Below are 57671 nucleotides of genomic sequence, written 5' to 3'. Positions count from 1 at the left end.
AGCACCGTCCAACCCGGAAAAATTATGAAGGTATTCGGTCTCATCTTCTAAAAATAGGAACCCTGTGAGGTTGATTAAATCCTCACTGATCTTTAGATCAAGGAACCCTGATTTGCTTAGATCGATTTGTGTGTTGTTAGCAGCAGTTACATTGACCAGGTCTCCAATTCTTTGAGCATTGACGTAAACGTTGCCTTGATCTTTGGCTAGTTTGGTAAGTTGCTTTAGCTCTGGGTTCCGTGCTTCGAAATCAAGATTCTCAGAATCACTCATTGTACGAATTGCATCTTCAACCAGGAAGGCTGAAAAACTGCCTATGAAATAATTTTTGTAGAAAATATAGGTGAAGGATTCGTTCGGTGTTTTTCCTACTAACTCGGTGATGGTAAACCCATCGTACTCTCTTGTACGTTTGCTGAAACCTTGTTTTTCAAAATACGCCTGAGCCTTACTGATAAAGCTTTGCTGAGATAGATTTTGAATTTCAACGATAAATAAAAAGTCGATACTGGTGCTTGAGGTGATATCAACCGAAATCAAAGTAGGAGTATCTTCAAAAAATGCTGAGAAATTTCCTTTTCCAGCAAGTGTATCCAGAATGTCGAGATCGTTTTGGATGTTAGCTACAGGTTGAATGTAATTTAGATTCTTCCAGACATCTGTAGTAGCTATTTCTTTGAGGGTTCTGAGTGGGGTAGAGGATTCGTAAACCAAAACGGCGTTATTTGGCACGAATGACCACAAGGTAACATTAGCGTCCTTCACCCATTTGTCATAAGTGAAGTAACCTGTTCCAATTAATAAAACGATTGAAAGAAAAATTAAGAATTTTTTCAACAGGCTGCTGATTTTATGTGCAAGATAACAATAAGATCAGCTTTTTTGAAATGAAATAAAAAACCCCGACAGAATCGTCGGGGTAAGAATTTTATGAAAGGCTCGATTTGAGATATTCTCGGTTGAGTCGAGCAATGTTTGTTAAGCTAATCTCCTTCGGACATTCAGCTGCACATGCACCAGTATTGGTACAAGCGCCGAAGCCTTCAGCATCCATTTGAGCTACCATGTTTTCTGCTCTTCGCTTAGCTTCTACTTGTCCTTGTGGAAGTAAAGCATACTGCGAAACCTTAGCTGAAACGAATAGCATAGCTGAAGCATTCTTACATGCTGCTACACAAGCTCCACATCCGATACATGTTGCTGCATCAAATGCTTTGTCTGCATCATCCTTATTAATTGGAATTGCATTGGCATCCTGAGTGTTACCTGAAGTGTTTACAGAAACATATCCACCAGCATGCTGAATTCTGTCAAATGAACTTCTATCAACAACCAAGTCTTTGATCACAGGGAAAGCCTTTGATCTGAATGGTTCAATGTAGATAGTATCTCCATCCTTGAACTTACGCATGTGTAATTGACAAGTAGTAACAGCCGAGTCTGGCCCATGAGGCTTACCATTGATTTGCAATGAACACATACCGCAGATACCTTCTCTGCAGTCATGATCAAAAGCAACTGGCTGCTCACCTTTTTCTACCAATTGATTGTTTAACACATCCAGCATCTCAAGGAATGACATATCCGGCGAAACCTCCTTGATGTCATAGTCTACGATTTTACCTTCTGCACCTGCATTTGGTTGACGCCATATTTTTAATTTAAGATCCATAATCTTATAATTTATTGTTAAACCAACTGGTTTTTACTTGTAACTTCTTTCTTTAACTTCAATGTTTTCGTACTTCAATTCTTCTTTATGAAGTATCGCATCACTTGGCTCACCTTTGTATTCCCACGCAGCTACGTACTGGAACTCAGGTCTTCTAAGTGCTTCACCTTCCTCTGTTTGATATTCTTCACGGAAGTGACCACCACAAGATTCTTCTCTGTGTAGTGCATCCTTCGCAAACAATTCTCCCAACTCAAGGAAGTCTGCTACACGAATAGCTTTTGCTAATTCTTCGTTAAATTCTTCTGCCGATCCTGGTACAGATACTTCTTTCCAGAATTCAGCTCTCAATTCTTTAATCTCAGCTGCTGCCTCTTTCAAGCCTTCAGCATTTCTAGCCATTCCTACTTTGTCCCACATGATCTTACCCAGACGTTTGTGGAAGTGGTCTACTGACTTAGAACCTTTGTTATTGATCAGCTGATCAATTTGCTCTTTTACTTTCTTCTCAGCTTCATCGAACTCCGGAGAATCTGTAGAAATCTTACCAGTTCTGATATCGTTAGATAGGTAATTACCAATAGTGTATGGCAATACAAAGTATCCATCAGCAAGTCCTTGCATTAAGGCAGATGCTCCAAGTCTGTTTGCTCCGTGATCAGAGAAGTTAGCTTCTCCTGTTACGAAACACCCAGGGATAGTGGACATCAAATCGTAATCAACCCAAACACCTCCCATAGTATAGTGCACTGCTGGATAGATCATCATTGGTGTCTCGTATGGGTTTTGATCTACGATCTTCTCATACATTTGAAAAAGGTTACCATACTTGTTTTTCACAACCTCTTGACCAAGTTGCTTCACAAGTGCAGCGTCATTTTCATCAAGACCTTTGATGTGTGCTTGCTCTTTTCCGTATCGCTGGATTGCAGAAGCAAAGTCAAGGTAAACCGCTTCACCTGTTGCGTTTACGCCATAACCAGCATCACATCTTTCTTTAGCAGCTCTTGACGCCACGTCACGAGGTACCAGGTTACCAAACGCTGGATATCTTCTTTCCAAATAGTAATCTCTATCTTCTTCAGCAAGATCAGTTGGTTTTTTCTTACCAGCTCTGATTGCCTCTACATCTTCCATTTTCTTTGGAACCCAGATTCTACCGTCATTTCTCAATGATTCAGACATCAAAGTCAGTTTTGACTGATGATCGCCTGATACTGGAATACAAGTAGGGTGAATCTGTGTGTAACAAGGATTAGCGAAGTAAGCTCCTTTTTTGTGGATCTTCCAGGAAGCAGTTACGTTACTACCCATCGCGTTTGTAGAAAGGAAGAATACGTTACCGTAACCACCAGAAGCGATTACCACAGCGTGAGCAGAATGTCTTTGGATTTCACCTGTCACCAGGTTTCTAGCGATAATACCTCGTGCTTTGCCATCCACCAATACTACATCGAGCATTTCGTGACGATTGTACATCTTGATTTTACCACGTGCTATCTGTCTGTTCATTGCAGAGTATGCACCTAGAAGTAACTGCTGACCTGTTTGACCTTTAGCGTAGAATGTTCTAGATACCAACACACCACCAAATGATCTGTTGTCTAGCAACCCACCGTAATCACGTGCAAAAGGAACACCTTGAGCCACACACTGGTCAATGATATTTGCTGATACTTCAGCAAGTCTGTATACGTTTGATTCTCTGGATCTATAGTCACCACCTTTTACCGTGTCATAAAACAATCGGTATGTAGAGTCACCATCACCTTGATAGTTTTTAGCGGCGTTGATACCACCTTGAGCGGCAATAGAGTGAGCTCTTCTTGGTGAATCCTGGAAACAAAATGCTTTTACGTTATAACCTAGTTCTGCAAGTGTAGCTGCAGCTGAACCACCGGCAAGACCAGTACCAACCACAATTACATCTATAAGTCGTTTATTGGCAGGGTTTACCAGGTTGATTTTATTCTTATGATTGGTCCACTTGTCAGCTATTGGACCATCAGGAATCTGAGCAGGAAAATTAGAACCTATCTTCATGACTTAGAATTAATGATTGATAAAGTGAAAAACAGCGATAAAAATGAATGCTACTGGCACCACGATCGCGAAACCTGTCATAAACTTTTTGATAGCTGGGGTAAACTTATTGTTGATACCCATTGACTGGAAAGATGACTGGAATCCATGAAGCAAATGAAGCCCCAATAGAACAAATGAGATCACATAAGCTCCAACTCTCAAAGGATTAGAGAATTTGTGTACTAGCTCCCCATAGTATCTGTCTTCCACTGCAGGTTTGAATTCAATATATTTGTAAGAGATCTCTGGAATCCAGAAATCAACGAAATGTAAAGCAAGGAAAGCAAGAATTACCAATCCGCTGTAGATCATGTTTTGTGAGATCCAAGAGGCATTTCCTTTGTCTTTCTTAGCGTAAGAAATTGGTCGTGAAGCTCTGTTTTTTGCTTCTAGTACGAATCCCATCAAGAAGTGGAAAACCACTCCAAAAAGAAGTACTGGTTGCAATAAAAACTGAACTAACGGGTTAGTACCCATGAAGTGAGATGCGACATTGTATGCATCAGCACTGAACACGGAGAACATATTGATGGAAACGTGCATCAATAGAAATGAGATCAAAAAGATCCCTGAAAGCGCCATTAAGTATTTACGGCCTATCGTGCTTTTAAACCAACTCATAATTATTTTGTGATTTCATTTTTGTGCGGACCCAAAGGTAGTTCCCAACCTCCGATCTGGCAATTCGAAAACTTATTTTGAATGTTTCTAAATAAGGCGTCTATATGTAAGTCCATAGGTCTGAATTTCATTTGCCTCGCCAACATTTGTTTGAAAAAGAATGTTTTGAACTTTTTAAATTTTTCTTGACTAAAATTTTGATTAGGACAGTAGCGTTTTGATTTAAAGCAGGAAATAAAATCTACTTGAAAGAATTTTTTTTTAAACCAACGGGTTAAGATTGATGTCTTATCTTTAGACCTTGTAATCGTATCCCTGTTTAGAATACATTCATTTGCGGTTACATTAAGGATAAGGCCATTTGAAATTGTTGAATAAGCAATGATGAACAATAAGTTAGGTGAGTTAGGTATTAGAGTATTCAGTCTTTTCCTATTTCTATTCTTTTTTTTACAAACGACCAGGTTGGATGCTACCCACATTCGTGCTGGAGAAATCACTGCCCGCAGAGTAGATGATGTTACGCTTACTTATGAATTCACCTTTACAGGATTTAGAGATTCAGGTTCAATTATTGAGTTTGGTGCTGGAATCTTTGAATTTGGAGATGGAAATTCGGTTGAACGAAATTTTGAAATAATTAAAACCTCTGTTGGTAATGATACAGAGATGGTACAGTTTCGACTTGTTCACACATACCAGGCAGCCAATTCCTATGTAGTGTCGTATAAAGAGGATTTCAGAAATGCCAACATTATTAACATGGATAATTCGGTTAATACGGCTTTCTATGTGGAATCTTTAATTGTTATAGACCCATTTTATGGCAGAAATAACACTCCGATACTGACCGTTCCACCAATAGATTACGCTGCGGTTGGAGCTTTATTTATTCACAATGCAGGAGCTTTTGATCCCGATGGCGATAGTCTATCGTATCGGTTTACTACTCCAAAGCAAGCCCGAAACAGTGTAGTCAATAACTATAGAGTCTTAAATGATCCTCAGTTCTATGACACATTTGCTCAGGGAAATGAAGCGCAGAATGGACCTCCTGGATTAACCATTGATCCTGTAACCGGAGATCTGACATGGGATGCTCCGGGCCAGGAACTGAATCAAGGAGATCGAGCAGAATATAATGTAGCCTTTATTATAGAAGAATGGCGCTACATACCGATTACTGGAAGATGGGAACGACTTGGGTTTGTTGTTCGAGACATGCAAATCATCGTAGAAGAGACTGATAATGAGCGTCCAGAGCTGTTGATCCCAGAAAATATTTGTGTTGAGGCGGGCACAACAGTTGAGGAATTCTTCGAAGGAACAGATCCTGATGGAGATCCTGTAAGAATAGAAATGTTTGGTGGGCCATTTGAAGTAGCTCCCACTGCAACTTATTCTCCCAATGATGGAGGATTTATAGAGCCACCTGCATACACCACATTCACCTGGAATACTGCTTGTGGACACGTAAGAGCAAGACCTTATCAGGTGCAGGTAAAGATTACCGATGACCCTGAAATAGGACCAAGGTTGGTCAATTTTGAAACATGGGAAATAACAGTCGTTGGTCCTGCTCCAACAGGCTTGACAGCAGAAACCCAAGCAGGCAGATCCATGCAATTGTCGTGGGATAATTACCAATGTTCAAATGCTGATTCGATGCAAATTTGGCGAAGAGTAGGAGAGTTTGATATTGAGGTGGATGATTGTGATGTAGGAATGCCGGCCAATACAGGCTATGAATTGATAGACCGGATTTCAATAGATGAGACAAGCTATTTTGATAATAACAATGGAAGAGGACTTGCCCCCGGCGCTAATTATTGTTATCGATTAGTGGCTGAATTTGAAGCACCAGGAGGCGGTTTGAGTTATGTGAGTGAAGAAGCATGTGATAGTGTCATAGTTTTTGCTCCGGTTATTACTAATGTGGATGTGAAGTCTACAGACATGAACAATGGTTCGATAGAGGTAAGATGGACACCTCCTTATCAAATTGATCAATCTTTATTTCCTCCAGCATATAGTTACGATTTACTTAGAACAGAAGCCGGTTCCAATAACTATGAACTGATCCAAAGTCAAACAGCCGATACAGTATTTACAGATTCTGGGTTAAATACTTTTGCAAGAAGGTACAATTACTATGTAAGAGCTTATGATGCCAACGATGTTTATATTGATTCATCAGCTGTGGCAGGTCCAGTGCGATTAGAGTTAAAACCATTACTTGAATCGATAGAGTTGAGTTGGTCTGCCAGTGTGCCATGGTCTAATACGGTACAGAATTACCCGTATCACTACATCTACAGAGATCAGGTGAATGCTGATGATACTCAATTGGTGCTTATTGATTCGGTAGACGTAACGTCAAATGGCTATTCCTATCTTGACAATGGGAGGTTCAATGATGTGAAACTAGACGATGAAATAGAATATTGTTATTACGTGATAGCTCAAGGTTCTTATGACAATGAGTTGTTGCCAGAACCTCTGTTGAACGCCTCTCAGATTGCTTGTGGACAACCTAATGATACCATTCCACCTTGCGCACCATTACAATTGTCGTTCATAGATGCTGGAGACTGTGAGTCTGTATTGGCAGATGTTCCTTGTGGAGCCACATTCTACCGACAGGAATTGACATGGGATTCTAATAATGCAGAGTTGTGTGAAGACGATGTTGTTTCTTACAATGTTTATTTGTCAGAAACAGGACTGGAAGAGGATTATGAATTAATTGCAAATACACCAGTCACAAGTATCATCCGTGAAGACCTATCAAGTATTAAAGGCTGTTATCGAATTACGGCCGTGGATCGATCTGGAAATGAAAGTGCTCCCACAGAGTCTATTTGTCGTGATAACTGTCCGGTGTACAAACTGCCAAATGTCTTTACACCAAATGGTGATGGAGTTAATGATGTGTTTGCTCCTTTGAACAACAATGGATTGGGCATAGTAGGTTTCAATTCTGCAGATTGTCCAAGGTTTGTGGAGTCTGTCAAATTCAAGGTATTTGATCGAAGTGGACTTGAAATCTTTAATTATGATTCGTTCGAGAATGAAAATGGTATTTACATCAACTGGGATGGAAAAGATCTAAGAGGTGAAGATGTCGCTGCTGGTGTTTATTACTACTCGGCAGAAGTTGTATTTAATGTGCTCAATCCATCAGATGCCAATCAGATCTTTAAAGGCTGGGTGCAGGTGATTAAGTAATTGTTTGAGTAAATTACGGTTAACGATTGATTAACTAGAATTTACCTCATATGCTTAAAGTCTTCACAACTCTTCTATTATTTACAATAGGATGGAATGCATATAGTTCTCACATTCGTGCAGGAGAGATAACTTCCAAAAGGATAAGTGATTTCAATTTAACCTATGAATTTACTTTCCACGGATATCGTGATGTGGAAGGTGTGGAATTTAGGAATGGTGTTTTTGATTTTGGTGACGGCACTTCCGTAACAGGTGACTTTGAGTACTCAAAGAAATATATAAGCGACGAAGTTGAGTTAGTCACTTTTACTCTTGTTCATACTTATCAGGCGGTAAATGCCTATGTCGTTTCTTTTAAGGAGGATTTTAGAAACGCCAATATTATTAATATGGACAATTCTAGAAACACCACGTTTTATGTGGAGTCACTGGTTGTTATTGATCCTTTTTATGGAACAAATAGTTCTCCAGTATTAACCGTTCCGCCAATAGATTACGCTGCGGTGGGAGCTTTATTTATTCACAATGCAGGGGCTTTTGATCCAGATGGTGATAGTCTATCGTATCGTTTTACTACTCCTAAGCAAGCCCGAAACAGTGTAGTCAATAATTATAGAGTCTTAAATGATCCTCAGTTCTATGACACATTTGCTCAGGGAAACGAAGCGCAGAATGGACCTCCTGGATTAACCATTGATCCTGTAATCGGAGATCTGACATGGGATGCTCCAGGCCAGGAACTGAATCAAGGAGATCGAGCTGAATACAACGTAGCCTTTATTATAGAAGAATGGCGCTACATACCGATTACTGGAAGATGGGAACGACTTGGGTTTGTTGTTCGAGACATGCAAATCATCGTAGAAGAGACTGATAATGAGCGTCCAGAGCTATTGATCCCAGAAAACATATGTGTTGAGGCGGGCACAACAGTTGAGGAATTCTTCGAAGGAACAGACCCTGATGGAGATCCTGTAAGAGTAGAAATGTTTGGTGGGCCGTTTGAAGTAGCTCCCACAGCGACTTACTTTCCCAATGATGGAGGATTTATAGAGCCACCTGCATACACCACATTCACCTGGAATACTGCTTGTGGACACGTAAGAGCAAGACCTTATCAGGTGCAGGTAAAGATTACCGATGACCCTGAAATAGGACCCAGGTTGGTCAATTTTGAAACATGGGAAATAACAGTCGTTGGTCCTGCTCCAACAGGCTTGACAGCACAAACTCAAGCAGATAGGTCTATGCAATTGTCATGGGATAATTACCAATGTTCAAATGCCGATTCGATGCAAATCTGGCGAAGAGTAGGAGAATTTGATATAGAGGTGGATGATTGTGATGTAGGGATGCCGTCCAATACAGGCTACGAATTGATAGACCGGATTTCAATAGATGAGACAAGCTATTTTGATAATAACAATGGAAGAGGACTTGCTCCCGGCGCTAATTATTGTTATCGTTTAGTTGCTGAATTTGAAGCACCAGGAGGTGGTTTGAGTTATGTGAGTGAAGAAGCATGTGATAGTGTCATAGTTTTTGCTCCGGTTATTACTAATGTGGATGTGAAGTCTACAGACATGAACAATGGTTCGATAGAGGTAAGATGGACACCTCCTTATCAAATTGATCAATCATTATTCCCACCAGCATATAGTTACGATTTACTTAGAACAGAAGCCGGTTCCAATAATTATGAACTGATCCAAAGTCAAACAGCAGATACAGTTTTTACAGATTCTGGGTTAAATACTTTTGCAAGAAGGTACAATTACTACGTAAGAGCTTATGACGCCAACGATGTTTACATTGATTCATCAGCTGTGGCAGGTCCGGTACGATTAGAGTTAAAACCTTTACTTGAATCGATAGAATTGAGTTGGTCTGCCAGTGTGCCATGGTCTAATACGGTACAGAATTACCCGTATCACTATATCTACAGAGATCAGGTGAATGCTGATGATACTCAATTGGTGCTTATTGATTCGGTAGATGTAACGTCAAATGGCTATACCTATCTTGACAATGGGAGGTTCAATGATGTGAAACTAGACGATGAAATAGAGTATTGTTATTATGTAATTGCTCAAGGTTCTTATGACAATGAGTTGTTGCCTGAACCTCTGTTGAATGCATCTCAGATTGCCTGTGGACAACCTAATGATACCATTCCACCTTGCGCACCATTACAATTGTCGTTCATAGATGCTGGAGACTGTGAGTCTGTATTGGCAGATGTTCCTTGTGGAGCCACATTCTACCGACAGGAATTGACATGGGATTCCAATAATGCAGAGTTGTGTGAAGACGATGTTGTTTCTTATAACGTTTATTTGTCAGAAACTGGACTGGAAGAGGATTATGAGATAATTGCAAATACACCAGTCACAAGTATCATCCGTGAAGACCTATCAAGTATTAAAGGTTGTTATCGAATTACGGCTGTGGATCGATCTGGTAATGAAAGTGCTCCCACAGAGTCTATTTGTCGTGATAATTGTCCGGTGTACAAACTGCCAAATGTCTTTACGCCAAATGGTGATGGAGTAAATGATGTGTTTGCTCCATTGAACAATAATGGATTAGGTATAGTAGGTTTCAATTCTGCAGATTGTCCAAGGTTTGTGGAGTCTGTCAAATTCAAGGTATTTGATCGAAGTGGACTTGAAATCTTTAATTATGATTCGTTCGAGAATGAAAATGGTATTTACATCAACTGGGATGGAAAAGATCTAAGAGGTGAAGATGTCGCTGCTGGTGTTTATTACTACTCTGCTGAGGTGGTTTTTGACGTGCTGAATCCTTCTGATGCCAATCAGACCTTTAAAGGCTGGGTGCAGGTTATTAAATAATTGTTTGAGTAAATTACGGTTAACGATTGATTAACTAGACTTTACATTGCATGCTCAAATCCCTCATAAGTCTACTATTATTATCTATAGGCTTGAATGTTTATGGATCACACATTCGTGCAGGAGAGATAACGGCTAGGCGTATTGATCCAATTGCAAATACCTATGAATTTACTTTTACCGGTTTTAGAGATTCAGGTACTATATTAGAATTTGGATCTGGAATATTCGAATTTGGAGATGGAAATTCGATAGAGCGAAACTTCGAAATCATTAAGACGTCAGTGGGTAACAACACAGAGATGGTTCAGTTTCGTCTGGTTCATACGTATCAGTCAGCAAACTCTTATATCGTTTCTTATCAGGAGAATTATAGAAATGCCAACATTATTAATATTGATAACTCTGATTTCAATCCTTTTTATGTTGAAACGATGATCGTTATTGACCCATTTTATGGGTTAAATAATTCTCCATATTTCACGGTGCCACCTATAGATTATGCTGCTGTTGGTTCTGTTTTTTTACATAATCCGGGAGCATTTGACATTGATGGAGATAGTTTGTCATTTCGATTCCTAGTCCCACGTCAAACAGCCGATGATGAAGTAAGTAACTATAGAGTGTTAAATGATACAGCCTTCTATGAGGACTTTGATATTGGTAATGCTGCGTTGAATGGTCCCCCAATATTGACTTTGGACCCTTTAAAAGGAAACTTGGTTTGGGATGCGCCAGGGCAGTTGTTGAATCAAGGTGATCGAGCAGCATACAACGTTGCTTTTTTAATTGAAGAATGGAGGTTTATCAAGCAGACGGGAAAATGGGAACAAATTGGTTATGTGATGCGAGACATGCAAATTATCGTTACAGAAACCAATAATGAAAGACCAGAGATCTTTATTCCGGATGATCTATGTGTGGTTGCTGGTACTATCATCGATGAAGAATTTAGAGCTCAAGATATTGATGGAGATCCAATTAAGATTGAAGCATATGGAGGACCGTTTGAAGTTGTTCCATCAGCATCATTAGAACCAAGCAGTGGAGAGTACCTTTATCCTCCAACAACAGCTCGTTTTTTATGGGAAACAGCTTGTGAGAGCGTTCGTGAACGACCATATCAGGTAGAAGTTAAAGTTTCAGATCAACCCGCAGTTGGCCCACCACTTGTGGACTTTAAAACCTGGCAAATTACGGTAGTTGGTCCTGCTCCTACAGGATTGGAAACAACCATTAGACAAAATAGGACTATACAATTAGATTGGGATTCTTATTCATGCCCTAACGCAGAATTTATGCAAGTCTGGAGGAGGGTGGGCGAATATGCTATAGAAATCGATGATTGTGAGACAGGAATGCCCTCCAATACGGGGTATGAATTGGTTGATCGTGTCGAAATAGATAAAACAAGCTATTTGGATAATGATCATGGAGTTGGGTTAGCACCAGGAGCAAACTATTGCTACAGATTAGTAGTGGAGTTTGGTGGTACAACCGGAGGTGAGAGTTACGTTAGTGAGGAAGTTTGTGATCAGTTTGAAGTATATGCACCTGTAATTACTAATGTCGATGTGAAGGCGACAGATTCATTAACCGGACAAATGTCAGTAAGATGGACACCTCCATACCAATTAGATAAATCTGTTTCCCCACCGCCATATAATTACGATTTATTAAGGGCTGAAAGTGGTTCAGTCGAATTTCAAAAGTTGGGTCAAAGCCTGATCGATACTGTATTTATAGATGAAAATATTGACACCTATGATAAGGTTTATCAATACTTCGTTATGGCTTATGATGGTAATGGAGTGTTTCTTGATTCCTCTGCGATAGCCGCTTCACCTCGTCTAACCTCAGTTCCTACTTTTGCTAGTATAAAATTGAGTTGGTCTGCAGATGTGCCATGGTCAAATCATACCCATCAATATCCATATCACTATATCTACAGAGGATTGGGTGTAGGGAATCCATTAGAATTGATCGATTCTGTAAACGTTACAGAAAATGGGTTCTCTTATATCGATAAAGATGAGGAGTTGATTGCAGGACAGGATTATTGTTATTTCATTACTACACAAGGATCTTATGATAATGATCTGCTACCAGAACCTTTGCTTAATTCCTCGCAGGTAGCATGTGCTCGATTACTTGACCTAATTCCTCCTTGTAAACCTGAGAATCTGATATTGGTTGGGATGAATGAATGTGAAAGTCATATGGTCTCTGGTTCTTGCAATCCTGTTCTTTTTAATCAACAACTAACCTGGAATGGTGATATAGCTTCCGATTGTGATGATGATTTGGCTTATTACAATGTCTATTTTTCTCCAACAGGGTTGGTGGATGATTTTATGTTGTTAGCCTCCACATCTGATAATCATCTGGAAAGAGGGTTTTTAACGAGTATTAAAGGATGTTATCGAATTTCTTCAGTTGATCGCTCTGGAAATGAAAGTGAGTTCACAGATGTCGTTTGTCGGGATAATTGTCCTAATTATTCCTTGCCAAATGTATTCACGCCCAATGGTGATGGAATTAATGATGTATTTACACCGTTCAATTTACAGGTCTCAGAAAACTCAGGATTGAATACATCAGATTGTCCTAGATCAGTCCTATCTGTGCTATTTACAGTTTACGATCGCAATGGTTCTGAGGTCTTTGAATACGAATCTTTCGAAAATGAGGAAGGTGTCTTTATCAATTGGGATGGAAGAAATAAATTAGATCAATTGGTGGAGTCTGGCATTTATTATTATTCAGCAGTTGTTATTTTTGACGTGCTGGATCAAAAAAAGGCCAAAGAAATTATTAAAGGATGGGTGCAGGTAATCAGGTAAATGATCAACCAGTGGTATTGTTTGATGGTGTTTGTAATCTTTGTAATTCATCTGTCAATTTCGTTATTGATAGAGATAGAGGATTCTTTCAGTTTGCATCCTTACAATCTGAGGCCGCAAAAGCATTGTTGGAACCTACTTCTATAAATCCAGAAAGATTAGACAGTATTGTATTGGTGGAAGACGGTAAGGTTTATCATAAGAGTACTGCCGCACTTAAAATAGCATCTAAGTTGTCTGGTTTATGGCCCCTGTTATCCGTTTTCCGAATTCTTCCAGTAGGCTTTAGAGATTTCTTTTACGACTTAATTGCCAGAAACCGATACCGATGGTTTGGCAAGCAAGATGCTTGTCGCATTCCCACTCCAGAGTTGAAAGATCGTTTTCTAGATTCTTAAGGATGTTTAATTAGCTTTGCCGTCAAATCAATTGACAAGTCAAACCTTAATTTATGAAGGCATTTGTATTCCCAGGTCAGGGAGCTCAATTCCCAGGTATGGGCAAAGATTTATACGACAACAACCCAAAAGCAAAAGCATTATTTGATCAGGCAGACGATATCTTAGGATTCCATCTTTCTAAGATTATGTTTGAAGGATCAGCGGAAGAGTTAAAACAAACGAAAGTTACTCAACCGGCCATTTTTCTTCACAGTGTAGCTACAGCATTAGTTTCAGATGACTTCAATCCTGATATGGTAGCAGGTCATTCATTAGGAGAGTTTTCAGCATTAGTTGCCAACGGAACTTTGAACTTTGAAGATGGCTTGAGATTGGTTTCTCAGCGCGCAATGGCAATGCAAAAAGCTTGTGAATTGCAAGAATCTACGATGGCTGCAGTTTTGGCTTTGCCTGATGCAACAGTTGAGGAAGTATGCGGATCCATAGATGATGTAGTAGTTGCTGCTAATTATAACTGTCCTGGACAATTAGTCATTTCAGGAAGCGTTAAAGGAGTGGAAATTGCCTGTGAGAAATTGAAAGAAGCAGGAGCAAAACGAGCTTTGGTTTTGCCAGTGGGTGGAGCATTTCACTCACCACTAATGGAGCCTGCTCGTGAAGAATTGGCAGCAGCAATTGAAAGTACTGTATTTGGTACACCTAAATGTGCGGTTTATCAAAATGTAGATGCAAAGGGACATACAGATATCAATGATATCAAAACAAACTTAGTAGCTCAGTTAACTGCACCAGTTAGATGGACGCAAAGTGTGCAATCCATGATCGCTGATGGAGCTTCAACATTCGTAGAATGTGGACCAGGTAAAGTGCTTCAGGGATTAGTGAAGAAAATCGACGGTGGTGTTGAAACTACCAGTCTTTAATAACTGAATGAGAAAATTCAAATACATATTAGGTCTTTTTCTATTATCATCCATGATCATTTTTGGAGGATGTAGAAAAGGACCTTCTTCATCTTACGGCAAGAAGAAGCAAATCAAAAGAGGAAAACCAATTCCTTGTCCTGTCAAAGATTGTTAATGAGAAAAATTGTTATAGCACTTGATGGCTATTCAGGAACAGGGAAAAGTTCCACGGCCAAAGAAGTAGCCAAAGCTTTAGGATATATTTACATTGATAGTGGAGCCATGTATCGCGCTACCACATATTATTTTCTGGAAAATCAAGTAGATTTAGCAGATGCTAAATCCGTTGAGAATGCTTTGAGTAATATTAGTATTTCATTTTCTGGAAATCAGGTAATTCTCAACGGTGATGATATCTCAAATGATGTTCGCACTATGCGTATAAATGAGAATGTAAGTGCCGTTAGTGCCATCAAAGAAGTTCGAGTGGCGATGGTTGCTCAGCAGCAGCAAATAGGACAGGAGAGAGGTATCGTCATGGATGGTCGTGATATAGGAACGGTTGTTTTTCCAGATGCTGAATTGAAAGTGTTCATGACTGCCAATCCTGATGTCAGGGCAGAAAGAAGACAAAAAGAGTTGGCTGAAAAGGGCATTCATGAGGAACTTAATACCATCAAAGTCAATTTATTAGACAGAGATAAAATCGATTCTTCTAGAGCAGAATCTCCATTGAAAAAAGCAGAAGATGCAGTTGAGGTAGATACCTCATATTTGACATTCAATGAGCAAGTTGATAAAATTGTAGAATTAGCAAAGGGAATTATCCATGCAGGTTGAAATTGATCCACATTCCGGTTATTGTTTTGGCGTAGAGTTTGCCATTCAGATGGCAGAAGATGAGATGAGCGATGGTCAAGAGCTTTATTGCCTTGGCGATATTGTTCACAATGCTATGGAGGTAAACAGGCTGTATGCCAAAGGTCTGAGGACAATTGATCGAGAGCAATTGCAGGAATTACATGACTGTAAAGTGTTGATTCGAGCTCATGGTGAGCCTCCTGAAACCTATCAGATTGCCCTAGAAAACAATATTGAGCTTATTGATGCTTCGTGTCCTGTAGTATTGAAGTTACAAAACAGGATTAAGCATTCTTATGATAAGACTCAGGAGGTCGATGGTCAGATAGTTATTTATGGTAAGCCAGGGCATGCCGAGGTTATTGGTCTTACTGGTCAAACCAATGATGAAGCTATTATAGTGACCTCCGAAGAAGATTTGGATAAGATAGATTTCAGTAGGCCAGTTGTTCTGTATAGTCAGACTACCAAGTGTACAAAAGGCTTCTATACAATCAAAGAACAGATCGAAGATCGGATAAAAAAAGCGAAGGGTACGTTGACATTAGAAGATTTTAATGCCAATGATAGTATCTGTAGACAAGTTTCGAACCGCGAGCCAAAAATGGTTGAATTCTCTACAAAGCATGATGTGATCCTATTCGTTTCTGGTAAGAAAAGTTCTAACGGAAGAGCCCTTTACAATGTGTGCCTTGAAAACAATCCAAGGAGCTATTTCATTGAAAGTGAGGAGGAAATACAGTTGGATTGGTTGAATGCTGCTGATAAAATAGGGATTTGTGGAGCAACTTCTACACCTCGTTGGTTAATGGAAAAAGTAGCCAATTTTCTGACCTCTCAAGAGCAAGTTTTAGCCTGATTAAACCGGGAAAATACCGTTCAAAAAATGGTTATTTATTGATTGGTTTAAACATTTCATTTGAACATTTTTTTACTATTTTTGCATCGATTTTCAAGTAGAGCGCAATTATAGAAAATGTCTAAAACGATAAAGCTAAAGAAAGGTTTTGATATCAACCTTGCCGGCAAACCGGAGAAGAAAATCTCAGAAGTATCACTCTCAGAAACCTTCGCAATAAAGCCTACCGATTTTCCAGGAATGGAAAGACCAAAAATGTTGGTAAAAGAAGGAGACACGGTTAAGGCCGGATCACCACTCTATTTCGTAAGAGGAATCGAAGATGTAAAGTATTGTTCTCCAGTCAGTGGAGAGATTGCTGAAATCAAGCGAGGAGAGAAGCGTAAAATACTAGAGATCAAGATATTAGCAGATAAGGAAATTGCATTCGAGCAGTTTAAGTCCTACAGTGCTTCTGACATCAATGGTTTGTCTCGTGAAGATGCCGTTGAGCAAATGAAAAGCAGTGGAGTTTGGCAAAATCTGATTCAGAGACCATTCGGTATCGTTGCAAATCCTGAGGATAAGCCCAAAGCTATATTTATATCTGCGTTCGATACCAATCCATTAGCTCCTGAGTTGGCATACCAGCTTGGTGATAAAGCTGAGTTCTTCCAGACAGGATTGGACATCCTTAAAAAATTGACTGACGGTACGGTTCATCTGAATATAGATGGACAAGCTGAAGTTGCTCAGGTCTTTGCACAAGCAAATGGCGTTGAGATCAACAAAGTAACTGGAGCTCACCCGGCAGGAAACGTAGGCGTTCAGATACATCACATTGAACCAATCAATAAAGGAGATATCGTTTGGACTGTAACGCCATATGGTGTTGCTCAAATAGGACAATTGTTCGCTCAGGGTAAATATGACGCTTCTAAATTAGTCGCAGTTACTGGGTCTGAAGTCTCAACTCCTGGTTACGTGAAGACATACATTGGTGCTCAGATCAAAAGTTTGACTGAGGCTACTGGAAATCTAAGATTTATTAGTGGAAATCCACTGACAGGAGTAAATGTGGGTAAAGATGGATACCTTGGATTCTATCATAACCAGATTACAGTTATCCCTGAAGGAGATTATGAAGAATTTCTTGGTTGGTTGAAGCCAAGTACTTCTAAGTTGAGCTTCCACAAAGCATTAGGACTACTTTCATTCCTTAACAAAAACAAGGAATTCAAAATAGATACTAATACACACGGTGAGGAAAGACCTTTCGTGGTTACTGGAGCATTTGAAAAAGTGTTGCCAATGGATATCCTTCCTACTTATCTATTCAAAGCAATTCTTGCCGAAGACTATGATGAAATGGAAGCGTTGGGTATTTTCGAGGTGATTGAAGAGGATGTGGCTCTTTGTGAGTTCATCGACCCATCGAAAAATGATCTCCAGGAGATTTTGAGAGACGGAATTGAGTTGATAAAAAATAGCTAATTCATTGAAATGAAGGCATTACAGAAATTATTTGATAGCGTAAAACCGAACTTTGAAAAGGGTGGTAAATGGGAGAAATTCTACACTCTTTATGAAGGTCACAGAACCATCGTTTTTGCTCCAGATATCCTTACCAAAAACAAGGGTACTCAGATCAAAGACGCAGTGGATTTGAAAAGAGTAATGATTACAGTGGTGATTGCCATGATTCCAGCTTTATTGTTTGGTATCTGGAACGTAGGTCATCAGCATTTCATTTCAGTAGGAGAGGAAGCTACTTTCCTTGATAAGATTATCACTGGATTGATTCCAGTTATTCCAATCCTTATCGTATCATACGGTGTAGGTTTGTTAACAGAATTTATTTTCTGTGTGATTAGAAATCACCCAATTAGTGAAGGTTTCCTTGTTACAGGGATGTTGATCGCTTTAGTACTACCTCCAACTATTCCGTTGTGGCAAGTAGCATTAGCGACCATTTTCGCTGTAGTGATTGGAAAAGAAGCATTTGGTGGTACAGGTATGAACGTTTTGAACGTTGCCTTGACTGCAAGAGCATTCCTTTACTTCGCTTATCCTGGTCAGATTTCTGGTGATTCAGTTTGGGTATACTTAGGTGGTAAAGAAGCTGTTGATGGCTTCTCTGGAGCTACAGTACTTTCTTACGGTCCAACTGCTATTGCAAATGGAACTAACATGATGGCCGAAGTTGGAGCTCACTGGTATGACGGTATGTTTACCTGGATGAACATGTTCATTGGAGCAATTCCTGGTAGTATTGGAGAGACATCAGTGTTGATGTGTTTGATCGGTGCTGCCATTTTAATAGGTACAGGTGTAGGTAGCTGGAAAATCATCTTTAGTGTATTCGGTGGTGCTTACGCAATGGGTCTATTGTTTAATGTTATTGGCGGTAACCCTTATTTGGAATTTCCTGCTCACTACCATTTGGTAGCTGGAGGCTTGGCATTTGGAGCTGTATTTATGGCTACTGATCCTGTTTCTGCAGCTCAAACGGAAGTTGGAAAATGGATATACGGTTTCCTAATTGGTGTGTTGACAGTGTTGATTCGTGTGGTAAACCCAGCGTACCCTGAAGGAATTATGCTAGCGATCTTGTTCATGAACGTTTTCGCTCCCCTTATTGATTACTATGTAGTAGATGCTAACAAAAAAAGAAGATTAAAACGTGCAACGGTCTAATACTTACATAATCCTATTTTCAGTCGCGCTAACAGTAATTCTTGGTGGACTGTTATCTCTAGCATCTGTTGGGCTTAAGCCTGCTCAACAAAAACAAATTGAGCTAGATACTAAGAAGAAGATTCTTGGTGCGGTAATGGATATTTCTTCATACAATGATCCCAATGCTATTCTTGCTCTATACGATGAGAAAGTAGAGTCGATGATCGTTGATATCAATGGCGATGAGGTAACTACTGATCAAAAAGGTAATCCGGTTACTGCAGAGAAAGTTGATATTCAGAAGAATTATAGATTCCCTGCCAATGAAAGATTGTTCCCTGTTTATAAATTCAAGGAAGATCCAAGTTCGGACAAAGTAGATGCATACATCTTCCCAATGTTCGGTGCTGGTCTTTGGGATTGGATATCAGGATACATGGCTTTGGAAAATGATTTAAATACCATCAAAGGGGTTGCGTTTGACCACAAACAAGAAACACCTGGACTTGGAGCTAGAATTACTTCTGAAGAAGTTCAAAGTAGATTTGTAGGAAAGAAAGTGTTTGAAGGAAGCGAATTGGTTTCTGTGAGCATGGTGAAAGGTGAGGGCAATGCTGGTCTTACCGAGCATCAAGTGGACGGAATGTCAGGAGCTACTTTGACTGGTAAAGGTGTGAATGCTATGTTGCAATCTTATCTTGGTTACTACGAGTCATACATTAATAAAGTAAAATCAGGCAACGGTAAAGTTGCTCTTAACTAATAAAAACTCTGTCTATGAGTACTGAAACAGCAGAAGTAAAAGAAAAGAAACCTGCAGAAGCTTTATTCTCAAAGAGAAGAAGAAGAATCGTTTCTGATCCATTGAATGAAGACAACCCAATTACCGTCCAGGTTCTGGGTATCTGTTCTGCACTTGCGATTACTATTAAGATGGAACCAACTTTGGTGATGTCTATAGCCGTAATTGCTGTAGTGGTATTCTCCAACTTGTTCATTTCCCTGATCAGAGATTTGATTCCTGGTCGTGTGAGAATTATCGTACAGTTGGCAGTTATTGCTACACTCGTGACATTGGTTAGTGAAGTGTTAAAAGCATACTACTTTGATATGTACAAAGTATTGGGTGCTTTCGTTGGTCTGATCATTACGAACTGTATCGTTATGGGACGTCTTGAGGCTTTTGCTATGGCAAACAAGCCTTACGATTCTATCCTTGATGGTTTAGGTAGTGGTTTTGGGTATGCATGGATTATCCTAGTGGTAGCATTCTTCAGAGAGCTATTCGGATCCGGATCAATTATGAACTTTAAGGTGTTCGATGCAATCGGATGGGAAAGCTTCCCTACAAATGGTTTAATGGTTGATTCAATCGGTGCTTTCATGGTTCTGGGAATTCTAATATGGGTTCAAAGAGCTAAAACCGGATACGTAGAACACTAAAATCAAAATTTAGAAAGAAATGGAAATTTTTAATATAGCACTAAAAGCTACTTTCATTGATAACATGGTGTTCGCATACTTCCTGGGTATGTGTTCATTCCTTGCGGTATCTAAGAAGGTGTCTACTGCATTCGGTTTAGGTATGGCGGTAATCTTCGTATTGACGATTACTGTACCTGTTAACTGGTTGCTTCAAGAATATGTATTGAAAGAAGGGGCTTTAGCCTGGTTAGGCGAAGACTTTGCTACCGTGGATTTAACTTTCCTTCAGTTTATCATGTTCATTGCTGTAATCGCATCTATGGTACAATTGGTAGAGATGGTTATTGAGAAATTCTCACCAGCCCTTTACGGTTCACTGGGTATTTTCCTTCCGTTGATCGCTGTAAACTGTGCAATCCTTGGAGCTTCACTTTTCATGGTGCAAAGAGACTATACCATTGGACAGGCGACTGCATATGGTTTTGGTTCTGGTTTTGGCTGGTTCTTAGCGATCATCGCTTTAGCTGCAATTAGGGAGAAGTTAAAATACTCTAACGTACCTGACGGATTGAAAGGTCTAGGTATCACCATGTTGATTACCGGTTTGATGGGATTGGCATTTAAGTCTTTCATCGGTATTGCTCTGTAAGAATATTTTGAAACATTAATGAAAAGGCCTTGTTTGTACGACAAGGCCTTTTTTATTTTTTACTTATACTAGTTTATGAACTTTCAATCCCTTATTCGATTTTTTCTAAGAGGTTTATTGTTAATCGTTCCTGTAGGGTTAACATTTTACGTAATAGTGGCAATGGTCGCCTGGATGGATAACCTACTACCTTATAAGATTCCGGGTTTAGGAATCATCACTGTCCTGGCCGTAACTACTTTGGTGGGGTATTTGGCCAATACCATTTTTGCCAAGCCATTTTTTGACTTGTTTGGTGATTTGATGAAGAAAATACCACTGGTCAATTTCATTTACACTTCTATAAATGATCTGGTTACTGCATTTGCAGGAGACCAGAAAAAGTTTGATTCACCTGTGTTGGTGCCATTTGACGATAAAGGGATCATTTTTAAGCCAGGATTCATAACTGCTAAGGATTTAGCAGAAATTGGACTGCCAGGAATGGCCACAGTTTATTTACCACATTCTTACAACTTTTCCGGAAACGTTTTCGTTGTAGACAAAACTAAGTTGATCCCACTAGATGGAAACAATACTGAAATAATGAAATACATTGTTTCTGGAGGTGTTTCCGGAGAATTAAAGGGCAAACAGTAGTTAATTTGGAAAATAAATTGAAATAACTTCTTTTATTCTTGGAGTTAGGAAAAATTAGTAATTAAGTTTGCATCGAAGAATTAATAAATAGTTGAAGAACAACAGAAACATATCGTCTCCAGTATTGAGGCCTAGATTCCCCAGGCGGTAAGCCTTATATGTTTTATAGGACACCTACGTGGTGACCTTCTATCGACTTTTTAGTACCTTTCAATAATTCTTTTTTTCAAAATATCCAAGATGGACAAGTTCGTTGTATCAGTAGCTGATGCATCACATGTAAAGTACGCAGAAGAAATCTGTGAACTAATGGCGGATAGTGCGGCTAAGCGCGGCACCGGCATCGCCAGAAGATCTCCTGATTACCTCCAAATGAAAATGAACGAGGGTAAGGCGATAATTGCGTTAACAAAATCAGGCAAATTGGCTGGTTTCTGTTACATAGAGGTTTGGAGTAATGGTAAATACTTAGCCAACTCAGGACTAATTGTGCACGAGGACTATAGAAATCATGGATTGGCGCAAGCCATCAAAGAACGTGCATTTAAGCTCTCCAGAGAGAAATACCCCCAGGCCAAATTATTTGGTTTAACAACCAGTATGGCAGTCATGAAGATCAACTCAGATCTAGGCTATCGTCCAGTGGCTTTCACACAGTTGACAGATGATGAAGCATTCTGGAAAGGCTGTGCTACTTGTGTCAACTACGACATTTTAACCCGCAAAAATCATCAAATGTGCCTTTGTACAGGCATGCTCTATGATCCAGAGGAGAAAAAACGCCAATGGAAGAATAAGAGTGAGAAAGTGCAGGAGAAAATCTTGTTTTGGAAACAAAAAGTTAAAATTAAATGAGTGATCAGAAGAAGGTAGTATTGGCCTTTAGTGGTGGATTAGATACCACTTATTGTGCTATCTATCTTAAAGAATTGGGGTATGAAGTTCATACTGTCACGGTCAACACAGGAGGCTTTGATGCTGAAGAGTTGGCTTCATTGGAAGTAAAATCTAAAAGCCTGGGAGCGGTAAGCCATCAAAATGTTGATGCCACTGAAGAGTTCTACAGGAAATCTATCAAATATCTGATCGCTGGAAACGTACTAAAGAACAATACTTATCCGCTTTCTGTAAGTGCGGAACGTGTATTTCAGGCGACTGCTATCGCTAAGGAAGCGATCAAGCAAGGGGCTACAGCAATAGCTCATGGAAGTACAGGCGCTGGTAATGATCAAGTGCGATTCGACATGATCTTCAATATCCTGTGTCCAGAAGTAAGTATTATCACACCTATCAGGGATAAGAAATTATCTCGTGAAGAAGAAATTCAGTTCTTGATTGATCATGGAGTGAGTGGTAATTGGGAAAAGGCGTTGTATTCTGTGAACCAGGGATTGTGGGGAACATCTGTAGGAGGTAAGGAAACCTTGACATCTGATCAGTATTTACCTGAAACTGCTTTCCCAAGTCAATTGGAGAAAGATGGTTCTGAAGTAATCGAAATAGGATTTGAAAAAGGAGAGCCTGTAGCGGTTAATGGTGAGAAGTTATCACCAGTTCAGGCAATCGAAAAGATAAATGAATTGGCCAACCCTTATGGAGTTGGTAGAGATATTCACGTTGGTGATACCATCATCGGTATCAAAGGGCGTGTAGGTTTTGAAGCAGCAGCTCCACTTATTGTGATCAAAGCACATCATGCATTGGAGAAGCACACGCTGACCAAAAACCAGTTATTATTAAAAGATCAATACTCGCTTACTTACGGGAACTTGCTCCATGAAGGACATTACCTGGATCCTGTGATGCGTGATATTGAAGCATTCTATGAGAGCACTCAGAAGTATGTTTCTGGAACTGTGAATGTACAGTTGGCTCCTTATAGATTCTACATCATCGGTATTCAATCACCAAATGACTTGATGCAATCAAGCTTTGGTAAATATGGCGAAATGAATAATTCATGGTCTGGGGAAGATGTGAAGGGATTCTCTAAAATCTTCGGTAATCAGAACATGATTTATCACAAAGTACACCAGGCTGATGAGTAAACTACGAGTTGGAATATACGGTGCAGCTGGCTATACAGCTGGTGAATTGATCAGAATCTTATTGAATCACCCGAATGCCGAGATTGTTTGTGTGCAAAGCAGCAGTCAGGTAGGAAAGAAGGTGAGTGCTACACATACTGATCTGGTAGGAGATACGGATTTAGCTTTTGATGCGGATCTGGATTTCGATCAATTAGATGTCTTGTACTTGTGTAAAGGCCATGGAGAGTCAAAGACCTATTTAGATAGTGTGGAAGTGCCTGCACATGTTCGTATCATCGATTTGAGTAATGACTTTCGTTTGAAAGCTCCTGGGAATGACTTCATTTACGGATTGCCGGAATTGAATCATGAAGCAATCAAGTCAGCTCGTAAAATTGCGAATCCAGGTTGTTTTGCAACATGTATCCAGGTTGGATTACTTCCTGCGGCAAAGGCAGGTTTCATTCAATCGGAGATTCATACAACTGGTATCACAGGATCGACTGGTGCTGGACAATCGTTATCAACTACTTCACACTTCTCCTGGCGTAACAACAACATGAGTGTGTATAAAGCTTTTACCCATCAGCATTTGTCAGAGATAGGTGAGAGCATGATGCAAGAGTCTGGTTCTGAACATACGATTAACTTCATTCCTTTCCGTGGAAACTTCACCAGAGGAATTATTGTGACATCTTACTTTGAGACGGATGTAGATGAAGCAACTGCCCTGAAAGCTTATCAGGAGTACTATAAGGCTCATCCATATACACATGTAGTGGAGGAGAATCCTGACTTGAAAATGGTAGTCAATACGAATAAGGCATTGGTATACCTTCAGAAAGAAGGAAATAAACTGTTAGTCATCTCGATCATCGACAACCTGCTGAAAGGTGCTTCCGGGCAAGCGGTTCAAAATATGAACCTGATGTTTGGGCTGGAAGAGAAAGCAGGACTCCAGTTGAAGGCGAGTAATTTTTAGACAATGGAATTAATAGATCAAAATATAGCAATCCTTGGTGCTGGTAATTTAGGTATCGCCATTGGGCAGGGGATTGTAGAAGAGAAATTGAAAGAACCTGGTCAGGTTATTCTCACAAGAAGAAAACTTAGCCACATTACTCATCTTGCTGATAAAGGATTTAAGACAGCTGATGATAATAAAGTGGCTGTTGCTGACGCTGGTTACGTTTTCTTGTGTGTTCAACCAAGACAGTTAGCCGCACTAATTGAGGAAATCAATCCTGTATTGACGGAGAATCATGTGTTGGTTTCTGTTATCACAGGGGTTTCAATAGACGAGATCAAGTCCTTGTTAAAAGTAAGTGTTCCAGTGGTGAGGGCAATGCCAAATACTGCGATTGCTATTGGCGAGTCTATGACTTGCATTGCTTGCAATGACAGCAAAGAGCTTGCTCTTACGGTTCAAAAAGTATTCAACTCATTGGGTCAAACTCTGGTGATTGATGAAAAATTGATGCAGGCAGCTACGGTACTTGGAGCCAGTGGTATTGCATTCTTCATGCGTTTTTTACGTGCTGCTACACAAGGAGGTGTGCAAATGGGTTTCCACTCAGAAGAAGCACAGCTGATTGCGGTACAAACAGCCAAAGGAGCAGCTTCTCTTATATTAGAAACGGGCAATCATCCGGAAGTGGAGATCGATAGGGTAACCACGCCGCAAGGATGTACCATCGCCGGACTAAACGAAATGGAACATCAAGGACTAAGTTCAGCATTGATCAAAGGGTTGATGGTTTCTTACGACAAAATCAAAAACATTAAATAACATGCAGCATTTTACATCAGTGCTCGATGTGGCTGATCCCATGGGATTGGTGCAAAAAGCATTGGCTATCAAAAAGGATCCTTTTGCGATGAAAGCATTGGGTCAGAACAAAACGCTTGGACTTCTTTTCTTCAATTCTAGTTTAAGGACCAGGATGAGTTCACAAAAGGCTGCAGCCAATTTAGGTATGGATGTCATTGTGATGAATGTGACACAGGACTCGTGGCAGATTGAAATGGAAGATGGTGTGGTCATGAATGGCGGCACTGCAGAGCATATTCGTGAGGCTGCTGCCGTAATGGGGCAATATTGCGAAATTCTAGGAGTGCGATCCTTTCCTTCATTGACAGACAGAGAGGCTGATTACAATGAGAAGATCATCAACGCCTTCAAAACACATGCGGGTTGTCCTATTGTGAGTTTAGAATCTGCAACATTGCATCCGCTTCAGTCATTGGCCGATCTAATTACCATTGCGGAATTCAAACAAGTGGAGAAGCCTAAGGTGGTATTAACATGGGCTCCACACATCAAGGCATTACCACAAGCAGTGGGTAACTCCTTTGCGCAGTGGTTGACTCAAACTGACTATGACTTCACCGTAGTTCAGCCTGAAGGATTTGAACTCAGTGAAAAGTTTACCAAAGGAGCGAAGATCATGCATGATCAAAATGCTGCATTGGAAGGTGCCGATTTTGTGTATGTGAAAAACTGGTCGTCCTATTACGATTATGGGACTGTTGGTAAGATGGAAGATTGGTTGATCAATCAGGCTAAGCTTGCGAATACCAATAATGCCAAAGTGATGCACTGCTTGCCAGTTCGTCGCAATGTGGTTATTGCCGATGATGTGTTAGATAGCAAGAGTTCTATTGTGATCCCACAAGCAGGAAACAGAGTTTACAGCGCGCAGGCCGTGCTTCAGGAAATCCTAGAGAATGCCTAAAGAAACATTACATATTATCAAAATTGGTGGAGCAGTCATCGAAAACCCTGAAATGAAGCAGGCGTTTTTGGATGGATTCGTTGCACTAAAAGGAAAGAAAATATTAATCCACGGAGGTGGTCGAGTGGCTACTGAAATAGGTGCAAAACTTGGAATTGAAGCCAATATGGTGGAAGGTCGTCGGGTGACTGATGATGAAACCATTGACTTGGTAACGATGGTCTATGGAGGTTTAGTCAACAAGCAAATGGTGGCACAACTACAATCCCTTGGGGAGAATGCGATTGGGCTAACCGGAGCAGACGCCAACCTGATCACTAGTAACAAACGTCCAATTAAAAATGGCGTGGATTACGGTTGGGTAGGAGACCCGCAGAAGGTGAACGATGCCTTTGTGAAGAGTTTATTAGAAGCAGGATCCATTCCTGTAATTGCTCCTTTGACACATGATGGCGAAGGACATATCTTGAACACCAATGCAGATACCATGGCTGGAACGATGGCCGTGGCGATGGCTCCTCACTTTGATGTGAATCTAGTGTTGACCTTTGAGTTGGATGGAGTGATGAAGGATGTGAATGATCCAAGTTCACTCATTACACAGTTTGAGCAGTCATTCTTCAATGAAATGAAAGCGACAGGAGCGATCCATAGCGGTATGATTCCTAAGTTGGAGAATGCATTCAAAGCATTGGAAAGTGGAGTGAGCGGAGTTCGCATTTGTAAATACGATCAAATTCATACTGATAGTGGCAGCTTTCTCCAGTTATAGTATCGATCAATTACATCAGGAAGCTATTCTGTTGTTAACTCAATTGATAGAGATCCCTAGCCTGAGTAGAGAAGAAGATAAAACAGCGGATTTGTTGCAAACTTTCTTCGAAAAGCAAGGTGTTTCGGTAAACCGACAAGGCAATAATGTATGGGCGAAGAACTTACATTTCGATTCATCAAAGCCTACGATCTTGCTCAATTCCCATCATGATACGGTAAAGCCTAATCAGGGCTATACCAAAGATCCTCACCAAGCGATCATTGAAGATGGTAAGTTGTTTGGGTTGGGGAGTAATGATGCTGGTGGGCCGCTGGTGTGTTTGATCATGAGCTTTTTGCATTTGTATGATCGAGAAGATTTGAAATACAATTTGCTGATGGCTGCAACAGCAGAAGAGGAAGTATCTGGAGCCGGAGGTGTGAGTAGCATTTTGTCTGAACTTGGAGCTATCGAAGTAGGAATAGTGGGCGAGCCAACACTGATGGAAATGGCGATCAGTGAAAAGGGCTTGATGGTGCTGGACTGCTATGCAAAAGGCAGAGCTGGACATGCAGCTAGAGATGAAGGAGAAAACGCCATTTACAAGGCGATGAAGGATATAGAGTGGTTCAGAACGTATCAGTTTCCGAATCAGTCAGAAAAATTGGGGCCGGTGAAAATGTCTGTGACGGTGATTGAATCGGGATCACAACATAATGTGGTGCCGGATACTTGCCACTTTGTGGTGGATGTTCGCACGACAGATGCCTACACCAACGAAGAAACGCTGGCACACATTCGTGAGCATGTGTCTAGTGAAGTGAAGGAAAGGTCTACACGTTTGCAGCCATCGAGAATTGATAAGGAACATGCAGTTGTAAAAGCAACAGAAGCATTGGGTATTCGTACTTTTGGTTCGCCAACTATGTCGGATCAGGCGTTGATGCCGTTCTCAACTGTGAAAATGGGTCCTGGTGACTCAAACCGTTCGCATACGGCGGATGAGTTTATTTTTGTATATGAATTGAAACAAGGGTTAGAGGGGTATTTGAGGGTTTTGGATCAGCTTCTATGATTCTCCTTGTACTTTTAGCTTGATCTAAAAGTACCAAAACATCAAGACTGTGATTAATCACCTAGAATTGATTCACAAACACTGAAAATCCATAAACTCGCACTGACTAAGGTCAGTACTCAAACAGTATGGATTTTTTAATCATGTTTGCTTTCAATTCTTTAACGCTGATTAATCAAGGTCAGTCCTTGACTGGTATAAGAATTGAATTTAGGAGCGTTTTCCCCTTTTCAAGAGGAAATGCCGATTGGCAAAGGGGTTGATTGATAGCTGTCAAATTGTTTACCCCAACCGAACGTCGGCGCGGCCTAAAAGGAGCAATTTGATGACCAACAATGATTGACAATCCTTAAAGAGAGATAAATTGATTTTCGCTCCCTTTAGGGATGCCTGATAAGGCAGGGTAAAAGTGAAAATCTAGTAAAAACACACATATGAAGCTTTGGCAGAAGTCCACCAGCCTACCGGCTAGGCAGGCAGACGTAATAAAAAAGATAGAAGTATTCACCATCGGTAACGATCAGGAGCTAGACCTGTTATTGGCTCCATTTGACGTTCTGGGTTCATTGGCGCACATCACCATGCTGGAGAGCATTGATTTGCTCACCAAGGAAGAACTTGATGCGCTGTCTGTTGAACTAAAGGCTTTATACAAAAGGGCTGCCGAAGGTGAAATTACCATCGATGAAGGGATAGAAGATATCCATTCTCAAGTAGAGTACTTGCTGACAGATAAGCTAGGAGAGGTAGGAAAGAAAATCCATAGTGGGCGTTCGCGTAACGATCAGGTGTTGGTGGATCTGAAAATGTTCTTCCGAAGTGAGATTGAAGTGATTGCTGAGCAGATTAAAGTGTTGACAGATCGTTTGCTAGAAAAGTCAGAGCAGTTTAAGAATGTATTGATCCCAGGCTATACACACATGCAGGTGGCTATGCCATCTTCTATTGGTCTTTGGCTGGGTGCATACGCTGAAAGTTTGTCGGATGACTTAATTGCGCTAAGAGGCGCTTACGAAGTGGCTAACAAGAATCCATTGGGTTCGGCGGCAGGTTATGGTTCCTCGTTTCCACTAGATCGTGAGATGACGACAAAGCTACTAGGCTTTGATGAGCCGAACTACAACGTGGTGTACGCTCAAATGACACGCGGTAAGACCGAAGTGACCTTGGCGAATGCCATTGCTTCGGTAGCTGCTACCATGAGCAAACTAGCCATGGACATGTGCCTATATGCAGGTCAGAACTTTGGGTTTATCAAGTTTCCAGATGAGTTGACTACTGGCTCCAGCATCATGCCACACAAGAAGAACCCAGATGTATTCGAACTGGTACGGGGACGATGCAATCAGCTGACAGCCTTGCCGAACGAACTCAACCTCATTCTAAGCAACTTGCCAAGTGGCTATCATAGAGATTTACAGCAACTAAAAGAACACTTGTTTCCAGGCATCCAAACTTTAAAACAGTGTCTGGATATTGCAGAGTTTGCGATTAGTGAAATGAAGGTGATGGATGGCATCATCGATGATCCAAAATACGATTACCTCTTCACCGTAGAGCTAGTGAACGACCTAGTACTTGGAGGTATGCCGTTTAGAGATGCTTACAAGGAAGTAGGTAGACAAGTGGAAGCTGGCGAGTACCAAGCCAACCGAGATGTAAAGCACACCCACTTAGGTAGCTTGGGCAACCTTGGCAATGACCGCATCAAAGAAAAGATCAACCGAGAGCTAGGAAAGTTTGGTTTTGATAGAGTGAAGGGTGCTTTGGATGGATTGGTAGGAGCTTAAGCTCCTTCATGCTGAGTGATTACCCTCCATGGTGGTCTTTTTGGTGATCATGGCACATTAAAGATTCTTCATGCTAAATATTATTTCCTCATGTCTTGCAGGGTTTGTGGAAAGTTCTGTAGGAAAGACCTTAACTCTTGTGGGGCAGATGAAAGTTTCGTGAGAGGGGTGCCAGGTTTCGCAGGGACCACCCCATCTCCTGCAGGAAAGGAGATTTCAATGCAGGAGTTCACAAAAGTCCTACAGGGATAAGAATTTAAGGCTAGAAAGTGGGTTTTAAAGAGTTGAGGTGCTTTGGGGGAGTTGGTGAGGACTATCCTTTCCAAAAATCGGAGCGATGGATTTTAAAATCTTTACTTAACTGTTGAACAAGTTTATCAAAGGATTTGATCTCCAAAGAACTAATGTGAATGCCTTGGCCATCAATGAATCGAATGTTTAACTGATTGTATCTCGGTACATATCTAGCTCTGATATTTTCAATTAATTCAATTCGTTTTACATTTTGCTCGGTCAGTTCATAGTAGATCCTCTTTTTCGGGTATTCCACGATCCACTTCTTGTCGATGTATTTGATGACTTTCTGTGATTTGTGGAATAAATATGGGAGTCCAAAGAAGAAACCTACAATAACCACAGTCATAACCATAGTAGTGGTCTGCTGTGTGTCTGTTTTCGTACCAAAATCATAATACATGATAATCAGTAAGACAGAACCTACGAACCGAAGAAGGTTGACGTAGGTTTTAGTGGATGCTTTTGTGATGAAGGTCAAGACTTGTTTTTTAAACTAAAATAAGTGCTTCGAATGACCGAAAATAAAGTTAAATGGTTTTTAGATTAACTCACCCCAGACAATATTTCTGTAAAAATTCTGTGATTGAGTAACTCCCCTCTCTTTCTAAGAGACGGACGGCCAGTCAGGGGTTGGGGAGAGTTGTTAATGGACACAAGAATAAGTATCATAAAATGATTTAAAGATAAAGCTGGTTAGAGGATTGAGAATTCTCATGACAACCATTTACATAAATGGTATCTCCCTTTCCAACAGTCACTTATATCTTTAACAGATCTAACGATCAATCAAACTCTTCTATGAACCAAACGAACCTCGTCAACACTGTTCTCTTTGCATTGACAATATCATTTATGGCAGCTTGCGCTTCTAAATCCATTAGTGAAGAGCCAGCTGAAGCCAAAATCAATTTAGCGGCGACTGATTTTCAGGTAGATGCTTTTTGGCCAAAGCCACTGCCTAATGGCTGGGTCTTAGGAGAGACTCCAGGAATCCATGTAGACAAGAACGATCACATTTGGATTGTTCAACGGCCAGCATCTCTTTCACCAAGAGAAGTGAGAAATGAGGAGGGGCCTTATATTCCGGAATGTTGTTCGCCGGCTCCTTCCGTTATTCAGTTTGATCAGGAAGGCAATGTGTTGAATTCCTGGGAAGTACTGGATTCAGCAAACCAGGAAGTGGATGGCAATCAACTTTGGATTGGTAGTGAACATGGAATCTATGTGGATGACAGCATGAATGTCTGGCTCGGAAATGCCAAGAACCACATGGTGTTAAAATATTCCGCTGATGGTAAGTTGCTACTGCAAATAGGAGTGAAGGGTAAAACTAATGGCAGTAATGATACTCAATTGCTAGGAGGTCCTGCAGATATGGCGGTGGATTTGGCTGCCAATGAAGTATTTATAGCAGATGGTTATGCCAACCGACGAGTAATTGTCTTTGATGCTACAACAGGTGAATACAAACGTCACTGGGGTGGTTTTGGTGAGCAACCTCATGATAATGACTTGCCTCCTTACGAAGAAGTTGATGCTATTCGTTCTTTCAAAACAGCTGTGCATGCGATTGTTTTGTCTGATGATGGATTGCTGTACGTGGTAGATCGTTCCAATAGTAGAGTTCAGATCTTCCAAAAGGATGGGACTTATGTCAATCAATTCTTTGTGGCTAAAACTTCAGGACCAGGTACGGTTTGGGATGTTACTTTATCGCGAGATCCACAACAATCTAAAATCTACATTACGGATGCCAAAAACATGAAGGTTTGGGTCTATGACCGTCAATCTTTTGAAGTTCAAGGCACATTTGGGTCTGGAGGACGAAACGCAGGTCAATTTGGATGGGTGCATTGTATTAGTATGGATTCCGAGGGCAATTTGTATACTAGTGAAGTTAAGCCTGGTTTGCGTGTGCAGAAGTTTGAGCCATCTAAATAATTGAAAATTTGATATCTAAAAGATCATAATTAACTTTTAAATAAAAAAAGTTGACCCTTACCGTTACTTTTTATTCACTAAGGCATACTAAGGATAAAACTGAAAGATATGATTCGATTAACTAAGGCATTTTTCAACCTGTTCGTGGGGGTTTTATTATTCTCTGGGTGTGACACGGAAAACCCAGAACCTAAGTTTTCAGAAGAGCCTTTAGAACTTACAGTTTACGAAGAAATGATAAGAACTCTCCCCCAAAATTGGGAGGGGACAGCTTGCTTCCAAAGAGGATCATATAGAGCTTTTCCAGGGGCCACTGTTGTTTACTCAGGTGCATTTTATGGAGGTGATGTTCGTTCAGAGTCCGATGAATATGAAGTGAAATGGACGGTATCTAATGGTGCGAAAATTATTGGTTCTGATTCATCTAGAACAGTAAGTATATTGTTTGAAGAGGGGTTTGATAAGGTCGTAGTTTTGGCTCACAATACTGAATCTGTGGTAGAATGTAGTACTTCGATTGAAGTGTACAACGCGGAGAATGTTATTCAGGTAGGAGAGCCAGGTGAAGGTGGAGCTGTTATTTATGATAAAGGTCAAGAAAGTGATGGTTGGCAATTTATTGAATCTTCAGAGGTAATAAACTATTGGGCTGAACAGTCACAATGGGGATGTTTGGCTGATATAGTTCAAAATACTTCTGGTGATTTAGGTGATGGCAAAATGAATACGGAAAGACTATGGGCAAATGAGTGCAATCAGGAATCGGCACTTTGGGCTTACCAATTAGGTCTGGAACATGTGGCTAATGGATACTGGGACTGGTATTTGCCTTCATTGGAGGAAGCCAAATTAATACAGCCAGGTGATTATGCTGCATCTCAGGAATCTTTTTTTATATGGACTTCTACTGAAGTGGATAATAACAACGCCTATATGGTAGACCTAATATCAGGCGACGTTGTAGCTAAAAACAAGGATGAAGAAGCCTATGTAGTTGCTGTAAGATACTTCTAACGGTGATTGAAGACTGGAGCTTGGAGAAAGAGCGCATTCTCCTAAAAACGGCGAAAAAGGAACCAGAAGTCTTCGGTGAAGTTTACCGTTTCTACTTTAATAAAATACATCGGTATGTTTCTCTTAAGGTATCTAATGATTCGGCTTTAGCCAATGAGTTAGTTTCTAATGTGTTTTACAAAGCATTGGTGAAGCTGAATCGTTATGATGAAAACCGTATGTCCTTTTCTCCATGGCTGTACAAAATTGCCCTGAACGAGATACGTATGCATTTTCGAAAGAATCAATCTGGGAATTTTCTTTTTCGACTGTCTGATATGGAAGAGGTTTTCAGTCTTGATGCAGATGAAGGATCAGAAAGAAAAGAGGATCTCGCCAAGCATATTGCTTCCTTAAAAGAGGAAGAGCTTTCCATCATTGAGCTTCGTTTTTATGAAAACTTTTCCTTTAAAGAGCTTGGAGAAGTGTTCAACAAATCTGAAGAGGCAATCAAGATGAAGACACATCGGATTATTAAAAAACTCAAATCCAAAATCGTCAAGCAATGAGCTATAGAAAGAATATTTATTGGATTGAGGAGAACTCTTATTCATCTGAAAATCAGCTAAAGAATTTCGATCAGATCCTGAAAAAAGCTAAACAAAGAAAGCTCAGGCTCCAAGTGATCAGAGGAAGCATTATGGTCATTTCGCTAGTGTCATTATTTCTGGTTTGGAGGTTGATAGATCCTTATGGTCAAACTGGAGGTGTAAATGATTCGATAAATGAATTGAATCAGAATAAAGTAATGTTAGGTGTTAAGGATTCAATTCTCTCCTTAAATCAGACTCATTCAAAAAAATCATTACAAGATTCTGGTCAGCGTATGGACATGGTGAATGGTTCTAGTGAAGTGGGCATGGAGAAGTCTATCAATAAAGAGAAGCAAGATAATGGGGAAGTACAATCTCCATCCGCAGAGTTGTCAAATAATGTAGAAAGGTCTAAGGTTGAAAATAACATAAGTCTACTAGAGCAAGAAGATCAGCAAAAAATGCTGAAGCACAATACCATTATAATGGATTCAATAGATGAGGTTGATGAAAAACCATCAATTAAACCCGAAAATTCTTTAGATGATGAGAATGTTAAGGCCATTTATACAAATGCATATCCACTTGTGGGGTTTGATAGCTTGTATCATTTCTTGTATCAAGGGATAGATTTGAAAGTGAGTCAGCAACATTTAAATGCTGAAGAGCTAAGTATCTATTTCTATATAGATAGTGATGGAAAGCCTTCTGATATTCAAATTAAAGGAGTGGAATCTGATACAGTTGTTCAGTTGATAAGAAAAGTGGTAGAGCAAATGCCAGTTTGGAAACCTGCTATGATCAATGATCAACCAGTAAGACGGCAATTTATGTTGCCTTTAAAATTTGAGACAGATGATAAATAAAAAAGGGAACCCCTGAGGGCTCCCTTCTTCATTACATATACAATTCTTTAGGAATTAGTCAATTTTAAGCTCGAAAGCGAAAGGAATCTGTACAGTACTAGCTACTGCTTGTCCAAAACCATTTTTAGCTGGCTCAAATTTCAAATCTTTTACTGCTAGTTCTACTGCTTCTTTCAATTTGTTGCAAGGGAATGAAACCGCTTCTTTATTGGCGATGTTACCTTCTGCATCGATTTCGATTTTCATCATTACAGTACCTTCCATGCCGTGATGGTTGCTTTCTGCAGGGTACTCAATATTAGAGGCTACTTCGTCAAGGTTCAGTGCTTTTGCTGCAGTTGGTTTCATTGGATCAGATCCTGCGAATGCTACTGCTACTGCTAAAATGAATGCGAATGTAAATATTGACTTTTTCATGTTTCCTCCTTTGTTAATGATTTGATAATCCAATATTACGTAAATGTTAACAAATTAACAATCACGTAATGTTAAGTTTTCACTGAATTAACAATTATCTCGACTGAATGTGAGATTTATCAGATAAATGGGAGAGGAAATAGAATGTTAAATGTGGAAATCTTCTTCTTTGAAAGGGTTGGATTGGTGCTGAAATTGGTCAAATTTATGTTTCAATAATAATCCAAGCAGATTTTGATTAGCGAATCCGAAATTCCTCCAAAGCCATTTCATATTTATCGATCGGGTGCTGGTTCTGGTAAGACGTATACCCTTGCCAAGTCATACCTCACGCTAGCACTGTCCAGACCGGGTGCTTTTCGTAACATTTTGGGTGTAACCTTTACCAACAAGGCCACCGAGGAGATGAAGAGTCGGATTGTGAAGTTTCTAAAGGAACTCTCAACCGGAAAGGATCAACCGATGCGGCAGGAATTGAGAGAGGCATTAAGGATTTCCGACAAAGAGTTAACAAAACGTGCCAATGAAGCCCTAAGTGATATTCTTCATCAGTATGGTCGATTTAGTATTGTAACCATAGACAGTTTCTTTCACGCAGTGATCCGGTCGTTTGCCCGGGAAATGGGCCTGCAAGGTACGTTTACAATTGATTTGGATCTGGATAAAGTACTGCAAATTGTAATCGATGAGCTGTTACTGGAAATAGGTGAAGAGAAGCAAAAGCAACTTCGTAAGTGGTTGACGGAGTTTGCAGAGCATAAAGTAGAGGAAGGGTTAAGTTGGGATTTTAGAAAGGATATTTCTGCATTATCGAAGGAAATCCTGAAAGATGAGTTCAAGCAATACTCAACAGATATCTTAAAGCTTAGCGAGCAGAAGAACTTCTTTGGTAATCTTAGAAAGGAACTTAATGAGGTTAAATATCCCTTCGAAAATCAGGTCAAGAAACTTTGTCGAGAAGCTGTAAAGTTTATAGAGGATAATGGCTTGTCTATAGATTCTTTCAGCCGAAAGGCTAGTGGTCCTGCGGGATTGTTTGTCAAGTTGGAAAATCTGGATTTCGATATTTCAGATACACGTCGCGCTGCAATGGAGGATGTGACTAAATGGCTAACTAAAGCTGATCAGAAGGATGTCGCAAAAGTGGCTATCACAGAAAAGGTCATGGTGTTGTACGCCGATTTGATCAATTATGTAGACCAGGAATTTATCAAATACAATTCGGTAATCGAAGTACAACGATACCTTTATGCATTCGGAATTCTTGCTGAGATCAACAAGTATCTCACCAAATATCGAGATGAAAATGATGTGATGTTGATAGCCGATTTGCCTGATTTCCTGCATCAGATTATCAATGATAGTGATACTCCTTATATCTATGAGAAGGTAGGCTCGGTTTACAATCACTATCTGATCGATGAGTTTCAGGATACATCTGCTTTCCAATGGGACAATTTCAAACCCTTGGTGAAAAACACGACGGATGAAGGCAACTTCAGCATGGTGGTGGGGGATGTGAAGCAGTCCATTTATCGTTTTCGAGGTGGAGATTGGGAGTTGCTACAAAATCGTGTCAAAGATGATATTGGTGATTATCATGTAGAGCCACACAATCTTGGAACAAATTGGCGTTCTGATCCGGCAATTGTTCGGTTCAATAATCAGTTCTTTACAAACATGATGGGAGTTTCAAGAGGTCATTTTGAAGATATGACTTCAGAGATTCTCAATGATGGAATTCGACAAGAGGTTCTTGGAAAGATTGGTGAAGTGTTTGAGACGTTCTCCGATGTAGCGCAGGAGATTCCAGAGCATCGCACTGAGGAGAATGGAATGATTCGATTTGAGTTCATTAAGGAAGAACGTGATGCTGAAGAGGGTTGGGTCGATCAGTCCATTCGCAAAACCATAGAGCAGGTAGAACAACTACAGCGTCAAGGATATGAACTCAGAGATATTGCAGTTTTGACGCGTTATGCTAGTGAAGGGAAGAAAATAGCTGATGCATTCATAGACTTTCGTAATTCACCAGAAGCAGACCCTAACCTTCGATATGAAGTGGTGAGTAGTGAGGCTCTTTACCTCACTTCCAGCCATTTGGTGCGGTTTGTAGTTTCCTTGATTAAGTGGCTCAATGATGAGAAGAATACCATCGTATTGAGCGAGTGGTTGTATGAATACAATCGCTATATATTGAAGAACGGACTCAAGGAGAGTGAAATTTTTGCTCGTTTTGATCGATGGGAAGAATTGGCACCCAAGAACTTCATTGGCCAGCGCGATTATTTAAAGACGCTTCCTTTGTATGAACTTGTGGAAAGTCTCATTCGAATTTTTGATTTGCATAAGATTCCCGAGGAGTTTACCTACTTACAAGGTTTCCAGGATGCAGTTCTTGACTATGCGAAGAATGAGCGAGGAGATATTCCATCATTCCTCACCTGGTGGGAGGAAATTCGAAAAACGAGATCCATTAAAGTCTCGGATGATAACAATGCGGTGAAAATTCTTACCATTCATAAAAGCAAGGGCCTCGAATTCCCAGTGGTGATTTTACCATTCATGAGCTGGACGTTCGATCATGATGCCAGTAAGGATACCATACTCTGGTGTGCTGGAGATGTTGGGGTAGCTCCTTTCAATAAAGTGCCGGTAGTTCCATTGAAATATAATAAGGGTCTGGCAAATACCTATTGGGCTCAGCGTTATTATGAGGAGAAACTAAAGGCATATTTGGATAATCTCAACTTGCTTTATGTAGCATTCACACGACCAGTTGAAGTGCTTATTGGATTCGCAAAGCTTCCTGCTAAGTCAGATATGAAGTACGCTTATGATCTAGTTTTGAATCAGGTCAAGGAAACTGAGCAGTGGAGTGAAGAGGAGAATGTCTATCAGGTTGGATCGATTCCAAAACCGACACATGAGCAAAAAGTAACTGCAGAGTATGGATTAGAATCATACATTTCTAGTCCATGGCGAGGAAAAGTGAGTATTCAGATCAAAGGTAATGAAGAACTGAATGAAACAGTTTTCAATGATGCGCAGCGTAGAGGAACGAAGCTTCATGATATCCTCAGTCAGATTAAATACAAAAAAGACCTTGATCAGTTTTCCAATCTGGAACATATCGTAGAATTGACTAAAATTATTGAGCATCCAGAAGTAGCTAATTGGTTTGAGGAATCCTGGGAAGTGCATACGGAGGTGCCCATACTATTGCCGGGAGGAGATTTCAAGAGGATTGACCGATTGAATAGAAAGGATAATGCTACGGTTATTATTGATTTTAAAACCGGTACTAAACGTAAAAAAGATCACTATCAGGTGAAAGAATACATGCAGCTACTCGGGGAGATGGGCTATCTGAATATCAAAGGTTATTTGATCTATTTGTATGATTTGTCAGTAGAGGAGGTGATTTAGTTAAAGATGGTCAAGTTAAAAGAAGGATATTATTTAGTGAAAATAAGAAGATGGATTTCTCCTTAGCAGCCTGAAGGCATGCATGTCGAAATGACAAAAAGGAGAAAATTATTAATGTTAAAGAAATTGTCATCTCGACGAAGGAGAGATCTATTTATTGGGAATAAGTTTTTTTGAATAGAGATAGATTTCTTCTAAGCAGGTTTAATGAATGCGTGTCGAAATGATCTAAAGGAGAAGATTATTAATGTTAATGAAATTGTCATCTCGACGCAGGAGAGATCTACCTTGAAGAAAGATTAATTAGAATGAAGAACCATAATTACTTTGTATACATCACTACTAATCCAAAGAAAACGGTTCTTTATATCGGTGTTACAAATGATTTGGAGACTCGAATGCAACAACATTTTGAAAGCCGTGGTGATACCAATCATTTTGCTGCGAAATACTATTGTTATAATCTAATCTATTGGGAGCGATTTCAGTATATCGATCATGCAATTGATCGAGAAAAAGAGTTGAAAAAATGGAGAAGAGATAAAAAAGAACAGTTGATTAATGAGTTTAACCCTAATTGGGATTTTCTTAATTATGCTGATTTGGGTTAATTGATAAGATAGATTTCTCCTTAGCAGCCTGAAGGCATGCCTGTCGAAATGACAAAAGGATAAAGATTATCAATATTAAGAAGATTGTCCACTAGACGAAGGAGAGATCTTTTTGTTAGGAATAAGTGCTTTAAATAGATAAACCTGTTTCTTTTAAGTAGCATTAATTGATTGAATGTCGAATAGACAAAAACGATGAAGATTATCAAAATTAAAGAGATTATCATCACGTTGAAAGTGGGATCTTTTTATAGGGGGTAAGCTTTTCAAATAGAGATAGATTTCTCCTTAGCAGCCTTACGGAATACTCGTCGAAATGACAAAAAGGAGAGATCTATCTTTTTGTATAGATCAAAAGTCAATGACAGAGTTTGCGTAATGCTTTTAACGAGCATTTGATTTAGAACTAATGAGCGATAATAGTAAACATTGTAATCAATCATTCATAGCTGAGGTGGCTGAGCGAGTACTTCGTGACAATCAGCAAAATCTACATCAGGTTCAAATCATTTTCCCGAACCGCAGAGCAGGTTTATTCTTCAGAAAGGAGCTATCAAAACTGATCGATAAACCAATATGGATGCCGGAAGTCATCAGTATGGAGGACTTTGTGAGATCCTTCAGTTCTTTGGTGAAGGTAGAGAAGATCGAAGCAATCTTCTCTCTGTTCGAGGTGTATAAGGAGCATCAGAAGCGAGAAGAAACGTTTGATCAGTTCTTCTTTTGGGGCGAAATGATCCTTCGAGATTTTGAAGAGATCGACCAATATCTTGTAGATACGGAAAAGCTTTTTACCAGTATCAAGACACAAAAAGAACTGGATGAGGAGTTCTATTTCCTGGATGAAGAAGATAAGAAAGTTATTCAATCATTCTGGGCAAGCTTTTTACCAAAAGCCACTGCAAGTCAAGAGGCATTTTTAGAAACATGGAAAATCTTGCGACCGATTTATGCAGATTTTAGAGAGAAGCTTTTGTCTCAAGGAGTGGCGTATGGTGGCTTGATCTACCGAGAGGTTTCTGATCACTTATCTGAAGCTATTCCGGCTGAAGGAACAAAGATTTACTTTGCTGGTTTCAATGCCTTGACTTATGCAGAAGAGAAAATCATCAAGCATTTTGTGCATGAATACAATGCAGAGATGATTTGGGATCTGGATGATTACTATTACAACAACCCAAAGCAGGAAGCAGGCTTCTTCCTTCGTGAATATGGCAAAGACACCATTCTGAGTAAAACATTCCCGGAAGAACCTCCTAAGCGTTTTCATCAGGAGAAAAATTTTGAAGCTACTGGCGTTTCGTTAGAAGTTGGTCAAACCAAAGCGCTGGCTGAGCACCTAACGCATTTGGTGGAGAAAGGGGAATATGATCCTGAGAAAACGGTGGTCGTATTACCCATGGAGCATATGTTATTTCCAGCACTTCACGCCATTCCAGATCCAGTGGATAAGGTAAACATCACGATGGGGTATCCGCTTAAGGAAACCCCAGTGTATAGTTTGCTGGAAAGTGTGTTGTTGTTGCAACACATGCGTAAAGACAGTCAGGTTAATGGTCCTTCTTTCTACTATAAGCCATTGGTGGAGTTGTTAGAGCATCCGTTGTTATTTGCACTGGATGAAGAACCGATCAAGGAATTGATCAAAGAAATCAAAAGCAGAAATCTGATTACCATCTATCTGGATGAGATAGAGTTAACTCATGATGTTTTTGGAATCATATTCCAGAAACCGGATTCGGCTTTCGAATACATGCTCAGTATTCTGAAATGTTTGTATGACACCTGGAAGGATAAGGGACATGACCTGGAGCTGGAGTTTATCAGTCGATTTTACGAACACGTGGCTCATCTGAAAGAAATGATGGGTGAGCGGGCAGAAGATCTTACTTATGATTTTCTGATTAAACTGTTCCGAAGGTTGGCAAGAACGCTCAAAATTCCATTTACAGGAGAACCATTGAATGGCTTGCAGATCATGGGTATTTTGGAAACAAGAAATCTTGATTTTGAGAATGTTTTCATCTTAAGTATGAATGAGGATAGCTGGCCTGCAGCTGCTCGTCGAGGTTCGTTTATACCTTTCAATATTCGCAAAGCGTTTAGCATGCCTGTATTTGATCATCAGGATGCGATCTATTCGTATTTGTTTTATCGATTGCTTCAGCGAGCTAAGAACATTCATTTCTTCTACAATACGGTAGCAGAGTTTAATGTGAATGGAGAGCTCAGCCGATTGGTTCAACAACTAGAAGTAGAGTCAGGATATACTATCAAAAAGAAGATCCTGGCAAGTCCTATCAAAACGACGGCACCTTTACCAATAGTGATTGAAAAGTCTTCTTTGGTCCAATCCAAGATGGAGCGTTATCTGGATGGTTTTCAATCTAAGAATGGACTTCATCCAGGTTCATTCACACCATCAGCAATGAATGCATACCTCGATTGTTCGTTGCGATTCTACTTTAAGTATGTGGAGCGCTTGTATGAGCCGGACGAGGTACAGGAAGAAATGGATGCAATGGTGTTCGGTAACATTTTGCACGATACCATGGAGCTGCTTTACAAGGATACTACCAAGCGAAACAAGCGTCCGGAAATATATCCAGAGGATTTTACATGGATTAAAGCTGGAATAGAAGGGGCCATGAATGAAGCTTTCAAAAAGCACTACAAGATCAAAAAGCAGAAGAAGTTTAAGTTGGAAGGTCGGACTTTGATTGCTTCAGATGTACTGAAGAAGTTTATTATCAAAATCCTCGATTATGACGAAAAATATGCTCCATTTAGAATCTTAGGTCTGGAGGCTAGTACCAAAGAAGGCTATGCGATGGATTTCCCAATTCAGGTATCTGGCAAGGAACAGCGTGTCAAAATTCGAGGGATAATTGATCGTATTGATCAAAAACAGGGTAAAGTACGGGTAATCGACTACAAGACCGGTCGTGATGAAAAAGACTTTACTACGATTGCATCGTTAGTCGATCGTAAGGAGAAAAGTAGACGCAAAGCGGCTTTTCAGGTGTTTTTCTATAGTTACCTGTTCTATAAAAAGTACCAGGGTGATTATGACGTGATTGAGCCTGGATTATTCAATTCAAGAGATCTGTTTAGTGAGGATTTTGAATGGAGAATCTATGACAAGCAGAATAAGACCAGTGTAGGGGAGTTTAGACAATATTTGCCTGAATTCGAAGAAGGGTTGACTAATCTGTTGACAGAAATGTATGATCCAGCGAAACCATTTGTGCAAACTGAGGATTTGAAGAAGTGCGGCTACTGTCCATATAAGGATATCTGTGGTCGATAAAATTTAAATCTTATTGACTTCCTGAATCTTGCTCTTATCTTTACAATCCAGCTTTGAGCATTTTTTAATCTCAAATCGCATCACATGGAAAGCACATTGCAGGCAAAGTATTCAACAAACGATTTGCCATTTACTCGAGAGCTTTTGGCAGAAGCTGAAGATGAGCAACTGATGAAAATCGTTAAGGACGCTGCGCGTGACCTTAAGTCTCCAATTGCACTGGTAACGGTGGTTATGGAGCAAGTCCAGTTTTTTAAAGCACATTATGGTCTTTCTGAAGAACTAACAAGAGCTCGGAGAACCACTCGCGATGTTTCTTTTTGTCAATTTGTGGTGGATACAGAAAATCCTTTAGAACTGGTAGACGCTAAAGGGATGACAGGGATCCCACAAGATATTGTGGATGAACACGGAATTAGAGCCTATTTAGGCATGCCAATCAAATCTAATAATCAAGTAATTGGATCCTTATGTGTGCTGGATACAGAGCCGCATTCTTTCTCTGATGAGGAAAAAGACAATTTGGGAAGATTAGCTGAATTGGTCAATGATCGATTAGCTCAACTCAATAAGTCCAGGAAAAAGGATCAATCTCAGCTGATTGGTAAAGCAGCTTTTCCAGCATTGGAGGAGGTGAAACAAACTATTGAGCCCATAAAACCACAAATTTCTAACAGTATGGTGGCTCTGCGTGAGTTGTCAACTTTTATGAGATTCATGGAGCAAACCCTTTATGGTAAATTCCCATCTAAGGATGAGTTGAGAAAAAAGCTGAGTGATGCTAAGTTGGCAGTAGAGCGATGTGAGAACAGTTTATATGATATTGAAGTAAGTTCAGAAGATGCGATGGATGCAGTTGATGCGCTGGAGCACGTATTTATGCCTTCCACCACGGTGCTACTATCGGAAATTGCTGAAGCTGGACGAGAGCTTGCTCGCCATGTGACCAAAGAGAGCGGAGGAGTTTTGTTACCTGAATTGGATTTTAATCCTCAGGTAACCACACCACAAACTTTAGGTTCCTCTATCATCGCATTGACACTAACTTTGGTTGCAAATGGCTTGATTAAATCCAGTAAGCATCATAAGATCAAAATGTCAGTAATCGATCAGGATGTAAGGGCTGCGTTAGTAATCGAATGTGATGACTTGTCTGAGGCGATAAGGGGTGAAATCGTCAGAGAGTTACGTAATCACACATCCGAAGAGCCAACTATTTCCTTTAAATTGGTTGACGGAAATATTCATCTATTGTTCTCTATCGTAAAGGAACGCTCTTAAAGCGCTCCCCAGGAATCAAAAATTTTCACTGTTGTCCATTTCATGTTGTTGTCCTCTATATACTTGAGGTGAGCTTCATGTTTTTGGTAAATGTCTTGATCTTCTTTAGAATCAAATGTGACTACAAGACTTACTGAATAGGAATTGTCTACAATCTCTCGTGGAGTCCCGGCTGGCTTACCAAGGTGATAGCTATTGATTTCTTTTACTTGCTTCAAGAATGATTCAGTGCTCGTAATGAATTCATCTGCATCTGCTTCAGGTTTAAGCCAGAAGAATACCATATGGATGAATCTGCCACTTATTTGTTTCTTAGGTTTTGCTTGTATTGAAGATGCCATAGTTACTGCGCCAAGTGATAATAATGCTTTTTGAATAAAAGATCGTTTGTTCATTGTCTCTGCTTCTTGTTCATCGGTAATTTAACCAAGATTGTCAGTTTAATCCTAACGCAACAAATCTTAACATTTCAGCGTACATTCGCGAGTCGTTTTTTGAAACTGATTGAGAACATTTAGTGAAGACACGTGGATCGACTGGGTTGATAGACTGTCAGAAGATAATTACCTGGTCATTGATGATTTTATCGAAGATCAGGAGCTGGAGGTTTTTCTAAGATCTTTTAGGGATAGTTTAGAGGAGGAGGATTTTAAGCCCGCGGGGATTGGTGCAGGTCAGGATTTTCAACTGAAAAGGGAAATTCGTGGTGATAAGATCAAGTGGCTGGACAGATCCAGAGATGTTGACCTAGCGAATTTTTTTGAACGTGTTGATGAAACTATTGGAGTTTTAAACCGCTATTGCTACTTGAGTTTATCTGGTTCAGAGTTTCATATGGCACATTACCCACAGGGCACTTTTTATAAACGACATTTGGATCAATTCAATTCACGAAGCAATCGCTTGATATCTGTCATTCTGTATCTCAATAAGAACTGGACAGAAGGTGATGGTGGAGAATTAAAAGTATTTCTCAATGAAGAAGAGCACACTATTGCTCCAATTGCCAAAAGATGCGTAATCATGCGAAGTGACAAGGTGGAGCATGAAGTGATGATGACGAATAAAGATCGTTATAGTTTGACCGGCTGGTTGTTGTACCAACCGGTAGGATTGACTTTCTTGGCTTAATTATTCTTCTTCTTTAAGAATATCCGCAAACTTTTTCTTTACCCGATCAATTTTAGGACGAGAGACATTCATAATGTATCGATCGTATGGATGTTTCTCCTCATAGTCCTGATGATAGTCTTCAGCGGGATAAAAAGCTGTATAAGCATTGAGCTGAGTCACAATTGGCTTTGGGTAGATATCTTTAAGTTCTTCGATTTTAGCTTTGGCTAAGCTCAATTGTTCTTCGCTGTGATAGAAAATAGCACTTCTATATTGTGTCCCCACATCTGGTCCCTGACGATTTAGTTGAGTAGGGTCATGTGCAGTAAAAAAGATGTCTAAGAGAGTTTCGTAGCTGATTACTTCTGGATCATAGTAAATCTGAACCGTTTCAGTATGTTCTGTTCTTCCCGAGCTTACCATTTTATAATCTGCAGTTGATTTTTTACCACCTGCATAGCCAGAAACTGCTTCTTCTACACCTTTGATCTGCTCAAAGGACGCTTCTACGCACCAGAAACAGCCTCCTGCAAACGTAGCAGTGTCAAGCTTTTCAAAAGGAACTTGAGAAGTTTCGGAGATATTTTGTTCTGTTTTTTCCTGTTGAGTTGGGGTACTACAACTAACTAGTATCGCAAGAGTAATTGTATATAGTGTCATTTTCATAGCGCTTATTTGGATAGAACAAACGAAGGGAGAGGATGTTCAGATGTTGAAATGTTAAGAAATGTCAAAAAATGTAATCTGGGCTACATTTTAGCTCAAATAGAGCAACATCTTTTAAATGATGTAGTTAATACAATACACCTTCAAAAATGGAAAATAAAGAATTTGAAAATATTTATACAATGCGGAACTAAGTCATTTATAGAAGTTGTTTTCATTGTATAAAAAGGTAACTTTTTAGGTTAGGCGGTGATAGATAGACGCGGCTTCCGCTCGGAGGTCGCGTCTTCTTTTTTTAGTCTATTTCTAACCAATCATTTCTTCTCTTGACAATTTTCTTATTCAGTTTATCATCAGAAATGTACGAAAGGGTTATTCGAGGATCTTGTTTGGTGATGAATTCACCAGTTTTGTTCAATCCCATTTGCTCGTAGGTGATAGTATACGTTTTTCCAATTTCTAATGAATTGATCACTTTGTTAAGGTCGGATGTTGATTCAATAGATTTTTCGTTTACAGTCAGTAGTTGATCACCTTTTTCTACTCCGGCTTCATATAGTGCGGTACCTCTCATGACTACACTTTGTACTCTCTGGTTGTCATCTAATTTAGGGTTGCCAAAGTAAGCTGAATTCGGATTTTGTAAAGAAACCTTGATTCCAAATTCATCGAACAATGCTTCAAAATCAGGGAGTTTGCTGTCATAGATTTGTTCGTTGAAGAACTTAGTGGCAAATTCTTTATTGGTTAATTGCGCCAATACCTTTTGTAAATCAGATAACGTGTAAGGAATCTCAGGCTTACCATATTGTTGCCAAACCATGCGCATGTATTCATCTAGAGTTTTGTTGAATTCAGTTCTGAGAGTTAAGTCAAGACCTAATCCAATTACTGATCCATAGCTATAGTAGCTGACGAAGTTGTTATAATAGTTCGTTTCATCGTTTGCTGTTCCAGCATCTACAAATGTAGCGTTGTAACTGTCTTTTACTGGGCTTCTAAATTCCCTTGAAGGACTGTTCAATACATAGTTTAATCCTCCGATTAAGCTCTTTACATATTGCTCAGGCTCATAAATACCAGCTCTTGTCAATGATAGATCATCAAAATAGGATGTAAAACCTTCACCAAACCACAATGCTTCTGAAAGGTTCGCATGATCAAAGTCAAACGGCTCCAAGGATTTAGGTCTGATACGCTCGATGTTCCAGGAGTGGAAAAACTCATGTGATACGGTTCCAATTAAACCTGAAGCATTTTTGGCTAAAGAACCTGTACTGGTACACACCGTAGAATTTCTGTGTTCCATACCATCACCATCTACCCATGGGTTATAGCCAATTAAGAAGGTATATCTTCCGTAATCGAAGGTTGGTAATTCACCGTAAATGGATCTTTGTTCTTCTACTACTTTTTTAACCCACTCGGTATAGTTGTCCAGTTCTTCTGTGGTTCCTTCATGCATCATAGCTATCTGGATGGTCTGCTCACCAACTTTCCATTCTATCCAGTCGATGTTACCAACGATGGTTGGACTGTCATAGAAGTAATAATAGTTAGGTGCTGAGTAGGTGGTTTTATTTTCCTTCACAAGTTGGGATGCCACTGACCAATCAGCTGGTAGATCTGGTATCACTAGGTTTACTTTACGATCTTCCAGGCCTATACCTCGTGCAAAGGTTGCTGGCATATTCATATGCAACTTGCGAGCATCCACACCCATATAGGTGCCATCAGCATGGTTTCCGTAGATTGTGTATTGGAAAGTGACTTTTCCATCTACAACTGGGGCTTCCCATGCGTAAGGTGTCAATCTTTTTAGTGGAAGTTCTTTTCCAGATGCATCTCGAGCAGATTCCTCATAGATATTCTTAGCGAAGTTGTGTAGAGCATATCTTCCAGGAGAGAAATTCGGCATTCGAACTTCCAGTTTTTCCGATTTCACATCAGTGAATTGAATAGTTACCCCCAGTTCGTGGTGATGTATATTGGATATGTCTAATGTATAGGTGATTTCCTGTGAGAAAGAAACAGAAAAGGAGGCCATAACAAGGGCCAAAAGTCCAAAAAGGCGCATGTTTTTGATTTAGGTTTCAATAAGTTTCCCTCGAATATAGCAATGGTCTTACCCACGACCTAAAACAATATTTGTAATCGGTAACATACGAATTGGAGCGGGGAAGATGTTAATTCGCGAAATGAAATATTTCTTATTGACAATACTATCCATCGTTTTAGTTTCCTGTTCTTCTAATAATCAAAAGGAGACTGAAGAGTCTTATAACCTGGTCCCTGCGAGATGGGTCGACCAGCGTGTTAATCAAGCTAAAGAGCGCACTTCTCTCACTCCGGGAGGTCAATTAATCTGGGAATCGATAAAAGCTCATGGAGGTTTGAATAAATGGTTTGGAAATGGTGCATTGAGTTTTCACTTTGACTATCAGCCATTGGACGGTAAAGTTCGAAGAAATTCCTTTCAGACAATCAATCAATGGTCTGTGCAATCTGTGCATGAGTTGGCGTCCAATCGGTCAGTGAGCTTTGGATGGGATGGTTCGGAAGCCTGGGTGTATCCGGATACAGCTGAGGTTCCGGTCAATGTTCGTTTTTGGTCCAATACTCCGTTTTATTTTGTTGGGCTTCCATTCGTTTTGGCTGATGAAGGAATTAATTATGAAATACTTCCTTCAGATACTTTGGACAGCAAAACTTATGATTTGGTCAAAGTAACTTATTCTGGAGGTTTGGGTGATGCGCCGGATGATTTCTATGTGATTTACATCGATCAGCAAACCAAGCTGATGGGCGCATTGAGATATATTGTTTCTTATCCAGGCTTCTTTCCTGATGGGGGACATTCACCAGAGAAAATCATGAAAATCAATTCACTCTCAACTATTGATGGCATTCAATTACCAACAGGTTATGAAACCTACTGGTGGACCAATGACTCTACTGGTGAGCATATCACACACATAGATGTTTCAGAAATTTCTTTCAAAAAAGGGTTACCTGAAGACTTTTTTGACAAGCCTGAAGGCGCTAGAGTACAAGAGTCGATGTAGTTTGGTTTCTTACCATTCATAGTCTGTACATTTGCGCCATGAATCACTTATCGGTAGAGAATCTGGCAAAGAGTTACGACTCCAGGCAGTTGTTTGAAGGGTTGACATTCGGGTTGGATCAAGGGCAAAAAGCTGCTTTGGTTGGGGTGAATGGATGTGGTAAGTCCACTATGATGAAAATCATAGCTGGTTTGGAACCGCCAGATAAAGGAGAAGTGTCTTTCCGTAAAGGCGTTAGGGTAGCTATGGTTCCCCAAAATCCAGATTTTGATAGTGAGGATAACATTGTTCAGGCAGTGTTTGCCGAAGATATCGAAGAGCTGAATGTGGTTCGGGATTATGAGATTGCCTTGCACAAGGCAACAATAGATCCTGAAAACGCACCGGATATCACACCGCTTATTGAACGCATGGATCAGCTCAATGCGTGGGATTATGAGAGTAAGGTAAAGCAGATTCTGGGTGAGCTGGGTTTGCATAACCTGGATCAGAAAATGGGTGAGCTTTCCGGGGGTCAGCGCAAACGTGTAGCACTTGCCAGAGCATTGATTATCAATCCTGATTTTTTAATTCTGGATGAGCCTACTAACCATTTGGATTTAGAGGTTATTGAGTGGTTAGAAAACTATCTGGCTACAGCCAACCTGACCCTATTGATGGTAACTCACGATCGATACTTTTTGGATAAAGTGACGAATGAGATTCTTGAGATCGATCAAGGACAGATATTTAAATACAAAGGCAACTATGCCCATTTTTTAGAGAAGAAGGCAGAGCGAGAAGAGATGGAGGCCTCATCGGTTGATAAGGCCAAAAACTTACTTCGCAAAGAGCTGGAATGGATGCGTAGACAGCCAAAGGCACGTGGCACCAAAGCGAAATATCGTGTTGATGCATTCTATGAGACCAAAGAGAAAGCTTCCAAAGGAGTAAATAGACAGGAACTTGAAGTTAACCTGAAAGGAGAACGACAAGGAAAGAAAATCATGGAGCTAGAGCAGGTTTCTAAGCGATTTGGAGATCTGAAGATTCTGGACCATTTCAATCATACCTTCCAAAGGAAAGAGCGTGTTGGTATTGTTGGGCCAAACGGAGTAGGGAAGTCTACCTTCTTAAATATTCTTATTGGTGAGATCGAAGCTGACTCAGGAAGGAGAGAGGTAGGTCAAACAACGAAGTTTGGTTATTACACCCAGGAAGAGTTGAAGTTTGATCCGAATGCCCGCGTGATCGATGTAGTGAAAGAGGTGGCTGAGGTAATACAATTAGCAGATGGTTCTCAGATTACGGCTTCTCAATTGTTGAATCAATTCTTATTTCCACCAAAGATGCAGTTCAATGTAGTCGGAAAACTGAGTGGAGGTGAGCGAAGAAGGCTTCAACTACTACGAGTGCTGATGAATAATCCAAATTTCCTCATTCTAGATGAGCCTACCAACGATTTGGATTTGATGACCTTGAACGTGCTGGAAGATTACCTGGAGACGTTTGAAGGTTGTTTAATGGTAGTTTCTCACGATAGGTATTTCATGGATCGTTTGACTGATCACTTGTTTGTATTTGAAGGAGACGGTAAGGTTCGTGATTTCCCTGGTAACTACACTGATTTGCGAGCTGAAGGCGGACTGAAGACAAGCAAAGAAAAGCTGCAAGACTCAAAGAAATCACCTGCAACTAAGGTTGAAGAACCTGTTAAAAGCGACAAGAAAAAACTCTCTTACAATGAGCAGCGCGAATTTGACGGATTAGAGTCTGAGATGGAGAAACTAGAGCTTCGTAAAGAGGAAATCGGTGAAAAAATGAATACCATTACTGATTTCGAAGAGTTGCAAAAGCTTGCTCAGGATTTGGAAGCCGTGAAAGAACAGCTTGAGGAGAAAGAAATGCGCTGGTTGGAGCTAAGCGAAAGGGTTTGAGCAGAGCGAGATAAAATAGGTGATTAGTTGTGTTAGTAGTGTCCAAAACCTTCGGTGCTCATCCACGTGTTATATCTAACTCAACTTCTATGAAACCGTTCCTTATTATACTCTTCAATTTCATTGGGCTAGGTGTTTTTGCTCAGTCGTATCATTATGAACAACCAGAAACATTGAACGATGGATGGGAATCAAATAATATTCGTTTATTGCTGAAGGATACCACTATTTTGAATCAATTGTTCGGCCAACTATACCAGGGGCCTAATAAGCTACATAGTGTGCTTCTGGTGAATAATGGAAAACTTGTATTGGAAGAATACTTCAATGGAGCATCAATTGATCAACCACATGATTTAAGATCTGCAACGAAGAGTATTCGATCCATGCTTTTGGGAATTGCCATGGAGAAAGGATTTATTAACAGTATCGATGATTCTATATTCAAGTACTTAGAACAGCGACCAACGAAAAATCTGGATATTAGAAAGGAAGAGATCACGATCAGGCATTTACTGACCATGTCCTCTGGTTTAGATTGTAATGATTGGGATAAAAAATCGGCAGGCCAGGAGGATAAGATTTATAAAAAGAAAGATTGGGTTCAGTACACACTTGATTTACCAATGATCAATGATCCTGGTGAAATATCCACTTATTGTTCTATGGGCGCTGTGCTTTTAGCTGAGATCATTGAGCAAACTTCTGGAATGTCCATAGATATGTTTGCGGATAAATACCTTTTTGAACCATTGAGAATTACAAATTATACCTGGGGACACACTTCAAATAAAGAGGTTATTAGTGCTGGAAAGAGACTGTATTTGACTACAAGAGATTTTGCTAAAATCGGTCAATTGGTTTTAGATAAGGGGAAGTGGAATGGTAAGCAAATAGTTTCTTCTGAATGGGTTGAATTATCAACAACAGCTTCAGCGGAAATCACCGGAATGGAGTATGGTTTGTTATGGTGGAATATTCCTTTTACCGATGGAGAGAAGGATATTCCTTCAGTTGTTGCAACTGGAAACGGTGGGCAATACCTTATGATTTATCCCACATTGAATTTATTAGCTGTTTTTACTGGAGGTGCTTACAATTCTGAGGAAGATAAACTGCCTTTTATGATTATGAATAAGGCGCTACTACCAAATCTTAACTATTGAGATGTAATGCTATTCTTTCTTTCAATTCAGGCAGAACTTCATCTTCAAACCACCCATTTTTCTTCATCCAGATATTGTTTCGAGGTGAGGGATGAGGAAGTGGAAGGTATTTCGGAAGATACTCTTCAAAGCTCCTGACAGTTTCTGTTAGTGTTGATTTTGCTTGATTGCCGAGATAATAATTCTGAGCGTATTGCCCCACCAATAGCATGAGTTTCACATTTTTTATTTGGTCTAAAACTAACTCATGCCATTTTGGAGCACATTCTGGTCTTGGTGGGAGATCTCCAGATTTTCCTTTACCAGGATAACAAAACCCCATGGGAATGATAGCAATATTTTTAGGATTGTAAAAGTCTTCCTCAGAAATGTTCATCCATTTTCGCAGATTTTTACCACTCGCATCATCCCAGGGGATTCCAGATTGATGCACCTTAGTGCCTGGAGCCTGACCAATGAGAACTATTTTACTATCTGGATGAGCTGACAAGACTGGTCTCGGCCCTAATGCTAGGTGAGGCTCACATAGTGTGCATCGCTTGATTTCGGAGAGGAGATCAAACATGTGAAAAACTCTGAGGAGTATTTAATTTCATCTTTCTGAAGTTAAAAAGTAGAACACATGGGTGAAAATACTTCAATCAACTTTTCTATTTGAGTGATCAATTCGTCATCGAGCTGACTATCTGATACCTTTCCTTTAATTCCTTGAATCAATAACGAGGTTTCTGGAGTGATGTGAGCTTGAAGTGTTTTCATAATGAGCTGTAGTTCTTCATGACCTTTCACACCACTGGCAGATGCTGTAATAATCGCCGTAGGTTTATCTGTTAGAACAGTAGTGGATACACACCACTCCAAAGCATTCTTCAGCCGGCTGGGAATACTGAAAACATATTCAGGAGAAGAAATGATAATACCATCTGACCCTTCTAATTGTTTTCTAAAGAAGATAATAGAATCAGGAGTGCCCTCAGTTGTTAGCTCAGTCTGGAAATGGGGAAGAGACTCCAGATCATTAATGATAGTCAATTCCAAAATGGCCGAAAATTTTTCTTTGATGGTTTTTAATATTAGCTCATTGGATGAGCCTTGTGTAGCACTTCCACAAATGCCAATAATTTGAAGTTTCATAGATGAGATGTTTGAAAAGCTAAACTACCATTATTTATCACCCCATTATGGTTTGGTAAATCAACTAGTGATCATTGGTCGGCTGGCTTACGCAATGCTCTTCTAGCTCTCCATCTTCTAAAAATATAGCCAATTGCAACTAAGAGAATTAAAAATGGCCATAAGCGTACCAAACCTACCAGAAACGATAAGAAACCTGTCCAACCACTAGATAGCGCACTTGCGATTCGGGCAAAGAAACCTTTGCGACCGGATTCGTTGTATACATATGGCAACTGTTCATAAAAGCTCACATTAAGTGTGCTGTAACCAATTTGCTTACTGAGGTATTTAAACTGGCCCTCAAGCTGCTCAATGGTGGTTCTCACCTCCGTTAAATTTCTTTCGATCTCCAGAATATCCTGCATGGTGGAGGCTTTATTCAGCAATTCCAAATACCGTTGTTCTAATGCTTTCTGATTCGTTATTCTGGATTGTAAATCATAGTATCGCTCAGTGACATCTTCTATGTTGGAATATTTGTTTTCAAGCTTATATGCCAGTGAACTGATTTTGTTGATTAGACTATCATAATTTTCTGCTGGTACTCTGATAGTCAGCTCGTAACGTGAATATTGATCGGATTTCGATTGGTTTTCAGCCTCTAAATAGGCCTTGTATTGAGGTAGAAGTCTGGTGATTTTCTCAAAATCGGTAGTAATATTTTCAGACTCAAAATTGATTCCACCTCGCTTGATGAGTTTTTGGGTGATTTCGGCTGAAGATTTCTTCGGAGTAGGTTGCTGGGTCGAAGGGATATACTCAATTGCTTCAAAATCATTAGAGTAGTCACCTTCAGCCAATTTGAAACTTGGATCATTGGAATGACAAGCTGATGCAAATAGAAGAAGGGAGAGGTACAAGGTTTTCATAGGCGGTTAACTTGATGCTCTCCCAATAACGGATTCTGTATGAAATTAGTACGTTTATTGACCAATGGTCATCAATGTTTTCATCGTCATTGGCATCGTAAGACCATTCGGCATATTTTGATTAGCCTTGATTTCTACTTTCCCTTTAATGTTCTGAGTCACTTTCCCTTCTACAATCCAATTGGTTTCAGTATCCAGCTTATAGGTAGACTGCATAGTTCCATTAAGAAGGTATCTTGTTTCATTGCCATTAGCCATAGTGAATTCTGGGTTTTCGCCAGTAGAGATTGTCGATTCTCCGGTAATAGTTACCAGATTGTCAGATTTCTCAGAAAATGTAAATTCATTCTCCATATCAGCGTTCATACCTGATTTAAGCGCAATGATATTGGTCCAGGAATCACCCACTTTAACCGGAGTGTTGGGGAAAACAGCTGTGATCATCTCTATATTCCCTCTAAATGATTCCTCTCCATAGGATTGTTTTAGTTGAGAAAGAATCTGTTGTTGCTGCATTTCAGGCAGCCCCATTCCTTCAAATACGCCATTGAAGATATTATCAATGTTCTTAATGTCTGAAATTGTTCCATTTTTAAGCATGGTTAGATCAAAATCTTTACCAACCATACCCTTCATGACCTTCGAGAAAATATCTTCTTTGTCACCTTCTGATGAAAAAGTCATCTCACCTTGCCCCATATTCATGCCCATCACCAAACTAGTGTAATGAGCGGTCATGACATATCCATCCGCAGTTACCTCAACTACTTTGAAATCCATACCTCCTGTCACATCCATATCGATGAGTTGTTGCATGCCATTAATTTCTTGTTCAAGAGTGATGAATGATGTGTAATGTTGGGAGTAAGTTTCTCCTTGCTTAAGGTTTAGTTGAAGTTCTTCTTTTCCTCCTGCAAGATTTACTGCCAATAGGAGTGTGAGTATTAAATTCATGGTATTTGTTTTTGTGAGTTATTAGATAATCAATTGCAATCTCGAAGGTAGTAAAATACTCATTTCGGTATGGGTTTTGCGATTTGAATCAATAGGTGACTTCAAAGAAATAATTCCTGTGATTATCGGAGCGTGGGTAAGAGTACTGTTCAAAATGGTCTATTGGAATTCGATGCTTTCCTTTAAAAAACCATCCCGTATAACCTAGTGATTTAAGAAACGAAACTGTCGGTCCTGTAACCATGGCTTCATGATGAATCTCCACCTGTATGATTGGTCGGTGCATTCGAAGAAGACTTTCTGCGCCCTGAAATACTTCCAATTCATGTCCTTCTACGTCACACTTAATGAAGCTCACAGTTGATTTCATATTAGCAAGGAGACTATCTAAAGTGATACAATCAATCGAAATGTCGTTTTCCGTTTTTTCAATTATTTGAGCACCACCATGTCCGGCATATTTACGGGTCATCGACTTTTTACAACTTTCTTTAGAAGCTGCTTTGTTGATGATTGTCAGGTTTTGAAGGTCAAATGTTTGTTTTACATCTTCAAGAAAAGGTGCCAGCTCAGGCTGAGGCTCAAAAGCGATCACCTGACCATTTTTTCCTAATTTCTTTGAAAGCCAATAACTGTATGCTCCTTTGTTCGCTCCAATATCAATGCAGGTGGTATTGGCTAAGTCAAGATTTAAAAGGTAGTCAAAAGACTCTTTTTCTGTGATGAGACGATATCGCCAAAAACGATGTAGACAATGAAGTCTATCAAACAGATTCATGAATTAGAGTTTGAATGAAAAGCCTTCCTTGGCCATGTTTTCATATTTGTCTTTGTCAAATTGAAAGAGGAATGAGCCTTTTTTACTGCTACTCATATCTTTCTCTTCCAATTTGATCAAAACATCCATTTGATTGATCTTTTTAGCAAAGTTTCTTTTATCAATCTCCTCATTTAAGATGGTTTCATACAGCTTTTGAAGTTGCCTCATGGTAAATTTTTCAGGAAGCAATTCAAAGCCAATGGGTTGAACAGAAGTCTTGTAGCGTAATCTATTGATCGCATGATTGACCATTTGCTGATGGTCAAATATGAGTTCTGGTGTCTCTTTTAAACTAAACCAATGGGCGGAATGCTGCTTGCTTAGCTCTTCATTATGATCTTCAATTTTGATCAGTGCATAATATGTAATGGAAACCGTTCTCTCTACTGGATCTCGGTTAGGATCGGTGTAAGTGTGAACCTGTTCCAGATAGACATCCTGTAGTCCTGTTAGTGTCTCCAAAACTCGATTAGCAGCATTTGTCGCAGTTTCATTAGGCTGAAGGAAACCACCCATTAGCGACCATTTGCCTTTTTCTGGTTCGAAGTTTCTTTTAATGAGAAGAATCTTCACTTCATCATTGTCGAATCCAAATATGATACAGTCTACCGCTACAAGCAGCTGTGTTTGATCTTGATAGTTGCTAACGAATGATACCATTTGAGTTTTTAGGAAATTGTGAAATCCTCAAAATTGATCCACTATTGAATTTCATTTCAATCAAAATTAAAATTGAAGATCGATTTTGTAAACGAATAATATTTTCTACATTTATAAATGTAAATAATACACTTAATATTTAATAATCTTTTCCCAGCTTTATGTTCTTCTGGTCATTCAAATCTACAACCAATTGGCTCCATGCTTTTGGTTTATTCCTAATAGTATTGGTCAGTTCCTGTCAATCAACAAATAAATCTGTGAATATCGCCAGTCCAGATGGAAGTATCATAGCTTCATTTTTCTTGAGTGACCATGGAGAGGCGCTGTATTCTGTTCAGCTGAATGGGAAAACAGTGATAGAACCATCACTACTTGGAGTAGAGGCAGATCAGTTTTCATTTGACAATCAACTGGAATTGGTATCAATCGCTCCGTTAGAGAAGAAGGTAGAAAACTACCGGATGCATCAAGGAAAGCAGTTGGACATAGTTTATGATTACCAGGAGCAATCGGTTGTAGTTTCTAATTCTGATAACCAGAAACTCATCATCATATTTAGAGTCAGTAATGATGGAGTAGCTTTTCGCTATGAGTTCCCAGAAGGTAATGAAGCTATAATCAATAGTGAATTGACAGAGTTTCAATTTGCTCCAACAATTAAAATGTATGCGCAACCTATGTCAGTAGCTAAAACAGGTTGGGAGCAGACCAATCCGTCTTATGAAGAGCCTTATAAAAGAGGAATCCCTGTTGGTACTGTTTCCCCATTAGGAGCCGGATGGGTTTTTCCGACTTTATTGCAAGTTGATAAAGATTGGGTCTTAGTCACTGAGACAGGTCTTGGACCTGATTACTGTGCAAGTCGTTTAGTATCAGATACAGTTTCTAAAGCAATGAAAATTGGATTTCCTTCTGATGTAGAAGTTTATACTGACAAAGGACACCTTCCTTATCATCCGACTTTCAGTCCCTGGAGAGTGCTTACCATAGGAAGTTTGGAAACCATCGTTGAATCTACCTTAGGTACGGATTTAGCTGATCCAGCCATTAATCTAAGTGATGAGGACTTTGTCAGTCCGGGAATAGCCAGCTGGAGTTGGGCACTATTGAAGGACAATTCTGTGAATTATGAAACGACTAAGGAATTCATAGATTATGCCAGTGAGATGAATTGGAAGTATTGCCTAATAGATGTGAATTGGGATACCACCATAGGTGAAGAGAGGATGAAGGAATTGGTAGCCTATGCTGCAGAGCGTAATGTGGGATTGATTCTGTGGTATAATTCTGCTGGAGCATGGAATACCACTCCATATCATCCAAAAAGCGAACTCTTGACACATGAGCGAAGAGAAGAGGAGTTCTCCAAGTTAAAGGAATGGGGCATTAAAGGAGTGAAAATTGACTTTTTTGGTGGAGATGGACAAAGCATGATGG

General features: G+C 39.9%; 50 protein-coding genes (2 of these 50 running past the window's edge). 35 read left to right on the top strand and 15 right to left on the bottom strand.

All coding sequences use genetic code 11. The annotated features are described in order from the left end of the window. The 4 genes from NXS00_RS05500 to NXS00_RS05485 form a co-directional block, all read right to left on the bottom strand. Window positions 1-837, bottom strand: the start of a protein-coding gene (locus tag NXS00_RS05500; RefSeq protein ID WP_258098116.1) for a hypothetical protein. Its footprint begins 1878 nt before the window's first position; 837 of the gene's 2715 nt are visible here — the first part of the coding sequence; it begins with the start codon at window positions 835-837; its stop codon lies beyond the left edge, outside the window. Between the two features lie 91 nt (window positions 838-928). After that, a complete protein-coding gene (locus NXS00_RS05495) occupies window positions 929-1672 on the bottom strand; it encodes a succinate dehydrogenase/fumarate reductase iron-sulfur subunit (RefSeq protein ID WP_258098115.1) in 744 nt (247 codons plus the stop codon). Window positions 1673-1705: 33 nt separating this feature from the next. Further along, window positions 1706-3715, bottom strand: coding sequence for a fumarate reductase/succinate dehydrogenase flavoprotein subunit (locus NXS00_RS05490; RefSeq protein ID WP_258098114.1), 2010 nt, complete (start codon window positions 3713-3715; stop codon window positions 1706-1708). A gap of 9 nt (window positions 3716-3724) precedes the next feature. Continuing rightward, window positions 3725-4378, bottom strand: coding sequence for a succinate dehydrogenase cytochrome b subunit (locus NXS00_RS05485; protein WP_258098113.1), 654 nt, complete (start codon window positions 4376-4378; stop codon window positions 3725-3727). Window positions 4379-4759: 381 nt separating this feature from the next. Here NXS00_RS05485 and NXS00_RS05480 point away from each other — a divergent pair, with 381 nt between their 5' ends. The 22 genes from NXS00_RS05480 (at window position 4760) to argH (ending at window position 30088) form a co-directional block, all read left to right on the top strand. After that, a complete protein-coding gene (locus tag NXS00_RS05480; RefSeq protein WP_258098112.1) occupies window positions 4760-7606 on the top strand; it encodes a T9SS type B sorting domain-containing protein in 2847 nt (948 codons plus the stop codon). Between the two features lie 50 nt (window positions 7607-7656). After that, on the top strand, window positions 7657-10464 hold the full coding sequence (locus NXS00_RS05475) for a T9SS type B sorting domain-containing protein (protein WP_258098111.1): 2808 nt from the start codon (window positions 7657-7659) through the stop codon (window positions 10462-10464). Between the two features lie 50 nt (window positions 10465-10514). Continuing rightward, window positions 10515-13307 (top strand): T9SS type B sorting domain-containing protein, encoded by a 2793-nt coding sequence (locus NXS00_RS05470; RefSeq protein WP_258098110.1) that lies wholly within the window; start codon window positions 10515-10517, stop codon window positions 13305-13307. Then, entirely contained in the window at window positions 13286-13705 is a 420-nt protein-coding gene (locus NXS00_RS05465; RefSeq protein ID WP_258098109.1) for a thiol-disulfide oxidoreductase DCC family protein, read from the top strand. Before NXS00_RS05470 ends, NXS00_RS05465 begins: the two co-directional genes overlap by 22 nt. A gap of 53 nt (window positions 13706-13758) precedes the next feature. Then, window positions 13759-14631: an ACP S-malonyltransferase gene (gene fabD, locus NXS00_RS05460; RefSeq protein WP_258098108.1), complete on the top strand. Its 873-nt coding sequence runs from the start codon at window positions 13759-13761 to the stop codon at window positions 14629-14631. 7 nt (window positions 14632-14638) lie between these two features. Continuing rightward, window positions 14639-14788 carry a hypothetical protein gene (locus NXS00_RS05455; RefSeq protein WP_258098107.1) on the top strand — a complete coding sequence of 50 codons (150 nt, stop codon included), beginning with the start codon at window positions 14639-14641 and terminating at the stop codon, window positions 14786-14788. Beyond that, window positions 14788-15453: a (d)CMP kinase gene (gene cmk / locus NXS00_RS05450; protein ID WP_258098106.1), complete on the top strand. Its 666-nt coding sequence runs from the start codon at window positions 14788-14790 to the stop codon at window positions 15451-15453. The genes NXS00_RS05455 and cmk overlap by 1 nt, the downstream gene beginning before the upstream one ends. Continuing rightward, window positions 15443-16333 carry a 4-hydroxy-3-methylbut-2-enyl diphosphate reductase gene (locus NXS00_RS05445; RefSeq protein ID WP_258098105.1) on the top strand — a complete coding sequence of 297 codons (891 nt, stop codon included), beginning with the start codon at window positions 15443-15445 and terminating at the stop codon, window positions 16331-16333. The genes cmk and NXS00_RS05445 overlap by 11 nt, the downstream gene beginning before the upstream one ends. 117 nt (window positions 16334-16450) lie before the next feature. Continuing rightward, complete coding sequence (locus tag NXS00_RS05440; RefSeq protein WP_258098104.1) at window positions 16451-17806, top strand: Na(+)-translocating NADH-quinone reductase subunit A; 1356 nt, start codon at window positions 16451-16453, stop codon at window positions 17804-17806. Between the two features lie 9 nt (window positions 17807-17815). After that, complete coding sequence (locus tag NXS00_RS05435) at window positions 17816-19009, top strand: NADH:ubiquinone reductase (Na(+)-transporting) subunit B (RefSeq protein ID WP_258098103.1); 1194 nt, start codon at window positions 17816-17818, stop codon at window positions 19007-19009. Beyond that, window positions 18996-19754 carry an NADH:ubiquinone reductase (Na(+)-transporting) subunit C gene (gene nqrC / locus NXS00_RS05430; protein ID WP_258098102.1) on the top strand — a complete coding sequence of 253 codons (759 nt, stop codon included), beginning with the start codon at window positions 18996-18998 and terminating at the stop codon, window positions 19752-19754. Before NXS00_RS05435 ends, nqrC begins: the two co-directional genes overlap by 14 nt. Before the next feature lie 14 nt (window positions 19755-19768). Next, the gene (locus NXS00_RS05425; protein ID WP_258098101.1) at window positions 19769-20434 is read left to right on the top strand and encodes an NADH:ubiquinone reductase (Na(+)-transporting) subunit D; all 666 of its coding nucleotides are present in this window, start codon (window positions 19769-19771) and stop codon (window positions 20432-20434) included. Between the two features lie 19 nt (window positions 20435-20453). After that, on the top strand, window positions 20454-21065 hold the full coding sequence (nqrE, locus tag NXS00_RS05420) for an NADH:ubiquinone reductase (Na(+)-transporting) subunit E (protein WP_258098100.1): 612 nt from the start codon (window positions 20454-20456) through the stop codon (window positions 21063-21065). Between the two features lie 75 nt (window positions 21066-21140). After that, the gene (locus NXS00_RS05415; protein WP_258098099.1) at window positions 21141-21704 is read left to right on the top strand and encodes a DUF502 domain-containing protein; all 564 of its coding nucleotides are present in this window, start codon (window positions 21141-21143) and stop codon (window positions 21702-21704) included. Window positions 21705-21944: 240 nt separating this feature from the next. Beyond that, window positions 21945-22559, top strand: a complete 615-nt coding sequence (locus NXS00_RS05410) for a GNAT family N-acetyltransferase (protein WP_258098098.1) — start codon at window positions 21945-21947, stop codon at window positions 22557-22559. Further along, window positions 22556-23752, top strand: a complete 1197-nt coding sequence (gene argG, locus NXS00_RS05405) for an argininosuccinate synthase (protein ID WP_258098097.1) — start codon at window positions 22556-22558, stop codon at window positions 23750-23752. Before NXS00_RS05410 ends, argG begins: the two co-directional genes overlap by 4 nt. Further along, window positions 23745-24716 carry an N-acetyl-gamma-glutamyl-phosphate reductase gene (gene argC / locus NXS00_RS05400; RefSeq protein WP_258098096.1) on the top strand — a complete coding sequence of 324 codons (972 nt, stop codon included), beginning with the start codon at window positions 23745-23747 and terminating at the stop codon, window positions 24714-24716. The genes argG and argC overlap by 8 nt, the downstream gene beginning before the upstream one ends. A 3-nt stretch (window positions 24717-24719) precedes the next feature. Beyond that, on the top strand, window positions 24720-25523 hold the full coding sequence (gene proC / locus NXS00_RS05395; protein WP_258098095.1) for a pyrroline-5-carboxylate reductase: 804 nt from the start codon (window positions 24720-24722) through the stop codon (window positions 25521-25523). A gap of 1 nt (window position 25524) precedes the next feature. Continuing rightward, window positions 25525-26469, top strand: coding sequence for an N-acetylornithine carbamoyltransferase (locus NXS00_RS05390; protein ID WP_258098094.1), 945 nt, complete (start codon window positions 25525-25527; stop codon window positions 26467-26469). Further along, window positions 26462-27241, top strand: coding sequence for an acetylglutamate kinase (gene argB / locus NXS00_RS05385; protein ID WP_258098093.1), 780 nt, complete (start codon window positions 26462-26464; stop codon window positions 27239-27241). The genes NXS00_RS05390 and argB overlap by 8 nt, the downstream gene beginning before the upstream one ends. Then, complete coding sequence (locus NXS00_RS05380) at window positions 27219-28298, top strand: M20 family metallo-hydrolase (protein WP_258098092.1); 1080 nt, start codon at window positions 27219-27221, stop codon at window positions 28296-28298. Before argB ends, NXS00_RS05380 begins: the two co-directional genes overlap by 23 nt. A gap of 434 nt (window positions 28299-28732) precedes the next feature. Continuing rightward, window positions 28733-30088, top strand: a complete 1356-nt coding sequence (argH, locus tag NXS00_RS05375) for an argininosuccinate lyase (RefSeq protein WP_258098091.1) — start codon at window positions 28733-28735, stop codon at window positions 30086-30088. Window positions 30089-30401: 313 nt separating this feature from the next. Here the strand turns inward: argH and NXS00_RS05370 are convergent, their stop codons facing one another. Continuing rightward, a complete protein-coding gene (locus NXS00_RS05370) occupies window positions 30402-30863 on the bottom strand; it encodes a hypothetical protein (protein WP_258098090.1) in 462 nt (153 codons plus the stop codon). 320 nt (window positions 30864-31183) lie between these two features. Here NXS00_RS05370 and NXS00_RS05365 point away from each other — a divergent pair, with 320 nt between their 5' ends. From NXS00_RS05365 to NXS00_RS05350, 4 genes are all read left to right on the top strand, one after another. Continuing rightward, the gene (locus NXS00_RS05365) at window positions 31184-32326 is read left to right on the top strand and encodes a 6-bladed beta-propeller (RefSeq protein WP_258098089.1); all 1143 of its coding nucleotides are present in this window, start codon (window positions 31184-31186) and stop codon (window positions 32324-32326) included. 108 nt (window positions 32327-32434) lie between these two features. Further along, the gene (locus tag NXS00_RS05360) at window positions 32435-33340 is read left to right on the top strand and encodes an Lcl C-terminal domain-containing protein (RefSeq protein WP_258098088.1); all 906 of its coding nucleotides are present in this window, start codon (window positions 32435-32437) and stop codon (window positions 33338-33340) included. A gap of 2 nt (window positions 33341-33342) precedes the next feature. Then, window positions 33343-33888 carry an RNA polymerase sigma factor gene (locus NXS00_RS05355; protein WP_258098087.1) on the top strand — a complete coding sequence of 182 codons (546 nt, stop codon included), beginning with the start codon at window positions 33343-33345 and terminating at the stop codon, window positions 33886-33888. Next, a complete protein-coding gene (locus NXS00_RS05350; protein ID WP_258098086.1) occupies window positions 33885-34778 on the top strand; it encodes an energy transducer TonB in 894 nt (297 codons plus the stop codon). The genes NXS00_RS05355 and NXS00_RS05350 overlap by 4 nt, the downstream gene beginning before the upstream one ends. A gap of 54 nt (window positions 34779-34832) precedes the next feature. Here the strand turns inward: NXS00_RS05350 and NXS00_RS05345 are convergent, their stop codons facing one another. After that, the gene (locus tag NXS00_RS05345; protein WP_258098085.1) at window positions 34833-35195 is read right to left on the bottom strand and encodes an energy transducer TonB; all 363 of its coding nucleotides are present in this window, start codon (window positions 35193-35195) and stop codon (window positions 34833-34835) included. A 234-nt stretch (window positions 35196-35429) separates the two neighbouring features. On the opposite strand from NXS00_RS05345, the gene NXS00_RS05340 reads away from it, so the two are divergent. From NXS00_RS05340 to NXS00_RS05325, 4 genes are all read left to right on the top strand, one after another. Next, a complete protein-coding gene (locus NXS00_RS05340) occupies window positions 35430-38624 on the top strand; it encodes a UvrD-helicase domain-containing protein (protein ID WP_258098084.1) in 3195 nt (1064 codons plus the stop codon). A 308-nt stretch (window positions 38625-38932) separates the two neighbouring features. Continuing rightward, window positions 38933-39235, top strand: a complete 303-nt coding sequence (locus NXS00_RS05335) for a GIY-YIG nuclease family protein (RefSeq protein WP_258098083.1) — start codon at window positions 38933-38935, stop codon at window positions 39233-39235. Between the two features lie 409 nt (window positions 39236-39644). Continuing rightward, window positions 39645-42545, top strand: a complete 2901-nt coding sequence (locus NXS00_RS05330; RefSeq protein ID WP_258098082.1) for a PD-(D/E)XK nuclease family protein — start codon at window positions 39645-39647, stop codon at window positions 42543-42545. A gap of 84 nt (window positions 42546-42629) precedes the next feature. Further along, window positions 42630-43826 (top strand): GAF domain-containing protein, encoded by a 1197-nt coding sequence (locus NXS00_RS05325; protein ID WP_258098081.1) that lies wholly within the window; start codon window positions 42630-42632, stop codon window positions 43824-43826. On the opposite strand, the gene NXS00_RS05320 is transcribed toward NXS00_RS05325, so the two are convergent. Then, window positions 43823-44221, bottom strand: a complete 399-nt coding sequence (locus tag NXS00_RS05320; protein WP_258098080.1) for a Dabb family protein — start codon at window positions 44219-44221, stop codon at window positions 43823-43825. The two genes, NXS00_RS05325 and NXS00_RS05320, sit on opposite strands and share 4 nt — an antisense overlap. Window positions 44222-44330: 109 nt before the next feature. Between NXS00_RS05320 and NXS00_RS05315 the strand changes: the two genes are divergently transcribed. After that, window positions 44331-44957 (top strand): 2OG-Fe(II) oxygenase, encoded by a 627-nt coding sequence (locus tag NXS00_RS05315; protein ID WP_258098079.1) that lies wholly within the window; start codon window positions 44331-44333, stop codon window positions 44955-44957. On the opposite strand, the gene msrA is transcribed toward NXS00_RS05315, so the two are convergent. Next, the gene (gene msrA / locus NXS00_RS05310; RefSeq protein WP_258098078.1) at window positions 44958-45605 is read right to left on the bottom strand and encodes a peptide-methionine (S)-S-oxide reductase MsrA; all 648 of its coding nucleotides are present in this window, start codon (window positions 45603-45605) and stop codon (window positions 44958-44960) included. Window positions 45606-45900: 295 nt separating this feature from the next. After that, entirely contained in the window at window positions 45901-47682 is a 1782-nt protein-coding gene (locus tag NXS00_RS05305; protein ID WP_258098077.1) for a M61 family metallopeptidase, read from the bottom strand. A 121-nt stretch (window positions 47683-47803) separates the two neighbouring features. On the opposite strand from NXS00_RS05305, the gene NXS00_RS05300 reads away from it, so the two are divergent. The 3 genes from NXS00_RS05300 to NXS00_RS05290 all read left to right on the top strand — a co-directional run bounded on the left by NXS00_RS05300 (window position 47804) and on the right by NXS00_RS05290 (window position 51752). Next, window positions 47804-48670, top strand: coding sequence for a LolA-like protein (locus tag NXS00_RS05300; protein ID WP_258098076.1), 867 nt, complete (start codon window positions 47804-47806; stop codon window positions 48668-48670). A 38-nt stretch (window positions 48671-48708) separates the two neighbouring features. Next, a complete protein-coding gene (locus NXS00_RS05295; protein WP_258098075.1) occupies window positions 48709-50586 on the top strand; it encodes an ABC-F family ATP-binding cassette domain-containing protein in 1878 nt (625 codons plus the stop codon). 89 nt (window positions 50587-50675) lie between these two features. Next, entirely contained in the window at window positions 50676-51752 is a 1077-nt protein-coding gene (locus NXS00_RS05290) for a serine hydrolase domain-containing protein (RefSeq protein WP_258098074.1), read from the top strand. Here NXS00_RS05290 and NXS00_RS05285 read toward each other — a convergent pair. The 6 genes from NXS00_RS05285 to NXS00_RS05260 all read right to left on the bottom strand — a co-directional run bounded on the left by NXS00_RS05285 (window position 51742) and on the right by NXS00_RS05260 (window position 56231). Further along, entirely contained in the window at window positions 51742-52317 is a 576-nt protein-coding gene (locus tag NXS00_RS05285) for a uracil-DNA glycosylase family protein (RefSeq protein WP_258098073.1), read from the bottom strand. The two genes, NXS00_RS05290 and NXS00_RS05285, sit on opposite strands and share 11 nt — an antisense overlap. A gap of 41 nt (window positions 52318-52358) precedes the next feature. Continuing rightward, window positions 52359-52886: an NADPH-dependent FMN reductase gene (locus NXS00_RS05280; protein ID WP_258098072.1), complete on the bottom strand. Its 528-nt coding sequence runs from the start codon at window positions 52884-52886 to the stop codon at window positions 52359-52361. Window positions 52887-52957: 71 nt separating this feature from the next. Continuing rightward, window positions 52958-53797, bottom strand: a complete 840-nt coding sequence (locus NXS00_RS05275; RefSeq protein ID WP_258098071.1) for a DUF4349 domain-containing protein — start codon at window positions 53795-53797, stop codon at window positions 52958-52960. Between the two features lie 54 nt (window positions 53798-53851). Beyond that, the gene (locus NXS00_RS05270; RefSeq protein ID WP_258098070.1) at window positions 53852-54751 is read right to left on the bottom strand and encodes a DUF6263 family protein; all 900 of its coding nucleotides are present in this window, start codon (window positions 54749-54751) and stop codon (window positions 53852-53854) included. 88 nt (window positions 54752-54839) lie between these two features. Further along, window positions 54840-55529 (bottom strand): FkbM family methyltransferase, encoded by a 690-nt coding sequence (locus NXS00_RS05265; RefSeq protein WP_258098069.1) that lies wholly within the window; start codon window positions 55527-55529, stop codon window positions 54840-54842. A 3-nt stretch (window positions 55530-55532) separates the two neighbouring features. Next, window positions 55533-56231 carry an NUDIX hydrolase gene (locus NXS00_RS05260; protein ID WP_258098068.1) on the bottom strand — a complete coding sequence of 233 codons (699 nt, stop codon included), beginning with the start codon at window positions 56229-56231 and terminating at the stop codon, window positions 55533-55535. Window positions 56232-56491: 260 nt separating this feature from the next. Here NXS00_RS05260 and NXS00_RS05255 point away from each other — a divergent pair, with 260 nt between their 5' ends. Further along, on the top strand, window positions 56492-57671 hold the 5' portion of the coding sequence (locus tag NXS00_RS05255; protein ID WP_258098067.1) for a glycoside hydrolase family 97 protein. 671 nt of this gene lie beyond the right edge of the window; 1180 of the gene's 1851 nt are visible here — the first part of the coding sequence; the start codon lies at window positions 56492-56494; its stop codon lies beyond the right edge, outside the window.

Origin of the sequence: Marinoscillum pacificum (assembly GCF_024714495.1) — a bacterium.
In the GTDB taxonomy this organism is placed as follows: Bacteria; Bacteroidota; Bacteroidia; order Cytophagales; family Cyclobacteriaceae; genus Marinoscillum; species Marinoscillum pacificum.
Note: the sequence above shows the minus strand (reverse complement) of the source record. Positions and strands in the feature narration are given on the sequence as shown.

What these genes read in the sequence shown, in the direction of transcription:
- NXS00_RS05495 (WP_258098115.1), bottom strand. Translation starts at nt 1,672, where the DNA reads ATGGATCTTAAATTAAAAATATGGCGTCAACCAAATGCAGGTGCAGAA.
- NXS00_RS05490 (WP_258098114.1), bottom strand. Translation starts at nt 3,715, where the DNA reads ATGAAGATAGGTTCTAATTTTCCTGCTCAGATTCCTGATGGTCCAATA.
- NXS00_RS05485 (WP_258098113.1), bottom strand. Translation starts at nt 4,378, where the DNA reads ATGAGTTGGTTTAAAAGCACGATAGGCCGTAAATACTTAATGGCGCTT.
- NXS00_RS05480 (WP_258098112.1), top strand. Translation starts at nt 4,760, where the DNA reads ATGATGAACAATAAGTTAGGTGAGTTAGGTATTAGAGTATTCAGTCTT.
- NXS00_RS05475 (WP_258098111.1), top strand. Translation starts at nt 7,657, where the DNA reads ATGCTTAAAGTCTTCACAACTCTTCTATTATTTACAATAGGATGGAAT.
- NXS00_RS05470 (WP_258098110.1), top strand. Translation starts at nt 10,515, where the DNA reads ATGCTCAAATCCCTCATAAGTCTACTATTATTATCTATAGGCTTGAAT.
- NXS00_RS05465 (WP_258098109.1), top strand. Translation starts at nt 13,286, where the DNA reads ATGGGTGCAGGTAATCAGGTAAATGATCAACCAGTGGTATTGTTTGAT.
- fabD (WP_258098108.1), top strand. Translation starts at nt 13,759, where the DNA reads ATGAAGGCATTTGTATTCCCAGGTCAGGGAGCTCAATTCCCAGGTATG.
- NXS00_RS05455 (WP_258098107.1), top strand. Translation starts at nt 14,639, where the DNA reads ATGAGAAAATTCAAATACATATTAGGTCTTTTTCTATTATCATCCATG.
- cmk (WP_258098106.1), top strand. Translation starts at nt 14,788, where the DNA reads ATGAGAAAAATTGTTATAGCACTTGATGGCTATTCAGGAACAGGGAAA.
- NXS00_RS05445 (WP_258098105.1), top strand. Translation starts at nt 15,443, where the DNA reads ATGCAGGTTGAAATTGATCCACATTCCGGTTATTGTTTTGGCGTAGAG.
- NXS00_RS05440 (WP_258098104.1), top strand. Translation starts at nt 16,451, where the DNA reads ATGTCTAAAACGATAAAGCTAAAGAAAGGTTTTGATATCAACCTTGCC.
- NXS00_RS05435 (WP_258098103.1), top strand. Translation starts at nt 17,816, where the DNA reads ATGAAGGCATTACAGAAATTATTTGATAGCGTAAAACCGAACTTTGAA.
- NXS00_RS05425 (WP_258098101.1), top strand. Translation starts at nt 19,769, where the DNA reads ATGAGTACTGAAACAGCAGAAGTAAAAGAAAAGAAACCTGCAGAAGCT.
- nqrE (WP_258098100.1), top strand. Translation starts at nt 20,454, where the DNA reads ATGGAAATTTTTAATATAGCACTAAAAGCTACTTTCATTGATAACATG.
- NXS00_RS05415 (WP_258098099.1), top strand. Translation starts at nt 21,141, where the DNA reads ATGAACTTTCAATCCCTTATTCGATTTTTTCTAAGAGGTTTATTGTTA.
- NXS00_RS05410 (WP_258098098.1), top strand. Translation starts at nt 21,945, where the DNA reads ATGGACAAGTTCGTTGTATCAGTAGCTGATGCATCACATGTAAAGTAC.
- argG (WP_258098097.1), top strand. Translation starts at nt 22,556, where the DNA reads ATGAGTGATCAGAAGAAGGTAGTATTGGCCTTTAGTGGTGGATTAGAT.
- argC (WP_258098096.1), top strand. Translation starts at nt 23,745, where the DNA reads ATGAGTAAACTACGAGTTGGAATATACGGTGCAGCTGGCTATACAGCT.
- proC (WP_258098095.1), top strand. Translation starts at nt 24,720, where the DNA reads ATGGAATTAATAGATCAAAATATAGCAATCCTTGGTGCTGGTAATTTA.
- NXS00_RS05390 (WP_258098094.1), top strand. Translation starts at nt 25,525, where the DNA reads ATGCAGCATTTTACATCAGTGCTCGATGTGGCTGATCCCATGGGATTG.
- argB (WP_258098093.1), top strand. Translation starts at nt 26,462, where the DNA reads ATGCCTAAAGAAACATTACATATTATCAAAATTGGTGGAGCAGTCATC.
- argH (WP_258098091.1), top strand. Translation starts at nt 28,733, where the DNA reads ATGAAGCTTTGGCAGAAGTCCACCAGCCTACCGGCTAGGCAGGCAGAC.
- NXS00_RS05365 (WP_258098089.1), top strand. Translation starts at nt 31,184, where the DNA reads ATGAACCAAACGAACCTCGTCAACACTGTTCTCTTTGCATTGACAATA.
- NXS00_RS05360 (WP_258098088.1), top strand. Translation starts at nt 32,435, where the DNA reads ATGATTCGATTAACTAAGGCATTTTTCAACCTGTTCGTGGGGGTTTTA.
- NXS00_RS05350 (WP_258098086.1), top strand. Translation starts at nt 33,885, where the DNA reads ATGAGCTATAGAAAGAATATTTATTGGATTGAGGAGAACTCTTATTCA.
- NXS00_RS05345 (WP_258098085.1), bottom strand. Translation starts at nt 35,195, where the DNA reads ATGAAAAAGTCAATATTTACATTCGCATTCATTTTAGCAGTAGCAGTA.
- NXS00_RS05335 (WP_258098083.1), top strand. Translation starts at nt 38,933, where the DNA reads ATGAAGAACCATAATTACTTTGTATACATCACTACTAATCCAAAGAAA.
- NXS00_RS05330 (WP_258098082.1), top strand. Translation starts at nt 39,645, where the DNA reads ATGAGCGATAATAGTAAACATTGTAATCAATCATTCATAGCTGAGGTG.
- NXS00_RS05325 (WP_258098081.1), top strand. Translation starts at nt 42,630, where the DNA reads ATGGAAAGCACATTGCAGGCAAAGTATTCAACAAACGATTTGCCATTT.
- NXS00_RS05320 (WP_258098080.1), bottom strand. Translation starts at nt 44,221, where the DNA reads ATGAACAAACGATCTTTTATTCAAAAAGCATTATTATCACTTGGCGCA.
- msrA (WP_258098078.1), bottom strand. Translation starts at nt 45,605, where the DNA reads ATGAAAATGACACTATATACAATTACTCTTGCGATACTAGTTAGTTGT.
- NXS00_RS05305 (WP_258098077.1), bottom strand. Translation starts at nt 47,682, where the DNA reads ATGCGCCTTTTTGGACTTTTGGCCCTTGTTATGGCCTCCTTTTCTGTT.
- NXS00_RS05300 (WP_258098076.1), top strand. Translation starts at nt 47,804, where the DNA reads ATGAAATATTTCTTATTGACAATACTATCCATCGTTTTAGTTTCCTGT.
- NXS00_RS05295 (WP_258098075.1), top strand. Translation starts at nt 48,709, where the DNA reads ATGAATCACTTATCGGTAGAGAATCTGGCAAAGAGTTACGACTCCAGG.
- NXS00_RS05290 (WP_258098074.1), top strand. Translation starts at nt 50,676, where the DNA reads ATGAAACCGTTCCTTATTATACTCTTCAATTTCATTGGGCTAGGTGTT.
- NXS00_RS05285 (WP_258098073.1), bottom strand. Translation starts at nt 52,317, where the DNA reads ATGTTTGATCTCCTCTCCGAAATCAAGCGATGCACACTATGTGAGCCT.
- NXS00_RS05280 (WP_258098072.1), bottom strand. Translation starts at nt 52,886, where the DNA reads ATGAAACTTCAAATTATTGGCATTTGTGGAAGTGCTACACAAGGCTCA.
- NXS00_RS05275 (WP_258098071.1), bottom strand. Translation starts at nt 53,797, where the DNA reads ATGAAAACCTTGTACCTCTCCCTTCTTCTATTTGCATCAGCTTGTCAT.
- NXS00_RS05270 (WP_258098070.1), bottom strand. Translation starts at nt 54,751, where the DNA reads ATGAATTTAATACTCACACTCCTATTGGCAGTAAATCTTGCAGGAGGA.
- NXS00_RS05265 (WP_258098069.1), bottom strand. Translation starts at nt 55,529, where the DNA reads ATGAATCTGTTTGATAGACTTCATTGTCTACATCGTTTTTGGCGATAT.
- NXS00_RS05260 (WP_258098068.1), bottom strand. Translation starts at nt 56,231, where the DNA reads ATGGTATCATTCGTTAGCAACTATCAAGATCAAACACAGCTGCTTGTA.